General features: G+C 65.2%; 56 protein-coding genes and 3 pseudogenes (1 of these 59 running past the window's edge). 31 read left to right on the top strand and 28 right to left on the bottom strand.

The features are described from left to right. The 3 genes from ACNFCI_RS10535 to ACNFCI_RS10525 all read right to left on the bottom strand — a co-directional run. A protein-coding gene (locus ACNFCI_RS10535) for an acyl-CoA dehydrogenase family protein (protein ID WP_084857757.1) crosses the window boundary here: on the bottom strand, window positions 1-42 show its 5' end (the start). The gene continues 1,110 nt to the left of window position 1, outside the view; the window shows 42 of its 1,152 coding nt (coding positions 1-42); the start codon lies at window positions 40-42; its stop codon lies beyond the left edge, outside the window. 16 nt (window positions 43-58) lie between these two features. Next, a complete protein-coding gene (locus ACNFCI_RS10530) occupies window positions 59-1,123 on the bottom strand; it encodes an enoyl-CoA hydratase/isomerase family protein (RefSeq protein ID WP_084857759.1) in 1,065 nt (354 codons plus the stop codon). Between the two features lie 187 nt (window positions 1,124-1,310). Then, window positions 1,311-2,213 carry a bile acid:sodium symporter family protein gene (locus tag ACNFCI_RS10525; protein ID WP_084857761.1) on the bottom strand — a complete coding sequence of 301 codons (903 nt, stop codon included), beginning with the start codon at window positions 2,211-2,213 and terminating at the stop codon, window positions 1,311-1,313. Between the two features lie 186 nt (window positions 2,214-2,399). On the opposite strand from ACNFCI_RS10525, the gene ACNFCI_RS10520 reads away from it, so the two are divergent. The 8 genes and pseudogenes from ACNFCI_RS10520 (at window position 2,400) to ACNFCI_RS10485 (ending at window position 8,132) form a co-directional block, all read left to right on the top strand. Then, a complete protein-coding gene (locus tag ACNFCI_RS10520; protein WP_368828908.1) occupies window positions 2,400-3,281 on the top strand; it encodes a Dyp-type peroxidase in 882 nt (293 codons plus the stop codon). A 147-nt stretch (window positions 3,282-3,428) separates the two neighbouring features. Continuing rightward, window positions 3,429-3,842, top strand: a complete 414-nt coding sequence (locus ACNFCI_RS10515) for a CBS domain-containing protein (protein WP_368828909.1) — start codon at window positions 3,429-3,431, stop codon at window positions 3,840-3,842. A gap of 199 nt (window positions 3,843-4,041) precedes the next feature. Beyond that, window positions 4,042-4,161: pseudogene (locus tag ACNFCI_RS10510) on the top strand (KGG domain-containing protein); the annotation flags it as partial. A 62-nt stretch (window positions 4,162-4,223) separates the two neighbouring features. Then, the gene (locus tag ACNFCI_RS10505; RefSeq protein WP_084857767.1) at window positions 4,224-4,412 is read left to right on the top strand and encodes a hypothetical protein; all 189 of its coding nucleotides are present in this window, start codon (window positions 4,224-4,226) and stop codon (window positions 4,410-4,412) included. Window positions 4,413-4,430: 18 nt separating this feature from the next. Then, complete coding sequence (locus ACNFCI_RS10500; RefSeq protein WP_368828910.1) at window positions 4,431-5,759, top strand: iron-containing redox enzyme family protein; 1,329 nt, start codon at window positions 4,431-4,433, stop codon at window positions 5,757-5,759. Next, the gene (locus ACNFCI_RS10495; RefSeq protein ID WP_084857770.1) at window positions 5,759-6,712 is read left to right on the top strand and encodes a methyltransferase; all 954 of its coding nucleotides are present in this window, start codon (window positions 5,759-5,761) and stop codon (window positions 6,710-6,712) included. The genes ACNFCI_RS10500 and ACNFCI_RS10495 overlap by 1 nt, the downstream gene beginning before the upstream one ends. Window positions 6,713-6,717: 5 nt before the next feature. Then, a complete protein-coding gene (locus tag ACNFCI_RS10490) occupies window positions 6,718-7,869 on the top strand; it encodes a carboxylate-amine ligase (RefSeq protein ID WP_368828911.1) in 1,152 nt (383 codons plus the stop codon). A gap of 29 nt (window positions 7,870-7,898) precedes the next feature. Further along, window positions 7,899-8,132, top strand: a complete 234-nt coding sequence (locus tag ACNFCI_RS10485) for a PLD nuclease N-terminal domain-containing protein (protein WP_084857773.1) — start codon at window positions 7,899-7,901, stop codon at window positions 8,130-8,132. 18 nt (window positions 8,133-8,150) lie between these two features. Here the strand turns inward: ACNFCI_RS10485 and ACNFCI_RS10480 are convergent, their stop codons facing one another. From ACNFCI_RS10480 to ACNFCI_RS10470, 3 genes are read right to left on the bottom strand one after another with little or no spacing between them, the layout of a single operon-like run. Further along, window positions 8,151-8,594 carry a DUF421 domain-containing protein gene (locus tag ACNFCI_RS10480; RefSeq protein ID WP_368828912.1) on the bottom strand — a complete coding sequence of 148 codons (444 nt, stop codon included), beginning with the start codon at window positions 8,592-8,594 and terminating at the stop codon, window positions 8,151-8,153. An 8-nt stretch (window positions 8,595-8,602) separates the two neighbouring features. Next, window positions 8,603-9,109: a hypothetical protein gene (locus ACNFCI_RS10475; RefSeq protein ID WP_368828913.1), complete on the bottom strand. Its 507-nt coding sequence runs from the start codon at window positions 9,107-9,109 to the stop codon at window positions 8,603-8,605. Between the two features lie 13 nt (window positions 9,110-9,122). Further along, window positions 9,123-9,626, bottom strand: coding sequence for a CinA family protein (locus tag ACNFCI_RS10470; RefSeq protein ID WP_084857778.1), 504 nt, complete (start codon window positions 9,624-9,626; stop codon window positions 9,123-9,125). 191 nt (window positions 9,627-9,817) lie between these two features. Here ACNFCI_RS10470 and ACNFCI_RS10465 point away from each other — a divergent pair, with 191 nt between their 5' ends. Together ACNFCI_RS10465 and ACNFCI_RS10460 are read left to right on the top strand one after the other, a co-directional pair. Next, on the top strand, window positions 9,818-10,723 hold the full coding sequence (locus ACNFCI_RS10465; RefSeq protein ID WP_224455826.1) for an SDR family oxidoreductase: 906 nt from the start codon (window positions 9,818-9,820) through the stop codon (window positions 10,721-10,723). Between the two features lie 40 nt (window positions 10,724-10,763). After that, window positions 10,764-11,606 carry a Ku protein gene (locus ACNFCI_RS10460; RefSeq protein WP_368828914.1) on the top strand — a complete coding sequence of 281 codons (843 nt, stop codon included), beginning with the start codon at window positions 10,764-10,766 and terminating at the stop codon, window positions 11,604-11,606. Window positions 11,607-11,755: 149 nt separating this feature from the next. Here ACNFCI_RS10460 and ACNFCI_RS10455 read toward each other — a convergent pair whose 3' ends face one another. Continuing rightward, complete coding sequence (locus ACNFCI_RS10455) at window positions 11,756-12,004, bottom strand: hypothetical protein (RefSeq protein WP_084857785.1); 249 nt, start codon at window positions 12,002-12,004, stop codon at window positions 11,756-11,758. Beyond that, a complete protein-coding gene (gene ligD, locus ACNFCI_RS10450) occupies window positions 12,004-14,505 on the bottom strand; it encodes a DNA ligase D (protein WP_368828915.1) in 2,502 nt (833 codons plus the stop codon). The genes ACNFCI_RS10455 and ligD overlap by 1 nt, the downstream gene beginning before the upstream one ends. 158 nt (window positions 14,506-14,663) lie before the next feature. Here ligD and ACNFCI_RS10445 point away from each other — a divergent pair, with 158 nt between their 5' ends. Together ACNFCI_RS10445 and ACNFCI_RS10440 are read left to right on the top strand one after the other, a co-directional pair. After that, a complete protein-coding gene (locus ACNFCI_RS10445; RefSeq protein ID WP_324811843.1) occupies window positions 14,664-15,140 on the top strand; it encodes a phosphotransferase system, HPr-related protein in 477 nt (158 codons plus the stop codon). 2 nt (window positions 15,141-15,142) lie between these two features. After that, entirely contained in the window at window positions 15,143-15,373 is a 231-nt protein-coding gene (locus tag ACNFCI_RS10440) for a metallothionein (RefSeq protein WP_084857788.1), read from the top strand. Between the two features lie 325 nt (window positions 15,374-15,698). Here ACNFCI_RS10440 and ACNFCI_RS10435 read toward each other — a convergent pair whose 3' ends face one another. From ACNFCI_RS10435 to ACNFCI_RS10410, 6 genes are all read right to left on the bottom strand, one after another. Beyond that, on the bottom strand, window positions 15,699-16,076 hold the full coding sequence (locus ACNFCI_RS10435) for a Rho termination factor N-terminal domain-containing protein (RefSeq protein WP_084857789.1): 378 nt from the start codon (window positions 16,074-16,076) through the stop codon (window positions 15,699-15,701). Window positions 16,077-16,164: 88 nt separating this feature from the next. Next, complete coding sequence (locus tag ACNFCI_RS10430) at window positions 16,165-16,593, bottom strand: hypothetical protein (protein WP_084857790.1); 429 nt, start codon at window positions 16,591-16,593, stop codon at window positions 16,165-16,167. 29 nt (window positions 16,594-16,622) lie between these two features. After that, on the bottom strand, window positions 16,623-17,582 hold the full coding sequence (locus ACNFCI_RS10425) for a lysylphosphatidylglycerol synthase domain-containing protein (protein WP_084857791.1): 960 nt from the start codon (window positions 17,580-17,582) through the stop codon (window positions 16,623-16,625). Continuing rightward, window positions 17,582-18,784 (bottom strand): cardiolipin synthase ClsB, encoded by a 1,203-nt coding sequence (clsB, locus tag ACNFCI_RS10420; RefSeq protein ID WP_084857792.1) that lies wholly within the window; start codon window positions 18,782-18,784, stop codon window positions 17,582-17,584. Before clsB ends, ACNFCI_RS10425 begins: the two co-directional genes overlap by 1 nt. Continuing rightward, on the bottom strand, window positions 18,781-19,566 hold the full coding sequence (locus tag ACNFCI_RS10415; protein WP_084857793.1) for an endonuclease/exonuclease/phosphatase family protein: 786 nt from the start codon (window positions 19,564-19,566) through the stop codon (window positions 18,781-18,783). The genes clsB and ACNFCI_RS10415 overlap by 4 nt, the downstream gene beginning before the upstream one ends. Continuing rightward, window positions 19,563-20,480: a DUF72 domain-containing protein gene (locus ACNFCI_RS10410; protein WP_368828916.1), complete on the bottom strand. Its 918-nt coding sequence runs from the start codon at window positions 20,478-20,480 to the stop codon at window positions 19,563-19,565. Before ACNFCI_RS10410 ends, ACNFCI_RS10415 begins: the two co-directional genes overlap by 4 nt. A gap of 187 nt (window positions 20,481-20,667) precedes the next feature. On the opposite strand from ACNFCI_RS10410, the gene ACNFCI_RS10405 reads away from it, so the two are divergent. From ACNFCI_RS10405 to ACNFCI_RS10390, 4 genes are all read left to right on the top strand, one after another. Further along, entirely contained in the window at window positions 20,668-20,802 is a 135-nt protein-coding gene (locus ACNFCI_RS10405; protein WP_263498512.1) for a hypothetical protein, read from the top strand. A 28-nt stretch (window positions 20,803-20,830) separates the two neighbouring features. Beyond that, entirely contained in the window at window positions 20,831-21,226 is a 396-nt protein-coding gene (locus ACNFCI_RS10400) for a low affinity iron permease family protein (RefSeq protein ID WP_368828917.1), read from the top strand. 40 nt (window positions 21,227-21,266) lie between these two features. Further along, window positions 21,267-21,818 (top strand): ATP-dependent Clp protease proteolytic subunit, encoded by a 552-nt coding sequence (locus ACNFCI_RS10395; RefSeq protein ID WP_084857795.1) that lies wholly within the window; start codon window positions 21,267-21,269, stop codon window positions 21,816-21,818. Between the two features lie 89 nt (window positions 21,819-21,907). After that, the gene (locus tag ACNFCI_RS10390) at window positions 21,908-22,330 is read left to right on the top strand and encodes a hypothetical protein (RefSeq protein ID WP_368828918.1); all 423 of its coding nucleotides are present in this window, start codon (window positions 21,908-21,910) and stop codon (window positions 22,328-22,330) included. Between the two features lie 202 nt (window positions 22,331-22,532). On the opposite strand, the gene ACNFCI_RS10385 is transcribed toward ACNFCI_RS10390, so the two are convergent. Together ACNFCI_RS10385 and ACNFCI_RS10380 are read right to left on the bottom strand one after the other, a co-directional pair. Beyond that, a complete protein-coding gene (locus ACNFCI_RS10385; RefSeq protein WP_368828919.1) occupies window positions 22,533-22,931 on the bottom strand; it encodes an NUDIX hydrolase in 399 nt (132 codons plus the stop codon). 93 nt (window positions 22,932-23,024) lie between these two features. After that, window positions 23,025-27,167 carry a CheR family methyltransferase gene (locus tag ACNFCI_RS10380; RefSeq protein ID WP_368828920.1) on the bottom strand — a complete coding sequence of 1,381 codons (4,143 nt, stop codon included), beginning with the start codon at window positions 27,165-27,167 and terminating at the stop codon, window positions 23,025-23,027. Between the two features lie 383 nt (window positions 27,168-27,550). On the opposite strand from ACNFCI_RS10380, the pseudogene ACNFCI_RS10375 reads away from it, so the two are divergent. From ACNFCI_RS10375 to ACNFCI_RS10365, 3 genes and pseudogenes are all read left to right on the top strand, one after another. Further along, window positions 27,551-27,706 (top strand): annotated as a pseudogene (locus tag ACNFCI_RS10375) (general stress protein); the annotation flags it as partial. 181 nt (window positions 27,707-27,887) lie between these two features. Beyond that, complete coding sequence (locus ACNFCI_RS10370; protein ID WP_084857800.1) at window positions 27,888-28,427, top strand: hypothetical protein; 540 nt, start codon at window positions 27,888-27,890, stop codon at window positions 28,425-28,427. Between the two features lie 115 nt (window positions 28,428-28,542). Next, complete coding sequence (locus tag ACNFCI_RS10365; protein ID WP_253249350.1) at window positions 28,543-28,860, top strand: DUF6555 family protein; 318 nt, start codon at window positions 28,543-28,545, stop codon at window positions 28,858-28,860. 64 nt (window positions 28,861-28,924) lie between these two features. Here the strand turns inward: ACNFCI_RS10365 and ACNFCI_RS10360 are convergent, their stop codons facing one another. Then, window positions 28,925-29,104 (bottom strand): hypothetical protein, encoded by a 180-nt coding sequence (locus tag ACNFCI_RS10360; RefSeq protein WP_084857801.1) that lies wholly within the window; start codon window positions 29,102-29,104, stop codon window positions 28,925-28,927. A 153-nt stretch (window positions 29,105-29,257) separates the two neighbouring features. After that, window positions 29,258-29,413 carry a hypothetical protein gene (locus tag ACNFCI_RS10355; RefSeq protein ID WP_172403026.1) on the bottom strand — a complete coding sequence of 52 codons (156 nt, stop codon included), beginning with the start codon at window positions 29,411-29,413 and terminating at the stop codon, window positions 29,258-29,260. Between the two features lie 173 nt (window positions 29,414-29,586). Here ACNFCI_RS10355 and ACNFCI_RS10350 point away from each other — a divergent pair, with 173 nt between their 5' ends. From ACNFCI_RS10350 to ACNFCI_RS10340, 3 genes are all read left to right on the top strand, one after another. Beyond that, a complete protein-coding gene (locus ACNFCI_RS10350; RefSeq protein WP_368828921.1) occupies window positions 29,587-30,435 on the top strand; it encodes a LuxR C-terminal-related transcriptional regulator in 849 nt (282 codons plus the stop codon). A 71-nt stretch (window positions 30,436-30,506) separates the two neighbouring features. Continuing rightward, window positions 30,507-31,997: an aldehyde dehydrogenase gene (locus tag ACNFCI_RS10345; RefSeq protein ID WP_368828922.1), complete on the top strand. Its 1,491-nt coding sequence runs from the start codon at window positions 30,507-30,509 to the stop codon at window positions 31,995-31,997. Between the two features lie 22 nt (window positions 31,998-32,019). Beyond that, window positions 32,020-33,402, top strand: coding sequence for an aspartate aminotransferase family protein (locus ACNFCI_RS10340; RefSeq protein WP_368828923.1), 1,383 nt, complete (start codon window positions 32,020-32,022; stop codon window positions 33,400-33,402). Between the two features lie 123 nt (window positions 33,403-33,525). Here ACNFCI_RS10340 and ACNFCI_RS10335 read toward each other — a convergent pair whose 3' ends face one another. From ACNFCI_RS10335 to ACNFCI_RS10325, 3 genes are all read right to left on the bottom strand, one after another. Continuing rightward, window positions 33,526-35,646: a TonB-dependent siderophore receptor gene (locus ACNFCI_RS10335; RefSeq protein ID WP_368828924.1), complete on the bottom strand. Its 2,121-nt coding sequence runs from the start codon at window positions 35,644-35,646 to the stop codon at window positions 33,526-33,528. Window positions 35,647-35,837: 191 nt separating this feature from the next. Beyond that, window positions 35,838-37,838, bottom strand: coding sequence for a U32 family peptidase (locus tag ACNFCI_RS10330; protein ID WP_368828925.1), 2,001 nt, complete (start codon window positions 37,836-37,838; stop codon window positions 35,838-35,840). Between the two features lie 206 nt (window positions 37,839-38,044). Next, window positions 38,045-38,419: a RidA family protein gene (locus ACNFCI_RS10325; RefSeq protein ID WP_084857807.1), complete on the bottom strand. Its 375-nt coding sequence runs from the start codon at window positions 38,417-38,419 to the stop codon at window positions 38,045-38,047. Between the two features lie 169 nt (window positions 38,420-38,588). Between ACNFCI_RS10325 and ACNFCI_RS10320 the strand changes: the two genes are divergently transcribed. Continuing rightward, the gene (locus ACNFCI_RS10320; protein ID WP_224455801.1) at window positions 38,589-39,284 is read left to right on the top strand and encodes a tRNA (adenine(22)-N(1))-methyltransferase; all 696 of its coding nucleotides are present in this window, start codon (window positions 38,589-38,591) and stop codon (window positions 39,282-39,284) included. 7 nt (window positions 39,285-39,291) lie between these two features. Here the strand turns inward: ACNFCI_RS10320 and ACNFCI_RS10315 are convergent, their stop codons facing one another. After that, window positions 39,292-39,561 (bottom strand): DUF2790 domain-containing protein, encoded by a 270-nt coding sequence (locus tag ACNFCI_RS10315; protein ID WP_368828926.1) that lies wholly within the window; start codon window positions 39,559-39,561, stop codon window positions 39,292-39,294. Between the two features lie 121 nt (window positions 39,562-39,682). Here ACNFCI_RS10315 and ACNFCI_RS10310 point away from each other — a divergent pair, with 121 nt between their 5' ends. After that, window positions 39,683-40,612, top strand: coding sequence for a LysR family transcriptional regulator (locus ACNFCI_RS10310; RefSeq protein WP_368828927.1), 930 nt, complete (start codon window positions 39,683-39,685; stop codon window positions 40,610-40,612). Window positions 40,613-40,683: 71 nt separating this feature from the next. On the opposite strand, the gene ACNFCI_RS10305 is transcribed toward ACNFCI_RS10310, so the two are convergent. Both ACNFCI_RS10305 and ACNFCI_RS10300 read right to left on the bottom strand, forming a co-directional pair. Next, window positions 40,684-41,004, bottom strand: coding sequence for a hypothetical protein (locus ACNFCI_RS10305; protein WP_224455798.1), 321 nt, complete (start codon window positions 41,002-41,004; stop codon window positions 40,684-40,686). 106 nt (window positions 41,005-41,110) lie between these two features. Continuing rightward, window positions 41,111-42,412, bottom strand: coding sequence for an MFS transporter (locus tag ACNFCI_RS10300; RefSeq protein WP_368828928.1), 1,302 nt, complete (start codon window positions 42,410-42,412; stop codon window positions 41,111-41,113). A 520-nt stretch (window positions 42,413-42,932) separates the two neighbouring features. Between ACNFCI_RS10300 and ACNFCI_RS10295 the strand changes: the two genes are divergently transcribed. From ACNFCI_RS10295 to ACNFCI_RS10285, 3 genes and pseudogenes are all read left to right on the top strand, one after another. Next, window positions 42,933-43,808: an AEC family transporter gene (locus tag ACNFCI_RS10295; protein ID WP_324816766.1), complete on the top strand. Its 876-nt coding sequence runs from the start codon at window positions 42,933-42,935 to the stop codon at window positions 43,806-43,808. 63 nt (window positions 43,809-43,871) lie between these two features. Then, window positions 43,872-44,864: pseudogene (locus tag ACNFCI_RS10290) on the top strand (SulP family inorganic anion transporter); the annotation flags it as partial. A gap of 5 nt (window positions 44,865-44,869) precedes the next feature. Beyond that, the gene (locus ACNFCI_RS10285) at window positions 44,870-44,992 is read left to right on the top strand and encodes a hypothetical protein (protein ID WP_324816768.1); all 123 of its coding nucleotides are present in this window, start codon (window positions 44,870-44,872) and stop codon (window positions 44,990-44,992) included. 424 nt (window positions 44,993-45,416) lie between these two features. On the opposite strand, the gene ACNFCI_RS10280 is transcribed toward ACNFCI_RS10285, so the two are convergent. From ACNFCI_RS10280 to ACNFCI_RS10265, 4 genes are all read right to left on the bottom strand, one after another. Next, the gene (locus ACNFCI_RS10280; protein WP_224455794.1) at window positions 45,417-46,544 is read right to left on the bottom strand and encodes an HlyD family secretion protein; all 1,128 of its coding nucleotides are present in this window, start codon (window positions 46,542-46,544) and stop codon (window positions 45,417-45,419) included. After that, window positions 46,541-48,187: an MFS transporter gene (locus ACNFCI_RS10275; protein WP_416767960.1), complete on the bottom strand. Its 1,647-nt coding sequence runs from the start codon at window positions 48,185-48,187 to the stop codon at window positions 46,541-46,543. Before ACNFCI_RS10275 ends, ACNFCI_RS10280 begins: the two co-directional genes overlap by 4 nt. 213 nt (window positions 48,188-48,400) lie before the next feature. Then, entirely contained in the window at window positions 48,401-48,910 is a 510-nt protein-coding gene (locus tag ACNFCI_RS10270; RefSeq protein ID WP_084857917.1) for a hypothetical protein, read from the bottom strand. 50 nt (window positions 48,911-48,960) lie between these two features. Next, on the bottom strand, window positions 48,961-49,986 hold the full coding sequence (locus ACNFCI_RS10265) for a hypothetical protein (RefSeq protein WP_084857817.1): 1,026 nt from the start codon (window positions 49,984-49,986) through the stop codon (window positions 48,961-48,963). 266 nt (window positions 49,987-50,252) lie between these two features. Here ACNFCI_RS10265 and tssI point away from each other — a divergent pair, with 266 nt between their 5' ends. The 4 genes from tssI to ACNFCI_RS10245 all read left to right on the top strand — a co-directional run. Continuing rightward, window positions 50,253-52,106, top strand: a complete 1,854-nt coding sequence (gene tssI, locus ACNFCI_RS10260; RefSeq protein ID WP_416767958.1) for a type VI secretion system tip protein TssI/VgrG — start codon at window positions 50,253-50,255, stop codon at window positions 52,104-52,106. Window positions 52,107-52,117: 11 nt separating this feature from the next. Then, window positions 52,118-52,702, top strand: coding sequence for a hypothetical protein (locus tag ACNFCI_RS10255; protein ID WP_416767956.1), 585 nt, complete (start codon window positions 52,118-52,120; stop codon window positions 52,700-52,702). A 34-nt stretch (window positions 52,703-52,736) separates the two neighbouring features. Beyond that, the gene (locus ACNFCI_RS10250) at window positions 52,737-53,204 is read left to right on the top strand and encodes a DcrB-related protein (RefSeq protein ID WP_224455784.1); all 468 of its coding nucleotides are present in this window, start codon (window positions 52,737-52,739) and stop codon (window positions 53,202-53,204) included. Window positions 53,205-53,210: 6 nt separating this feature from the next. Then, on the top strand, window positions 53,211-54,182 hold a 972-nt coding region (locus ACNFCI_RS10245), incomplete at its 3' end, for a DUF6531 domain-containing protein (protein WP_416767954.1).

The following is a 54,182-nucleotide window of genomic DNA, read 5'->3' as shown; positions in this document are numbered from 1 at the left end:
GCGGATCATGATCTGTTCTTCGCTCAGTTCCAGGTCTTGCATCTGTGTACTCCCCGGCTCACAGGCCTTCGAAGAATTGGTCCACGCGCTGGCGGTCGAGGCCGGCGAGGGTCGGCGGGTTCCAGCGTGGCTGCTTGTCCTTGTCGATGATCAGCGCGCGCACGCCCTCGATGATGTCGCCGTATTCGAACCACTGGCGGTCCAGGTGCAGCTCCATGGCGAAGCATGCCTCCAGGTCCAGATGGCGCCCGCGACGCAGCATCTCCAATGTAACCGCCATGGCCAGGGGCGAGCGGCTTTCCAGCTGGTCGGCGGTAGCCAGGGCCCATTGGTGACTGTCGCCGATGCTCACGGCGCGCAATTGTTCGATGATGCTGGGCAGGTCGGGCAGGGCGAAGAAGTGGTCGATCACCGGGCGCAGCTTGGCCAAGGGGGCATCGTCCAGCACCTGGGTGCCGAGCTTGGCCAACAGGCCTTGCAGGTCCTTGAGCGGGTGGTCGCCGAAGCCCAGGCGGTCAAGGCCGGCATCCAGGGCGGCGAGTTTGTCGCTCGCCAGGTACCAGTCGGCCAGGCCGCAATACAGTGCATCTGCGGCCTGGATCTGTGTGCCGCTGACGCCCAGGTAGGTGCCCAGCTCACCGGGAACACGCGACAGGAAGTAGCTGCCGCCGACATCCGGGAAATAACCGATGGCCACTTCCGGCATGCCCAGGCGACTGCGCTCGGTGACCACGCGCAGGTCGGCGCCCTGGGCCAGGCCCATGCCACCCCCGAGGGTGAAGCCGTCCATCAGGACCATCACCGGTTTGCGGTAGTGATGGATGCACAGGTCCAGGGCATATTCTTCGACGAAGAAATCCCGGTGCAGGCTCGTGCCGGCCTTGAAGCTGTCGTGCAGCGACCGGATGTCACCGCCGGCGCAGAAGCCCTTGGGGCCTTCGCCACGCAAGACCACCGCGTATACCTGCGGGTCGTTGGCCCACTGGTCGAGATGACAGTGCAGGCTGCGCACCATGTCGAGGGTCAGGGCATTGAGGCCGGCGGGGCGATTGAGGGTCAGGTGGCCGATATGGTTGCGGATTTCGGCCAGCACATGGGCCTCGGAATGAGCGTGCGCGTTCATCGCGGTCTCCCTGCTTTGTTATTGATTTTCCAAATGAAGTTTGGCGTGCGCTGGAGGATCGCAGGATCCTGGCATGCGAATATGCCATGCACAATCGACAAATCTGCAGTGCCTGTCTGCATTTTCGCTTGGTACGGTTCTCCAGGCCCGTTCTGTCACTTTAGCCCGTGGGGCGCAGGTGCCCGGTTCAGTCGCCCGCAGCGGGGCTTCGGGCCTGGGTGGCGTCCAACGTATGGCCGCGGCTGACCCACCAGCCGAATGCCGCAGCGGTGAAGAACATGATCAGGCTGTAGAGCGCTGCGGGCACCGCCATGGTCGCGTTGTTCAGCAGTGAAGGGCTCAGGGCCAGGGCAATGGCCAGGGTGCCGTTGTGAATGCCGATCTCCATGCCGATGGCGATTGCCTGCCGGCGCGGAATGTCGAGCATTCTTGGCACCCAGTAGCCCACGCCCAGGCTGAGCAGGTTGAACAGCAGCGCCGCGCCACCCACCACTGGTGCATACTCGACCACGGTCTGCCAGTCCTTGGTCAGCGCCAGGATGATGGTGAAGGCCAGGAACAACGCCGCCAGCAGCTTCATGGGTTTCTCCATGCGGTTGGCGAAGGCGGGCGCCCAGCGGCGAACCAGCATGCCCAGGGCCACCGGCAGCAGGACGATGGCGAACACCTGCATGACCTTGGCAAATTGCAGGGGGATGGCCTGGTCCGAGGCCATGAACCACATCAGCGACAGGTTCACCAGCAGCGGCATGGTCAGGATGGCGATCAGCGAATTGACCGCGGTGAGGGTGATGTTCAGCGCCACGTCGCCATGGGCCAGGTGGCTGAACAGGTTGGCCGTGGTGCCGCCAGGGGAGGCGGCCAGCAGCATCAGGCCAACCGCGAGGGCCGACTCCAGGCCCAGGCCGTTGGCGATCAGGAAGCACACCAGCGGCAGCAGCAGGATCTGGCATGCCAGGCCCACCACCACCGGCTTGGGGTATTTCACCACCCGGGCGAAGTCGGCCAGGGTGAGCGAAAGCCCCAGCCCAAGCATGATGATGCCCAGGGCGATGGGCAGGACAGTGGTGAGCAACGGTGACGCGGTCATGGTGGCATCCCTTTGGCAAGTTGAAAGCAGTCTAGCCACTCCCTGACACGCGGCACGTTGCAGTTGTGCATGCGCTGAAGCGGGTCGCTGCGCCGGCCCCGAGTCGATTTGCCGCTTGAAGGCTGCGCCGCACGGCTCTAGCATTCCCGCTTTTGCATTACGCGCCTACCCGAGGATTAGCCACACATGCCGTTCCAGCAAGGTCTGCTTGCCACACCCGTTCCCGCCCATGCCCGTCACCTGTTCTTCGCCGTGCAGTCGGCCGAGGCGCTGCCTGCGGCACTCGATGCCTTGTTGCCCCAGGTCGATGGGCAGAGCCTGATCCTCTGTGTCGGCGCGCCCCTGGTCAAGGCCTTGGGCCGCGAGGTTCCGGGCCTGCGCGCCTTCCCTCAGCTGAATGCAGCGGTCGAGAACCCCAGCACCCAGCACGCCCTGTGGCTGTGGCTGCGTGGCCAGCAACGGGGCGATCTGTTCCTGCGCGCCCAGGCCCTGGAGCAGGCGCTGGCTCCGGCGTTGCGCCTGGTGGACAGCGTCGACGGCTTCCTGCACCGCGGCGGCCATGACCTGAGCGGCTACGAGGACGGCACCGAAAACCCACGGGACGAAGCGGCCGTGCAGGCGGCCATCGTCGCCGGCGACCAGGCCGGCCTGGCCGGCTCCAGCTTCGCCGCCTTCCAGCTGTGGAAGCACGACCTGAACTACTTCAAGTCGCTGCCCCAGGCAGAGCAGGACAACATCATCGGCCGCCGCCTGAGCGACAACGAAGAGCTCGACGACGCCCCTGCGTCGGCCCACGTCAAGCGGACCGCCCAGGAGAGCTTCGCCCCGGAGGCGTTCGTCGTGCGTCGCTCCGTGGCCTGGGCCGATGAGCGTGGCGCGGGCCTGGCGTTCGTGGCCCTGGGCCATTCGCTGGACGCCTTCGAGGTGCAGCTGCGGCGCATGAGCGGCCTGGAAGATGGCATCATCGATGGCTTGTACCGCTTCAGCCGCCCGCTGACCGGTGGCTACTACTGGTGCCCGCCCATGGACCAGGCCGGTGTCGACTTGAGTCTGCTGTTGCAGGCTTGACCTTCGTGCGCCGCCGGCCACGCGCCGGCGGCTGCCTGCCTCACCATCCATCGGCTAACCCACGCCACCCTTCAAACCCGCGCTCGACCCTGTCCTCTACCGTTGTGCAACCGACGGAACTTTTCCCAGAACAGAGGAGGACACCCCATGAAAGTTTCCGAAATCATGAGCCGTGACGTCCAAGTCGTGAGCCCCGGCACCAGCCTGCGCGAGGCCGCCCAGCTGATGCGCGAGCAGGATATCGGCTCGCTGGTGGTCGGCGACAACGACCGAATGATCGGCGTCATCACCGACCGCGACATCGTCATCCGCGGTGTGGCTGACGGCCGCTCGCTGGACAGCGCCGTGCAATCGCTGATGAGCGACAAGGTCTGCTACTGCTTCGACAGCGATGACGTGGAAACCGTGGCGGCGAACATGGCCGACATCGAGAAGCGCCGCCTGCCGGTGGTCGACAGCGAAAAACGCCTGGTCGGCATCGTTTCGCTGGGCAACTTGGCCAGTGCGCGGCAGAACCACGTCTGCGGCGAAGTGCTCCAGGGTGTGGCCAAGGCCCATTGAGCACAAAGCTTGCGCGCCAAATAAACCGTGGCCGCTTATTTAATGCCACCGGTCCGGCGGGTACCGGAATAAAGCGAATCCCGTTTTATCGCCGTACTCCCAAGCTATGTACGGCAGCTGCCGTGCATCCCGAAGCCACACGAGGTAACAGACCATGGCCAACAAAGAAAACAGCAGGACCGGCAGCCAGGGTGGATCGAAGAACCCAGGCAATTTCGCCAACGACCGCGAGAAGGCCTCTGAAGCCGGCCGTAAAGGCGGGCAGCACTCCGGTGGCGGCCGTTCCAGCGAGTCGAGCCGCAAGGGCGGCCGCTCGTAAGTGAGGCAACGCAGTGCCAGGCTCCCTGGCACTGCGATCACTTCCTGCCAGGAGGATTTCCCATGCGCATGGCCCCATTGATCTGCCTGCTCGGCAGCCTGTCGCTGCTGGGCGGCTGTTTCGACCGTGACGACGACCACCCGGCGAAGGACGCCGACCCCAGCAAACCCTCGCTGCAGATGCAAAAGCCCGACGCGCCGGCCACAGCGCCTGCCCCTGATTCGCAACCGGTGCCGTCCGAAGACAACTGATCGCGCAAGGAGTGAGGCATGACGGTCATGACCCGCAAGGCCGCCCCCGTGGCGCCGGCCTTGGCTGCGAACGACAGCCTGGACCGACGCTACCAGGCCCTGCTGCAAGGCCGCTGCGAAGACAGCGCCCGATGGCTCGCCGAACAACTGGACCGGGCTGACACGCTGCCCGATGACCTGCCCACTTCACCCGCGCAACTGGACGATTGGTCCGCGCGGCATGCCGCCAAGGTCGCCCGTGACCATGCGGCCTATCTGCAGGCGCGGCGCAAAGGGGCGCCGCGCCGCTATTTCGCCAACCGCGCCCAGGCCCTGTGGTTCCTGCAGCAGGTGGCACCGACCAAGGCGGTGGATGGCGCTTGGCTGCAGGGCTTGTTGTCCCAATGGCCCGACCCGCGCTACCACGGGCTGATCCGCACCTACCTGGAAGAACTGGGCGATGGCGACCCGCGCTGCAACCATGTGCTGATCTACCAGCGCCTGCTCAGCCGCCTGGGCTGCCTGGAACCCTTGCCCCTGGCGCCGGAGCGCTACCTGCAAGGGGCCGTGCAGCTGGCCCTCGGGCAGAACACCGACGCGTTCCTGCCCGAGGTGATCGGTTACAACCTAGGCTACGAGCAACCGCCGTTGCACCTGTTGATCACCACCTATGAACTGGCCGAGCTGGGCATCGATGGCCACTACTTCCAGCTGCATGTGACCATCGACAACGCCGCCAGTGGCCATGCCCACAAGGCTATCCAAGCGCTGCGCCAGCTTTGGCCGGCAGACGATGGCGAAGGGTTCTACCAGCGGGTACGGCGCGGCTACCGGCTAAACGACCTGGGCACCGACACCCCACGCCTGATCGCCAGCTTCGACCTCGAGGGCGAACTGCTCGCGGCCTTGGAGCGCAAGCGTGCCTTCGGCCAGATGATGCATTCGGACCACTGCCGCCTGCAGGGGCGCACCGTCAACGACTGGTTGTCCGAGACGGACGCCATGCCGGGCTTTCTCAAGGCCCTGCAGAGCCAGGGCTGGGTGCGCCGGGGCGAAGATCCGGCGCGCAGTCGTCTGTGGAAGCTGATCGAGGGCCCGGCCGCCGCCATGTTCGGCGTATTCAGCGCCTACGAGAAGCAGCTCTGGCACGACTGGATCGCCAATGGCTGGGAGGCACCCAAGCAACCGCGGGTGGCGCCTGGTAGCTGGCAATTGGATGTCGAGCCGGACCACACAGACGGCGAGCGCGCACCGGTGCCCGTGCTGATCGAACGCATGGCCGGCAACGGCCACGCCCTGCCGGAAGGCCTGCGCGCAACCCGCGCCTATATCCAGGCCACCGGGCTTGCCCAGGAGGAACCCCGCTGATGCTGCTCGACGAAGAACAGATCCAGGCCGACGAGGCCCTGCTGCAACTGGGCCGCCGCCTGCACGCCGATGGTTATCGTTTCACCTGCGTGACGCCGGCGACCCATGCCCGCAACAACGCCCGCGAGGGCACCGACCGGGCGCGTACGCTGCGTGATGTGTTCGGCTGGAGCCGGCCGTTCGTACCTTCGCTGATCTCGGCCGACGAGCTTGCGCAGCTGGCCGCAGCGCAGGTGTTGGTCGAGGAGGGCGACTTGCTGCGCAGCACGGTGCGCTGGTCGAGCCTGGACGACCTGTTGCTGGTGCATTCGGCGTTTCCCACCGATGCCAGCGACGCCGTGTTCTTCGGCCCGGACAGCTACCGTTTCGCCCAGGTGATCCATGACCACCTGCAGCGCAGCCCTAACCGCGTCCAGCATGCCGTGGACATCGGGTGCGGCAGCGGTGTCGGCGCACTGCTGATCGCCCGTGCCGCCCAGCATGCCCAGGTCAGTGCGGTGGACATCAACCCGCTGGCCTTGCGCTACACCGCCATCAACGCCGCCCTGGCCGGGGTGGGCAATCTGTCGGTGGAGCCGAGCGATCTGCTCGATGGCATCACCGGCACCTTCGACCTGATCGTCGCCAACCCGCCATACATGCTCGATGCCAGCGAGCGGGTCTACCGTCATGGAGGTGGAGCGCTGGGTGCCGAACTGTCCTTGCGCATCATCGAGCAGGCGCGCGAACGCCTGAGCCCAGGCGGCTCGCTGCTGTTGTACACGGGCGTCGCGATCGTCGAGGGCCGGGACGCGCTGCTCGAGGCCATTCGCCTGCGCCTGGCCGGGCCGCAGTGGAGCTGGGTGTACCGCGAAGTGGACCCGGACGTGTTCGGCGAACAGCTGCTCGAGCCGGGCTATGAGCGGGTCGAGCGCATCGCTGCGGTGGCGTTGACCGTCACCCGTAACGCGTGACGGCCATGTACCGGCCCTGCACCTTCGGCATCGAGGAAGAATACTTGCTGGTGGACCTTGTCAGTGGCCGGGTGTTGGCCACGCCTTCCCTGGGGGTAGCCCGACGTTGCCGGGAGATCATGGGCCCGTATTTCGCCGAGGAGATGTTTCGCAGCCAGATCGAAGTCGCCTCGCCGGTGTTCGGCAACCTGCACGAGGCGCGCCAGTTCCTGGCGGGCAGTCGCCAGCGCCTGGGCGAAGCGCTGGCCCAGGAAGGCGTCGGCCTGTATTGCGCCGCCAGCCACCCCAGTGCCCAATGGCTGCGCCAACGGGCCAGGACCACGCCGCACTACCGCCAGGTGTTCGACGACTACCAGCACGTGGCCCGGCGCAGCCTGTTGTCCGGCTTGCATGTCCATGTCGGTGTACCGCCGGGGTGCGATCGCATCCAATTGATCAACCAGGTGCTGTACTGGCTGCCGTTGTTCCTGCTGTTGAGCACGTCGTCGCCGTTCTGGGGCGGACACTGCACCGGCTACATGAGCTACCGGCGGGTGATCTGTGCCGAGTGGCCGCACATGGAACTGCCTGAGCCATTGGCCGACTGGGGGGCCTACGAGCGTTACCGAGCGTTGCTGGAGCGTACAGGGGCGTTGGCCAAGGAGGGCGACTTCTGGTGGGCGATCCGCCCGTCCCGACGCTTCCCTACCGTGGAATTGCGCATCTGCGATGCCTGCCCGCGCCTGGAGGACGTGCTGTGCATCGCCGGGCTGTTCCGCCACCTGGTGGAAAGCTGCCTGGCCCAGCGCCATGCCCCGGACCCGATCACCCGGGAGATGCGCTGGATCACCCAGGAGAACTACTGGCGCGCCAAGCGCCATGGCCGGCATGGGCAATACATCGGTGTTCACGAACAGGCGCCGGTCACCGCCGAAGGCTGGCTGGCGCAGCTGCAGGGCCGGTACCCGGCCACCACGGTGGATGCCGAACGCGCCTTCATCCAGGCTCAGCGCATCCTGCGCGAGGGCACCAGCGCCGACCACCAGCTCGACTGCCTGGCGCAGGCCCGCGGCGCCGGACTCGACGCACGCCAGGCGTTGCGCGCGGTAATCGAGCAGGTGCTGGCCCAAGGGCGCGGCAGCGAGCCGTTGCCTGTTTTGGCCCAAGGGCAAGCCTGAACCCATTCGTATTCGAGGAGGTACCCGCCATGGGCGACTTGATGATCTACTTCTGGATAGCGGTCGCGGCAATCATCCTGTTGCTGGACCTATGGGCCATCGTCAGTGTGTTCCGCAGTGACAAACGTGACAGCACCAAGATCCTCTGGGCCTTGCTGCTGGTGATCTTCCCGGTGATCGGGCTGGTCATCTGGGGCCTGTTCGGCCCCCGGGGCATCAAGCCTGGCACCGGGCCTACATCATCGGAGCACAGCAAGGGTTGAGTCGCCCCCATCGCGGGGTCACGCTTCCTTGATGATCGAGATCTTGCCGTTGCGTTCCACGATCGCATAGCGGATCTGCTCCACCGACTCGACCCCCTGGCTGTCGCGCGCCGACTCGAGGATATCGTCCTCGGTCAGGCGCGCCTTGCGCATGCGCCCATGCAGGAATCGCCCGTGCTCCACCACCAGCGTTGCATGGCCGTCCAGCACCCGGGCCAGCCGCCGGGATTTCAACTTGGCCAGCGACAACCCCACGTCCAGCACGATCAGCGTGGCGATCACCAGCATGGCGTTGACGAACGAGAAGTCCTCGCCCAGCAAGGCTTGCTGGGTCGCTTCGCCGATGATCATCAGCAACACGAAGTCGAAGGTGGTCAGATCGCCCAGCGAACGCCGGCCAGCGATGCGGAACAACAGCATCAGGGCGACGTACATGGCTGCGGCGCGAAGGATTGAATCCATGTCGGCTCCTAGGGGTAGACGAAGCTGGAAAAACGCACTGCGCTGTTCGGGCCTGCACGTACCACGCCTTCGAGCGGGCCGGGCGCATCGGCTCGCAGTGTCAGGTAGAGCGTGGCCTGGCCATCGCCGCCGGTGCCCAGCTGCAGCTGCAAGGCCCGGCCCTGGGACAGCGATGCCAGCGGCTGGGGCTGCATCGTCTCGATGCTGGCCTCGCTGAACAGCGAGCCGCCGAGTATCACCGTCACCGGCCCATCGCCGCTGCCACGCACGCTGATGCGCATGCTGTCCATGGCGCCGGCGCGGTTGAAGCGCTGGTACTCGACCTTGACCCGGCCGTCGGTGCTGGTCACCTCGCTACGGCTGAGCGGGCCATTGCCGAACAGCCCTGCCAAGGCCAGCAATACCAGCAGCACGAGCATGTACCAGCCCACCCGCTCGAAACGCCAGACCCGACGTTGCATGGGCATGTCTTCCTGCACCGGCTGGTTTCGCGACAGCTGTTCATCGTCGGTCATGGGTAGCGCTCCTTCAGGCCCGCTCACCACGCAGCCAGCGCTCGTGGTAGTGACGCAGGCGGGTCAGTCCGTACAGCGCGGCCTGGCGCAATACCTCGGCGCGATCGCCGAAGAAGCGCTGGCTGCGGGTGAAGACCGCGATCGGTTCGCCATCGAAGGCCCAGGCGAAGCACAAGGTGCCCGGGGCGACGCCGTCGGTGCCGTCCGGGCCGGCCACGCCGGTGGTGGCGATGGCCACATTGGCGGTGCTGTCCTTGAGCGCGCCGAGGGCCATTTCCCAGGCGACTGCTTCGCTGGTCAGCCCATAGCGCTCGATGGTCGCCGAGCTGACCCCCAGCAGGCGCTGCTTGGCCTTGGGCGAGTACACCACGTAGCCGCTCTCCAACGTCTCGCCAAGCCCTGGGTGCTCAGCCAGCAGGGCGACCATGCGCCCGGCGGTGCAGGACTCGGCCGTGGTCAGGACCAGGTCATGGGCTTTGAGGTAGTCCAGGACATCCTGGATGGGATCGTCTTGCATCGGGTGCGCCTCGTTCGGGCCTTTTGCGATGGACGCCCGGCCAAGGCCAATGGTTCAGCCGGCCTTCACCGACCACCCGTCGGCAAGCCCGGCGGGCCGGGCAAACCTTCGTTTGCCAGGCGATCTCGAACGCTTAGGTGCCCCTCGTGGGCCGAGCCGTTCGTAGAAATGCCAAGTCAAGGAGGCACGCCATGCCCAATAAACCCCGTGACCAGTTCAGCATGCAGAACCCGCTGACCCAGTATCCACACCCGCCGTTTCCCGACCAGACCCAGGCGCCACCGGGCCTCGATGCGAACATGCAGCCCAAGCCCGACCATGGCGAAGACAGCTACAAGGGCTTTGGCCGCCTGGCCGGGCGCAAGGCGCTGATCACCGGCGCCGACTCGGGAATAGGCCGTGCCGTGGCCATCGCCTTCGCCCGCGAGGGGGCCGACATCGCGCTCAACTATATGCCCATGGAGCAGGCCGATGCCCGTGAGGTGATCAAGCTGATCGAGGCCGAAGGGCGCCAGGCGATTGCCATTCCCGGCGACCTGAAGGACGAAGTGTTCTGCAAGGAGCTGGTCGACCAGGCCCATGAGCAACTCGGCGGCCTGGACATCCTGGTCAACGTGGCCGGCAAGCAAGAGGCGCGCAAGGACATCGGCCAGATCAGCCACGAGCAGTTCGACCATACCCTCAAGACCAACGTCTATGCGCTGTTCTGGCTGTGCCAGGCGGCCGTACCGCTGATGCCGGCCGGTGCGACCATCATCAACACCGCGTCCATCCAGTCCTACCAGCCTTCGGCGACGCTGCTCGACTATGCCACCACCAAGGCCGCCATCGTCGCCTTCACCAAGGCGCTGGCCAAGCAGGTGGTCGAGCGCGGCATCCGCGTCAACGCCGTAGCCCCGGGGCCGATCTGGACGGTGCTGCAGCCCAGCGGCGGCCAGCCGCCGGAGAAGATTCCCGAGTTCGGCTCGCAGTCGCCGATGAAGCGCCCGGGACAGCCGGCCGAGTGTGCACCGCTGTACGTGCTGCTGGCGTCCCAGGAGTCCAGCTATATCACCGGCGAGGTGTTCGGTGTCACCGGTGGCAATCCGCTGCCTTAGGGCAGGGGGGCCTTCAATGTACGAATGGTAGGAGCAAGCCATGGCCCGGGCAATCTGGAAAGGCGCGATCAGTTTCGGTCTGGTGCACATCCCCGTGAGCCTCAACACGGCCGTGCGCACCGAGCGTGTAGATTTCGACTGGCTCGACAAGCGCAGCATGGAGCCGGTGGGCTACAAGCGGGTGAACAAGGTCACCGGCAAGGAAATCGACAAGGAAAACATCGTCAAGGGCGTGGAATACGAGAAAGGGCACTACGTGATCATCAGCGAGGAGGAGATCCGCAACGCCCGCCCGGAGGCGACCCAGACCATCGATATCTTCTCCTTCGTCGAGGCCACCGACATCCCTTTGCAGCATTTCGACACCCCGTACTACCTGAGCCCGGATCGGCGCGGCGGCAAGGTCTATGCGTTGCTGCGCGAGACGCTGCAGAGCACTGGCAAGGTGGCCCTGGCGACGGTGGTATTGCATACCCGCCAGCACCTGGCGCTGCTGCGCCCGTTGGACGACGCCCTGGTGATGATCACCCTGCGCTGGCCCGAGGAAGTGCGTGGGCTCGAAACCCTGGAGCTGGACAAGAGCGTGACCGACGCCAAGGTGGACAAGCGCGAGCTGGACATGGCCAAGCGCCTGGTCGAGGACATGAGCGGGCCCTGGACGCCAGAGGACTACCACGACGCCTTCCGCCAGACGATTCTCGACCTGGTCGAGGAAAAGGCCAGCAAGGGCAAGATCAGTGTGGTCGAGAAAGGCGAAGGTGCCACGGAGAAAGGCGCCGATATCATCGACCTCACCGAACTGCTCAAGCGCAGCCTAGGCGGCAAGAAAGCGGCACCGCAGAAGAAGCCGACCAAACGTCCGCGCAAGGCATCGGGCGGTTAGCGCGGGCTCGGTAGGAGCGGCCTCGCGCCGCGAAAGGGCCGCAAAGCGGCCCCAGGGGCTGAGTGGAGGAGCAAGATCACTGGGGCTGCTCTGCATCCGGTTCGCGGCACAAGGCCGCTCCTACACGGATCTTGCAACCAAGCCATCGCTCATGGGCTCGGTTGCGCCGGGGTGTTCTTCTTGAAACCACGCAGGTTCATCGCACACAGGCAGAACTGCAGGATGATCAAGGCCCAGGCCTGCACCTGCCAGCCCCAGATCACCCACAGCACATTGCTGCTGATGAAGCAGCAGAAGCCGGCGCGGCGTCTTCGTGGCTGGCGTGAGCCGATGCACCAGGCCGCCAGCACCGTCAGCAGCATGGCCGGCCATTGCAACAGGTCGATCACGCTCCCCATCAGCCCATCCCCATCTGCTTGCGCATGCGTGCGGTGATCGACTGGCGGGTCTTGGCAAGGTCGGCCCATGGGTCTTCCACCTCGGCCAGCCGCTCGGCCAGGTTGCCGATATGCCATTGGTTGGCACCCTTGAGCTGGGTCAGTTCCTCGCGCCAGATCGGTACCGAGACCGGCAGCCCTTCGCGGGCGCGCAACGAATAGGCGCTGACCGTTGTAGCCCCCTTGCCGTTGCGCAGGTAGTCGATGAAGATCCGCCCGACCCGGTTCTTCGGGCCGGACACTGCGCTCAGGCGGTCGGGGAACAACCCGGCCAGGTAGTTGACGATGGCATGGCTGAAGTCCTTGACCTCGTCCCACCCGGCCCGCCGGGTCAGCGGCACCACCAGGTGGATGCCCTTGCCGCCGCTGGTCTTGAGAAACACCTTCAGGCCTAGCTCGTCGAGCAGGGTGAGGGTCAACTGGGTGGCCTCGAGCATGGCCTTCCACGGCAGCGCCGGGTCTGGGTCCAGGTCCAGGACGAAGCGGTCGGGCTTGTCGAAGTCCTTGTCGGTGCCGTTCCAGGTGTGCAGCTCGAGCATGTTCATCTGCACCGCGCCCAGCAGGCTTTCGGCGTTGTTGAGCACCATCGCCGCCTGGCCGGCCTCGGCCTTGCTGTAGCTGACCACCTTGGGGATGTGCAGTTGCCCGGCGTTCTTCTGGAAGAACAGCTCGCCGCCCAGGCCGTCCGGCGCGCGCACCAGGGCGACCGGGCGGTCCTTGAGTTGCGGCAGGATCCAGCGGGCGACCTGGGCGTAGTACTCGGCCACCTGGCGCTTGGTCACGCCGCTGGTGGCGTCGATCACCCGATCGGGGTGGGTCAGGCGCAGCTCGCCGAGCTCGGCGGCCTGGGCCTTGGTGCCGGGCGTGGACAAGCGGGTCTTGGGCATGGCGCGCTCCAGGTCGATGGCGGTGGCCGGTTTGTCGTCACGCAGGCCATGGAACACCGAATGGCGTACCACGCCGTCGCGGGTCATCTGGGCATAGGCGACCTCGGCCAGCAGTTGCGGCTTGAGCCAATGCACGCCACGGGCTTCGGCCCCGGTCGGCGGCTTGGCCAGGGCCGGCTCGGGCACTTCCAGGGGTTTCAGCCGCGCATGGATGCTGTCCAGGGTGGTGGCGCTGAAACCCGTGCCGACCTTGCCGGCATAGTGCAACTGGCCGCTGTCGTTGTCGTGTAGCGCCAGCAGCAGGGCGCCGAAGCCATTGCGGCTGCCCTTGGGGTCGGTGTAGCCGACGATCACGAACTCCTGGCGCTGCTTGCACTTGAGCTTGACCCAGTCGCTGCTGCGCCGGCCTACGTAGGGGCTGTCGGCGCGCTTGCCGATCAGGCCTTCGAGTTGCAGCTGGCAGGCGCTGTCGAGCAGCGAATCGACGGGTTGGTCGAAGTCGGCGGAGAACCGCACCTGTTCCGACTCGCGCCCCTCGAGCAGCTGGCGCAATGTCTCGCGGCGGTCTTGCAGCGGAACCTGGCGCAGGTCCTGCCCGCCGAGGAAGGGCAGGTCGAACAGGTAGTAGACGATGTGCTCGTCATGGGCGGTGTCGAAGGCGTTCTGCAGGGCCTGGAAGTCGGCCATGCCGTTTTCGCCGGCGACCACCACTTCGCCATCGAGCCAGGCGGACCCGAGCTTGAGCGCGCGCAGGGCCTGGACCTGGTGAGGCATCTTCTCGCTCCAGTCATGGCCGTTGCGGGTGAACAGGCGTACGTCTTCGCCGTCGATACGGGCGAGGATGCGGTAGCCGTCGAACTTGACCTCATAGCGCCAGTCCCCGGCCGGGGGCGAGTCGACCAGCGTGGCCAGCTGCGGCTGCAGGTGTTCGGGCAGTTCGGCTTTCTTCCCGGCGCTGGCACGTGGACGGGCGGCGGGGCGCTTGGCCGGCTTGGCGCTGGCCTTGGCCCGGCGCGGCACCAGGGTCCGCTCGCTGAGCACGCTGTCGGGTTGGGCCTGGACGATGCTGTACTCGGCCTCGCTACGCGCCTCACTGTCCTGGGACTTGACCAGCATCCACTGCTCCTTCTTGCCGGCCAGGTGGGTGCGGAACAGGTTCCAGGTTCCGGAGAGCTTTTCGCCCTGCAGGCGAAAGCGCAGCTTCCCCTTGGCGTAGCCGGCATGGGGGTCGCCTTCGGGCTCCCAGATACCACGGTCCCAGACGATCACATCGCCTGCACCGTAATGCCCTTCGGGGATGTGGCCTTCGAAGTCGGCGTAGTCCAGCGGGTGGTCCTCGACGTGCACGGCCAGGCGCCGGACCTTCGGGTCCAGGGAAGGGCCCTTGGGAATCGCCCAGCTCTTGAGGGTGCCATCGAGCTCCAGGCGGAAATCGTAATGCAGGTGGCTGGCGTCGTGTTTCTGGATGCAGTACTGCAGCGCATGGGCGGCCTGGCCTCGCCGGCGCGTGCCGGACGGTTCGGGCGTGGCGTTGAAGTCGCGTTTGCGCTGGTACTCCTGCAGGGGCTTGGCCATGACGGGCTCCGGGACGGTACGCGGGTCTCTAGAGGTGGGAGGGAGCCGCACCGGGCAGAGTTCAAAATTTCCGCCTGCGGGCGCCATCGGGCAGAAACTCTGAATCATTGCCCAGCCGTGGGAGTCGACCGCATGAACCCACCTGACGGAGAGCCGTGATGCCCCAGCCAGACGACCCGAAAACCAGGCCCCAGGTCGACATCGACGATACCGAGGACCGTATGGGCAGCGTGCATGAATTGGACTTCAGCGAGCGTCAAGACGAGCGCGAGGGCCGCGCCGGTGATGAACGCCCAGCCCAGGAAGTGGCCCAGGAGTACCCCCCTCGGCGGGTGGCAGAAAGTGGCATGAGTGGCGGCGAAGCCTTGAGCGACAGCCTGCACGAAGACAACGTCACCCTCGATGACCTGAGCCCGGACACCCTCTATGACCAGACCGGTGCCCGCGACCCCCATGAACCCGGTGGCGCGGGCGGCCCGGCGGACAAGACCCTGCGCCGTGTCGAGGAGCGCGAGATCGGCGGTGGCATCGGCCTCGATGAAGCCGAGCTGGCTCGCTCCGCGCCGCTCGATGGCGAGCCGTGGACCGACGAGGTGTCGCCGGTCGACCCCGATGACGATGAACGAAGGAGCTGACCATGACCGAGCAACGTTGTGCCTGTAACCACTGTGCCTGCACTGTCGACGCCAATGCCGTGCTGCAGGATGACAAGGCCTACTGCTGCGAAGCCTGCGCCACTGGCCACCGCAACGGCGAGCCGTGCCGCATGGCCGGCTGCAATTGCGCCGAGATGGTGCAGCCCAAGGAGAGTAATGTGGACAATGCGCTGGACGAAACCTTCCCGGCGAGCGATCCGATTTCGCCTTGAGGCGCTGTCGCACAGAGAGCAAGAGGCCAGTGCTGCCTGTAGGATCGAGCGCCGCCCGCGCGGCGCATCGCGAGCTGCGCTCGCTCCTACGTTTGTTTACGGCCAGTAACGCCTGTGACAGGCGCGCGCGACCGCCTGGTGCGTACGTCACAATATCGCGTCATGCTCCAAGGCGTCCGCGCGAAAATCCCACAGGCATAATTGGCCCGAAACAAACGTAGGAGCGAGCGCAGCTCGCGATGCGCCGCGCGGGCGGCGCTCGATCTGACAGGCACCGAAGCGCTTTAAGTGAACGCATTACGCTCCACAGGGGTTTACACCGATATCAAGCCGCCTTGCGCAGCGCCTCGATCAGCTCGCCTTTGCGCATGGTCGAGCGCCCGGAGATATTGCGCTTGCGCGCGCGGTCCAGCAGTTCGGTCTTGGTCATGTCCTCCAGCCGTTGCCCTGGCCGGGGCACGCCGCGGCGGGTGGCGGCGGCGCGCTTGGCCGAGGATTCGCGAGCCTTTTCCTTGGCCTGGGGGCTCTTCTTCTGCCCCGAGCCACCTTTGCGCTCGCCACCGCCGGACTGTTTGTTGACCGTGGCCCAGGCGCGGGACTCGGCTTCGTCCTTGGACACGCCCTTGGCCTCGTAGCTCTCCTCGATGTGCTCGGCCTTGCGTTTCTGCTTGTCGGTGTACTTGTCTTTGTCTCCACGTGGCATGACGGTTCTCTCCTTTGCAGTGAAAAACAACGCGTCTACTACGGGGGAGCCCAGCCGGATGCCGACGTTCCTAAGCTGCGACCGGCGGTCAGTGCGTCTGCCAGATGCCATCCTTGCGTTCGCAGTCGGCACGTGCCTGGGCCAGGCTTGGGGTGTCGTAGTAGTACGTGATCACCCGCGCATCCTTGGGCACGGCGGGCTTGGTCGAAGGTTCGTCGCGGCCGGCGGCATTGGGGTTGGCGAGCGACTCCTGGGTCAGCGGCGCGATGCAACTGCCGACGCTGCCATCGGCGCAGCGGGCTACCTTGTGTTTCTGCGTGCTGATCATGTCCTTGCTTTCGTTGCTGCACGACCAGGCGATGGCCTCGGCGGGCATGTTGCCGTAGCTGTAGCAGGTCCGCCGCTCCACGGGCTTGACCGCGTCGCTGGAGGAGCGGGTGAGCACTTCGCAGGCCTCGGCCAGCGCCTGGGTACTGGCCAGGCTGCCGAGCAACAACAGCAGGATGGAAAAACGCATCGGACACCTCCCGGCCGTGGCGGCCTTCGTCAGGTCTTGCGCATTGCGGCCTTGCCACGCCGGCGCATGGCCCTGGCACGTTTCTCCAGGACCAGGTAAACCAGCAGGGCCAGCAGCAAGGGAATCAGGTAGTACAGGGTACGGTAGCCCAACAGCGCGGCCACCAGGCTGCCCTGGCCGATCTGGCCGTGGAGCAGGGCGAGGAACACCGCCTCGAGCACGCCGAGCCCGGCGGGAATATGCGCCACCACACCGGCCACGCAACTGATCAGCAGAATGCCGAGGATCGACGGGTAGAACAGCTCATGGGGCAGCAGCCAGTGGATCAGTGCTGCCATCAATGCCCAGTTGGCCGCGCCCAGGGCCACCTGGCACAGCGCCAGGCGCAGCGAGGGCAGGGTGAGCTCGTGTCCCCGCAGGCTCCAGGTGCGACGCTTGGCGAAGGCGCAGGCCAGTAGGTAGCCCAGGGCGAGCGCCAGCAGCAGCACACCGATCAAGCGCAGGCCAGTGGCGCCCACCGCCCAGTTGTTGGGCATCTCGACCAGGCCCAGGGCGAACACCGTTCCCGCCAGCAGCATATAGCCCACCCAGTTGGTCAGAAGGCCCAGGGTGAGGATACGGGTGATGGTCGGTGTATCCAGGCCCAGGCGTCCGTACAGCCGGTAGCGCAAGGCCACACCGCCCACCCAGGTGGTGAAATTGAGATTGAAGGCGTAGCACACGAACGCAACCGGCAGTACCTGGCGAGCCGGCAGGTGGTGGCCGGTATAGGCGCGGCCGAGCAGGTCGTAGCTGGCGAAGGTCAGGTAGCTGGCGAACGCCAGCACCAGGCCGATGGCCAGGGTACCGGGCTTGTAGGCCAGCAACGACTGGCGCACCTCGTTCCAGTCCAGGTTGCGCGCCAGCAGGTACAGCAAGGTCGGGATCAGCACCAGGAACAACAGGGTCATCAGGCGTTTGCCCCAGGTGCGCCAAGGCGTGTGCTCCATCAGGTCTTGCCCTCGTGATAGGCCTGGGTCTCCTGTTCGCCGGGGCACAGCGACTGCAGGACCTGGCGGTGGGCGGGGAACCAGCCAGCGATCCGCGGGAAGTGGCGAATCACGTGGAAGCACAGGAAGATCAGCGGCGCCCGCCACCAATAGCCTCGCACCATGCGCTCCAGGGTGACGGCCTTGCAGTGTTCGTTGGCCAGTTCGTTCAGGTGCTGGTACAGCGTCTGGTTGAAAGCGCGGTCGCGGATCAGCAGGTTGGCTTCCAGGTTGAACGACAGGCTCAAGGGGTCGAGGTTGCTCGAGCCGACCGTGGCCCATTGGTCGTCCACCAATGCGACCTTGCCGTGCAGCGGGCGTTGGCAGTACTCATGGATGCGCACGCCATCGCGCAGCAGGTAGTTGTACAGCAGCCGCGACAGAGCCCGGACCCAGCGCATGTCCGGCTGCCCCTGGAGGATCAGCACCACCTCCACGCCCCGGCGCGCGGCGTTGCGCAGTTCGCGCATCAGGCGGTAACCGGGGAAGAAGTAGGCGTTGGCCACCACGATGCGCTGACGGGCCAGGCGAAAACCTTCCAGGTAGTAGGCTTCGATGTCGTTGCGGTGGCGGCCGTTGTCACGCTCCACCAGCACCGCGCAGGCCGAGCCGCTGGGCTCGGTCACCGGGCGCACCTGGCTGGGCGGCTCCAGCACCGGCGCCAGCAGCCGGCGGCTGGTGGCGTGCACCTGGGCCACCACCGGCCCGCGTACCTCCACGGCATAGTCCTGCTTGGCCATGGGGCCGAAGTCGCCCAGGTGGTCGGCGCTGTAGTTGATGCCGCCAATGAACGCAAGCTCGCCGTCGATCACCACGATCTTGCGGTGCAAGCGCCGGAACAGGTTGGTGCGCATGCCCACCAGGCGCGGCTGTGGATCGAAGGCGTGGAAGCGGATACCGGCTTCGGTCATGGCCGAAATGAAGGCATCCGGCAGGTCGGCGGTACCGTAGCCGTCGGCGGCCACTTCGACCCGCACGCCACGCCGGGCGGCATCGATCAGTACCTGTTGCAGCTGCTGGCCGACCTTGTCGTCGTAGATGATGAAGGTCTCGAGCAGGATCTCTTCACGTGCCCGGGCCATGGCCTCGAACACGCGTGGGTAGTACTGCTCGCCATTGATCAGCAACTGCACATGGTTGCCTTCCACCCAAGGCCGGTTCATAGGCTGATCTCCGCCGCCAGCGGTGCATGGTCGGACAGGTGCGACCACGGGTATTTGGACAGCACCTGGACCCTGCCGGGCATGGCGTTGCGCAGGTAGATGCGGTCCAGGCGCAGCAAGGGCAGGCGCGCCGGAAAGCTGCGCGCCGGTGTGCCCAGGCGTTCGCCGAAGGCCTCGACCAGGCGCTCGGACAGCACCGCGTCGGCCTTGAGCCGCCAGTCATTGAAATCGCCGGCGACAATGACCGGTGCATCGGTCGGCAGGCTGTCGAGCAGTTCCAGCAGCAAGCGGACCTGGGCCTGGCGGTGCGCTTCACGTAGGCCCAGGTGCACGCACACCGCATGCAACTGGTCGTGGCCTGGCACTTCCAGGCGGCAATGCAGCAGGCCGCGTTGTTCGTTGCCGGCAATCGAGACATCGAGGTTGTGGTATTCGGCGATAGGGAATTTCGAGAGCAGGGCATTGCCATGGTCGCCGTGGGGGTAGACCGCGTTGCGACCGTAGGCGAACTGTGGCCACATGGTGTCGGCGAGGAACTCGTACTGCGGCGTCTGTGGCCAGGCCGGATGACGCTGCGCGTGCATCTGGTGGCTGCCATGAACCTCCTGGAGGAACACCAGGTCCGCGCCGGTGGCCCGAACCGCCTCGCGCAGCTCGGGCAGGATGAAGCGCCGGTTGAACAGGGTGAAGCCCTTGTGCACGTTGATCGTCAGCACATTCAGACGGTGCACCGCAGTGATCTTGTCGATGATGCATCGGGGAGCTGGCATGGTCTTGTTCACAATTCGACCTCCGGTTCCACCCCAGGCTCGGTGACCAGCTCGCCGGCGAGGTTCAGTTTTTCCAGCAGGCGACGGGCATCGTAGGGTGCGTGGACTTTCTGGTCATTGTCGAAGTAGCAGTAGACGTCCCGCGAGGCGCGCTCGTGCGGCGCACGCTGGACGATCAGTTCGGCGTCGTCGGGTTGGCCGCCCTGGCTCCAGGCCAGGATGCGTTCCTTCCAGCGGCGCAGGGCGCGGGCGGTGTAGCCGCTGCTGTAGAGCTCGACGTCGCCATGCAGGCGCATGTAGATGAAGTCGGCGGTGACATCCTCCACATAGGGCCACTTGCCGGCGCTGTCGGCCACCACCAGCGCGACCTTGTGCTTGCGCAGCAGCTCGACGAATTCGGCACACCGGAAGCTCTCGTGGCGGATCTCCATGGCATGGCGCAAAGGCGCGTTGCCGTCGATATCGGTGCCGCCGTTGCCCCGTAGGCGTTCGGCACAGTGCTCGGCCAAGGCCCGGGCAGTGACACGGTCATGGGGTAGGCGTTCGAGAAAGTCGGCGAAACGTGCCGCGTCGAACTTCATGCTGGGCGGGAACTGCCAGAGCACCGGGCCCAGCTTGTGGCCCAGCTGCAACGGGCCGGAGGCGAAGAAGTTGGCCAGGGGCTCCTCGATGTCCTTGAGCCTTCTCACATGGGTGATGTAGCGCGGCGCCTTGACCGAGAACACGAAGTCGTCCGGCGTTGCGTCGCGCCACTGGCAATAGCGCTGCGGCGTCTGCAGGGCATAGAACGAGCCATTGATCTCGATGCTGTTGACCGCCCGCGAGGCGAACGCCAGTTCGTCGTCCTGGCGCAGCCCCTTGGGGTAGAAATCCTTGCGCCAGGGGCCATAGCGCCAACCGGAAATGCCTATACGGATATCACTCACGTTGCCGTCCTTCGTTCGTGATGGGTTGCAGGTCTGTCCTTGAATTGCGACTCGACGCAGGCGGTGAGGGTTCAGGAAGTTTGACGAGTGGAGCGGGGCATCGTTTTTGAACTTTGCCGCCGCCGGCGATTCCACCGCATGCCAGGGGAGGATTTGGCCCGCCTGGCATTGGCAGAGGAACCGAACCATGAACACCGACACCGATTTCGAAGAACTGAACGCGCAACCGCAGGCCAGTGAGAAGCCCGAGGATGACCCAGAGGTCCTGCCCGACGACCCTGACCTGCAAGGCTTGCCTGGCGAGGACAAGCTGCCGGGCTGATGCCGGGTGGCTGAGGAGGACTGCCGGCATGAAATTCGACCGTTTCGCCCACTGGCTGGCCAAATGGGCTGGCCGACCGCTGACTTTCGCCATCGCCCTGTTGCTGATCGTGGCCTGGGCCGTGAGCGGGCCGTTGTTCGACTTCAACGACACCTGGCAACTGGTGATCAACACCTCGACCACCATCATCACCTTCCTGATGGTGTTCCTGATCCAGAACACCCAGAACCGCGACAACGACGTGCTGCACATCAAGATCGACGAGCTGCTGCGCACCACGCGCAAGGCGCATAAAGCGCTGTTGGCCCTGGAGGACATGGATTCGGCCCAGCTGCATGCCTTGCGCAAGCAGTACCAGCGCATGGGCGAAAAGGACAAGAACGGCAACGGCGCGCCACCGGACGCCGTCGAGCAATCCGATTGACGTTTCACTGGAATGATTTCCGCCAACCTTGGAGGCAAGCATGGCCAGACACATCATTCACTTCACCGGGCCGATCAACTCGTCCACCTGCGGCAACCTGATCAGCACCAGCGCCCGGGCCCTGCAACAGGGTGCCGAGGTCTTGCAGATCAATATCGCCACCATGGGCGGGGAGTGCAGCTACGGGTTCACCCTGTACAACTTCCTGCGCTCGCTGCCGGTACAGGTGCATACCCATAACCTGGGCACGGTGGAGTCCATGGGCAATATCCTGTTCCTGGCGGGCGAGCACCGTACGGCCTGCGCGTTGAGCAAATTCTTGTTCCACCCGTTCCACTGGACCTTGCACGGCTCGGTGGACCATTCACGCATGGCCGAATATGCGATGAGCCTGGACTACGACCTGCGCCTGTATGCCCAGATAGTGGCCGAGCGCACCGAAGGGGCCTCCGAGGTGTTGGACGTGCCGCGCTATCTGATGGCCTATCCGCGCATCCTCGGTGCCAAGGAAGCGCTGGAAAGTGGGATGATCCATGCCATCGACGAGATGCCCATCGAGGCGGATGCTTGCCAGCACAGTGTGCATGCGTGAGGTAAGGGGCGGCGAGACTTGCAGCTTTTCCTACAGACCATGCGATACGGATCCTTAACATGGGGAGGACATTTCAAGGAGATGTCCCTATGTATCGCAAAAGTCTGTGTGTGTTGTTTGCCCTGGTCGCTCCGGCCGTAGCAATGGCTTCCAGCTGTGACGTGCCTTTGGACTTGAACCAGCGACAGATGATCAACCTGAGCGACCCGCTGTATCAGCCCAGCAATCCCAATGCCGGTCGTATGGTGAAGGTCGATTTCGGGCGTGAACGCTATACGCTGGAGGTGTTGGGTACCGATATCAAAATGGAAGGCAAGTACGAATACAGGAACATCCAGCGTGGCCTGGGTGAGATCGACATGACCGAACGGCATCCAGACGGTAGTGCCACCTATACCCTGACGCTCAAGTGTCTCACGGACCAGTCGGGGATGTTCCTCTACACCCAGCACGATGGCCCGGTAGAGCCAGCCCAGCGCCAGAACAGCGGCCGCTGGACCCTGCTGCCCTGATCACCAAGCTGTAGGTGTGGGCTTGCCCGCGATCAGGGGCCAAGCCCTTGCATGGCACCGCGCTACCAGGGCCGGCCCATCGCAGGCTGTCGCCAGCTCCCACGAAGCGAGCGGCGCCTGGGCCATATTTATACGGCTGAGAAGTATTAAACCAACCTAGGGCACTTTGAGCTTGTCCAGCACCATAGCACCTCCCAAAAAGTCACCGCACCGACGCGGCCAGGGTCTGGTCGCAGGCGAGCAATGACCGGATCAGCAGCTTGATCTCATCCTTGATCGCCGGCACCCGGTCGAGGTGTTCGAAACGGCAGTCGGCGATCTCATGGCAGGCAGCGGGCTGGGGCTCATCGGCGAACAGGGCCTCGAACACGTAATGCACGCGCTGGGGCGATTCATAGCGCATCAGGAAGGTCAGGTCCTGGGCCTTGAGCCCGGTTTCCTCGAGCAACTCTCGCTCGGCAGCCTGGGCCGGCGTCTCGCCGGGCTCGATCTTGCCGCCGGGCAGGGTCCATGGTGCCTTGGGCTTTCTCACCCACAGCCATTTGCGGGTCTTCCTGCCGTGACGACAGATCACAGTGGCGCGGTGCTTGACGGACTTCATGCAGGCTCCAGGCAAAATCCAGTGGTCCTGCTGGATTTGGCCCGGAAAAGCGCCTGGAGGTTGAGTCGGATGCGTCAACACCCGGATGAGCGGTCAGTAGGGCTGGGAGCCGCTCAATGCCTCGATGGCCTCGACCAGTTCGTCGTAGGCGACGGGCTTGTTCAAATGGCGATCGAAACCCGATTGCCGTGACTTGTACTGGTCGGCACTGGCACCGTAGCCGGTCAGGGCGATGGCGGGGATGGTGCTCAGGTGCGGGCTTTCCCGCAGCGCCTTGATCAGGGCATGGCCGTCCATGACCGGCATGCCGATATCCGAGAGGATGATGTCGTACTCGCTGCCTGCAGCGGCTTGCAGGGCTGCGCGCGGGTCGCTGAAAGCGTGTACCTGGGCACCTTCCATTTCCAGCAACTGCTGCATGATCTCCAGCACGTCGGGAGCGTCATCGACCAGCAGCACCCGAATGCCCTCGAGCCGCCCGTCGCTGCCCTGATCACCGGCGTCGCGTCGCAACTGCTGGCTGGGGTCGCACAGCGGCAGGCGAACGATGAAGGTGCAGCCCTTGCCGAGCCCAGGCGAGCTGGCCTGGACAGTACCGCCATGGGCCTGGACCAGTTGGCGCACCAGCGACAGCCCGATCCCCAGCCCTTCACGGCTGTGGCTGGCCAGTTGCGGGGCGGCCTGGGTGAACAGGTCGAAGATGTTTTCCAGGCTTTCCTCGCTCAGGCCCACGCCCTGGTCGATCACGTGCAGCAGGGCCTGTTCGCCCTGACGGCCCAGCACCAGGCGGATCTGGCTGCCGGCGGGGCTGAACTTCAGTGCATTGTTGAGCAGGTTCCAGATGATCTGTTCCAGGCGGGTGATATCGCCCTCGATGTACAGCGGCTGGCCGTCGGCAGACAGCTCCAGTACCACATCGCACGGGTGCTGCTCGCTGCGCACCACGGCGTGGATGTCGCGCAGGATCGCGCACAGGTCTACGGGCTCGGTCTTGAGCTTGAGCTTGCCGGTACGAATGCGCGCCACATCGAGCAGGTCGTCGATGATCCGTGCCTGGCTGGCCACGGCCTCGCAGATGGTGCCGACCGCCTTGCTGGCGGCGGTGGCGTTCTTCACCACCGGCAGGCGCCGGAGGATCTCGGCGTTGAGCTGGATCAGGTTCAGTGGGTGCTTGAGCTCATGGGACATGATGGCGAAGAACTCATCCTTCATGTGGCTGCTGCTCTGGGACTCGGCCAGTTGCTTGGATTGTTCGTCATGCAGGCGCTTGTGCCCGGTCAGGTCACGGGCGATCTTCACGTAGCCGCGCAGGCTGCTGCCCTTGAGCAATGACACCTCGCCGCTGCAATAGAACCGGCTGCCGTCCTTGCGCACGTGCCAGCGCTCGTCCTGGCCCCGGCCGTTGAGGCGGGCACCGCGCAGCTCGCGAGCAGGCACGCCGTCCTTGCGGTCTTCCTCGGTGAAGATCAGCTCGTAGTTGCGTCCGATTACCTCGGCCTTGGTGTAGCCGAAGATCAGTGTGGCGCCGGTGTTCCAGTCGGTCACCAGGCCTTGTTCGTCGAGCAGGATGATGGCGAACTCGTGGGTGCTCTCGGCCACCAGGCGCATGCGCTCCTCGCCCAGGCGCAGGCGCTCCTCCACGGCGCGGCCCTTGCTGATGTCGATGAAGGTCAGCACGGTGCCGTCGATCTTCTGCTCGCTGGCACGGTATGGCAGCAGGCGGGCCAGGTACCAGCGCTGGTTCTCGCCTCCGACCTCGCGCTCGATGGTGGTCTCGCCCTGGGCCACCGCGCGGGCATCGTCGGCCAGCTCCGGGTAGTCCAGGCGGTGGGTGATGTCGAGCAGGGAGCGGCCGGTATCGACCGGCAGCATGTTGAAGATGTCGGTGGCGCGTGGGGTGAACCAGCGGATATGCAGGTTGCGGTCGACGAACACCGTGGCGATGGCAGTGGAGGCGATCAGGTTGCTCAGGTAGTCGTTGACCTTGTCGGTTTCCTCCACTTTGTTCTTGAGCTCGTAGTTGACCGTGAGCAGTTCCTCGTTGATCGACTGCAGCTCTTCCTTGCTGGTTTCCAGCTCTTCGCTGGCCGAGCGCAGCTCCTCGTTGATCGCCTGCATTTCCTCGTTGGAGGCGGTCAGCTCTTCGCTGGAGATCTCTGACTGCTCGATGGTTTCCTGCAGTTGCAGGCGGGTGCGCTGCAATTCGCGTTCGAGGTTGGCCAGCACCATGCTGTCGGTTTGGCGGATACCGCCGGTAGGCATCAGGGAAGGGTCAGGTATGCGCTCCTCGAACACCACCAGCAGGCATTCGCTGCCACTGGGTTCGTCTTTGTGCGGCTGGACCACGATTTCGACCTGCACCTTATGCTCGCCTTCGCCGAGGTCGACCGGGCGCGAGGTGACCGCCTGGGCGCCCTGGCGTGCCTGGAACAGGGTGCTGCGCAGCGACAGACGCAGGGCGGGCAGCACCAGGTTGATCAGGTTGCGGCTCGGCTCGCCGCCCACCAGGTGCAGGAAGCGCCCGACGCCTTCGCTCATGTGCAGGATGTTGCCATCACCATCGACGATCAGGCTCGGTGGCGTACGCCGGGCCAGGGCGCGGTGGTGCACCTCGGCGTAGGAGGGCTTGCGGCCGGGGCGGGCCTTGGTGCGGTTGTCGGGCTGGGTGGCGAGCAGCTCCGTGCCCGGCAGTTGGCGCCCTGGCATGCGGTTGGCGGGGCTCGCCGGGCGGGCACGGAAGATACGGTTGCGCTTGTCGACCGGGGCGAACAGCTCGTTGCCGAGGTCGGCCGATTCGGACGACCCCAGGAACAGATGGCCACCCGGGCGCAGGGCGAAATGGAACATCTGCAGGATGTCCTGCTGCACCTCGCGATCGAGGTAGATCAGCAGGTTGCGGCAGACGATCAGGTCGATCTGGGAGAACGGCGGGTCGGAGAGCAGGTTGTGCCGGGCGAACAGCACCTTCTCGCGGATTTCCTTGCGCACCCGGTAGTGCTGGTCTTCCTTGACGAAGAACTGGCGCAGACGCGCCGGCGGCACGTCGGTGACGATGGCCTCCGAATAGCTGCCGGTGCGGGCGGTGGCGATGGCCCGTTCGTCCAGGTCGGTGGCAAATACCTGCACCTTGGCCTCGCGTCGCTCCACGGCCAGTTGCTCGCACACCAGCATGGCCAGGCTGTAGGCCTCTTCGCCGGTGGAGCAGCCCGCCGACCAGATACGGATCTCGCCCGGCCCGTCGCCGCTTTCGCCGTCGCTGACCAGCTCCGGCAGTACATGGCGTTCCAGTGCCTCGAACGCCTCCCGGTCGCGGAAGAAGTTGGTCACGCCGATGAGCATGTCGGCCAGCAGCGCCGCGGACTCCTCGCGGTGCTGCTCCAGGTAGCGGTAATAGGCGGCGAGGTCTGCCTGGCCCGTGACATGCAGGCGCCGCTCGATGCGGCGCAACACGGTGGCGCGCTTGTAGTGCTGGAAATCATGGCCGGTGTTGGTGCGCAGCAGCAGGAGGATTTCCTCCAGCAAGGGTTCGGCATGGCGCGGGTCGCCCCTGCGGGTACCGAGTGCTGGCGGCAGGCTGTCGTCCTCGATCTGCGGCAGCTTGACCTGGCGGGCGTTGTGCCAGAGTTCCAGCAGTTTCTGCGGCATCTCGGCGGCCGGCAGCACCATGTCGACCATGCCGGTCTCCAGGGCCGCGCGTGGCATGCTGTCGTACAACGCATCGTCCGGCGACTGCACCAGGGTCACGCCGCCTTGCTCCTTGATCCGCGAAAGGCCCACGGCGCCATCGGCCCCGGTGCCGGACAGCACCACGCAGAAGGCATGGTCCTTGTGCACGTCGGCCAGGTCGCGGAAGAACAGGTCGATGGCCACATGGTCGCCCCGGCGGCGGTTGGCCGGGCTGACCCGCAGGTAGCCGTCGTTGGTGGACAAGCGGTTGGCCGGGGAAATCACGTAGACGTGGTTGCGCTCGATCGGCACCGGTTCGCTGACTTGTTGCACCGGCATGGCGGTGGTTTCCTGGATGATCCGGTCGGCCACGCTCTGGTGGTCGGGCGACAGGTGCAGGACCACCACGAAGGCCATGTCGCAATCGGCAGGCATCTGCCGGAAAAAGGTGCAGATGGCTTCCAGCCCGCCGGCCGATGCGCCGATGCCCACCACCGGAAATGCCAGGTGGCTCGGGCTCAGCGCCGGGTTGTGTGGCGAGGCGAGGGTAGGCTTGGAGGACGACTTCATGGGACGCAGCCTTGTGCAGACCTAAAGGTGGCCCATCGAAGCATCGCCGGGCATCTGTGAAGCCCGATTATAGGCAGGCGATGGGCCTGGCGGCGAGCGATGACGAGCCTGTCGAGCTATGACCTCGGCAGCCTGCGGCAGTGCAAAAAACTTGCGCGGGCGGCTGTGGTACGCCAGCCGCTGGCGCGCAATCTTTTCCCTGCTGGAGTGTTTCGCGCCACTCGTCAGCGGTGGCCCAGATCGATTGAGCAGTTGGCGCTGCGACCTGTTCGGAACTACTGCACGGTGCAATTGCGTGCAAAGCCAATCCACTCGCAAGGAGAAATGACATGGCTCGTGACCAAGAGCAATCCGGACAACGTGGCGGCACCAAGGAAACCAACCCAGGCAATTTCGCCAACGACCGCGAAAAAGCCTCCCGCGCCGGCCACAAGGGCGGCCAGAATTCCGGGGGTAACTTCGCCAACGACCGTGAACGCGCTTCCGAGGCAGGCCGCAAGGGCGGCCAGCACAGCCACGGCGGCGGGCGCAACCAGTGAATGCGCGCATTCGCTGAAGCCCGGTGCTGACGCTGCCGGGCGCCGACCCCAGGCAGGTGGCCAGCGGCCGCCTGTCTGGGGTCGTTCCTGTTTCATCACGCAGAGCGAAGCATGCGCGTATCGAGGCGCAGGGTGATCCTGGTGCCCGACGCGCGGGTTTGCATCAGGCGTTGGAGGGGCAATGACGCGAAGAATCCTCACCTCGGTCAACAGCCAGGACCTGCACCCGCCGGAGCAAGGGCAGATGTTTGCAACGCCCCGGGAGCGCCTGGAGTTCTATCGCCGGGAGATCCAGTACGAAACCAGTATCCTGGCCAACCGCACCGATGCCTACCTGTCGGCGCAGTCGTTCCTGGTGATTGCCTTCGCCTCGTGCATGGCCAACCTCAACCCGAAGTGGGGGGCACCGTTCACCCTGGTGGTGCCGGCGTTCCTGGCCTTGCTCGGGGTGCTCAGCTCGCTCAATGCCTGGCCGGGAATCCGTGCGGCCTACGGCATCATCGACCATTGGTACTTCAAGCAGAGCCAACTGCTGAGCAGCGAACCGAGCATGGGCATGGCCTACGACGACTGGCCGTTGTTCTGCGAAACCGAGTCGACCCGGCACGGCCATCGCAAGTCGCTGATGTTCTCGATGCGAACGCCCTGGTTGTTCCTGGTTTTCTGGGTATTGCTGGGCGGCTATTGCCTGTTCATCCAGCTCGATCCGGCAGGGGCCTAGGTAGGTGGCCCATGGGCATCAGGCCATTCATTCAAATTGTTCGACAATCTTTTGAATCTTCACGGAAAACCCCAATCAATCAGAAAGTCATCCATGGCGAAAAGGAGGCCCCAAGATGCCAACCCCACAGTTGTACATCATCGACTACCGGCTGCACGGCCAGCCGCGCAGTTTCATCATTCGTCTGGAACGCATGGACAATGCCGAGGCCTGGCATTGGGCCAGCTGTGATGCTGGGGTCGGGATCATTCCGAAGTTCGGACGGGAGAAGATCAGGAAGGTGAGTCGGCCGATGGCGGAGCGCTATGGTGTGACCGACGTCAATTGGCGGCTTTCTGGCAGCGGGCCGGCCTTCGTGCCGACCACCGGTGAGGGCGTGACGCAGGCCGCCGTGCCGGGTGACCCACCTGGCAGCGAAGCGGTAACGGCCTGAAGCGGGCCTTGCGGGGCAAGCGGATTCTCCTGGCTGAAGGGGAAGCCGCTTGCCCCGCAGCTGTTCAGGCGCCGGACTCCGGGTCGCTGGCCGGTACGCCCGGGCGATTGCCGTCATCCTCGATGCTGGGGTCGGTGTCCGGGTCGTCGGCGCGGTCGTTGCGTTGGTCTGGCTGCACGTTCGGGTCGAGCTCCGGCCAGTCGTCCTGGACGTTGCCGCCGCCCATCTGCAGGAAGTCGTACATGGTGTGGCCTCCACGGGTTCGGAAAAAGGGCCCGCCGGCGGCGGGCCGAACACAGGAGTGAGAGCAGGGCCATCGGCCACGTCTCATGAATTCAGATCCAGCTCCGGTGATGGGAAATCCATCGGCGCGGGGGCAGGGGCGACCAACGGTCGCTCAGCCGTCCGACTGCTCTTCTGGCGGCACCTGGCCTTCAGGCCAGTCGGGCGCCTGTTTTTCCGGCTGTGGTACCTGTTCCCCAGGGTCATGGGGGATTTCGTCCACGTAGGGGTCGGGGTGCACGGGGTTCACGGGCTGCTTGGGGTCGGCCATGGCCAGTCTCCTCCAGGGTTGGCTTGCCTGGCATTAGGCTGGTGAGGGTGACCGGTCGTTCATTCCCGTTCGGGCCACGGCCTCACCCCGAAGGGTGATGGTCGCCCTGGCGATCGCATGAAACAATCCTGCCCAGCGACAACATAAGAACAACCCTGGCGGGGACCCACGACATGAGCAAAGACCGGCTGAAATCGCCCGACTGGTACGCGCAGATGGCCCGAGTCATCGAGGCCATCGGCACACCGGGCTTCGTCGAGGCACTGTTCGCCGCGCTCAACTGCCTGGCCCGGAGCCAGGCCATCACGGTGTTCCTGTACCCACGCAAGGGCCTGCCCTCGGCACTGTTCGCAAACGACGAAGAGGGGCCCTGGCTGCCCGAGGGCAACGTGCAGAAGTACCTCGAAGGCTACTACCTGCTGTGCCCGTTCTACCGCGCCTGCATGGAGGGCATCACCCCTGGCTGCTACCGGTTGAGCGACGTCGCCCCCGACCATTTCAAGCGCAGCGAGTACTACCTGTCGTTCTACCAGCACGCGCACCTCGAAGACGAACTCAACTACATCGTCCCGCTCGATACCCAGCTGACCATCGCCGTAGCCCTGGGCAGCACCCGCAGGCTGAATGCTACGCAGGTCGCCGACCTCAAGCGCATCGCGCCCTGGGTGGTGGCGGTGGTCCGCCGGCATTGGGGGCAGCTGGATGCCGACAGCCTCGGCGGGCGCTTCGAAAGTGCCCTGGGGCGGCAGATCAATGCTGCGTTGAACAATTTCGGCTCGTCGCTGTTGACCGAGCGCGAATGCCGTATCGCCCAGGACCTGTTGCGCGGCCACTCGACCCGCTCCCTGGCCGAACGCCTGGGCATCAGCGAGGACACGGTCAAGACCCACCGCAAGAACCTCTACACCAAGCTGGACATTGCCAAGCAGTCCGAGCTGTTCTCCTTGTTCATCGACTCCCTGGCCCAGGCCCAGGAAGGCCTGAGCAAGGACCCGCTGGAAAGCTACCTGCGAAGGCGCTGACCCAGCTACCCGCGCCACCCCATTGCCAACCATAACCATCGGCCGCCGCAGCGGCCGTGAGGGAGTCCTGCGTGCATACATTGAGCGATTGGCAGCAGCGTGCTGCACAGCAACGCTTCATCGACACCGCCCTGATCGACGGCCGCCCGCTGGCGGCCCGCTCGGGCGCGACCTTCGAGGCGATCAACCCGGCGACCAACCAGTTGCTGGCCCAGGTCGCAGCGTGCGGCGAGGCGGAGGTCGACCTGGCCGTGCGTTCGGCGCGCCGTGCCTTCGAGCAGGGCCCTTGGGCACGCATGGCGCCCAGCGCACGCAAGCGCGTGCTGCTGCGCCTGGCCGAGTTGATGCTGGCCCACCGTGAGGAGCTGGCCCTGCTCGACTCGCTGAACATGGGCAAGCCGGTAATGGATGCCTATGCCATCGATGTGCCCGGGGCCGCGCAGGTGTTCGCCTGGTATGGCGAAGCCCTGGACAAGCTCTACGACCAGGTCGCGCCCACTGCCGGCAATGCCCTGGCCACCGTCACCCGCGAGGCTCTGGGTGTGGTCGGTGCGGTGGTGCCGTGGAACTTCCCGCTGGACATGGCCGCGTGGAAGGTCGCCCCGGCCCTGGCCGCCGGCAACAGCGTGGTGCTCAAGCCTGCCGAGCAGTCGCCGTTCTCGGCCCTGCGCCTGGCTGAACTGGCCTTGGAAGCCGGCTTGCCGGAAGGCGTGCTGAACGTGGTGCCGGGCCTTGGCGAACAGGCCGGCCGGGCCCTGGGCCTGCACCCGGACGTGGACTGCCTGGTGTTCACCGGCTCCACCCAGGTGGGCAAGTACTTCATGCAGTACTCGGCGCAGTCCAACCTCAAGCAGGTATGGCTGGAGTGCGGCGGCAAGAGCCCGAACCTGGTGTTCGACGACTGCCAGGACCTGGACCTGGCTGCCGAGAAGGCCGCCTTCGGCATCTTCTTCAACCAGGGCGAGGTGTGCTCGGCCAATTCGCGCCTCTACGTGCAACGTACGATCCACGATGAGTTCGTCGAGCGCCTGCTGCTCAAGGCCCGCGACTGGCTCCCCGGCGACCCGCTGGACCCAGCCAGCCGCGCCGGCGCCATCGTCGATGTCAGCCAGAGCGCGCGCATCAGCGCTGCCATCGAACAGGCCCGGGCCGACGGGGCGCGCCTGCTGTGTGGCGGCCAGCGCCTGACCATCAACGGCTCGGACAATTTCATCGCCCCCACCGTGTTCACCGACGTGCGTGCCGACATGGCCCTGGCCCGTGAGGAAATCTTCGGCCCGGTGCTGGCGGTGAGCGCCTTCGATGACGAAGAACACGCCCTGCGCCTGGCCAACGACAGCGTCTACGGCCTGGCTGCCTCGGTGTGGAGCGATGACCTCAACCGCGCCCACCGTGTGGCCCGGCGCCTGAAGGCCGGCACCGTGTCGGTCAACACGGTCGATGCCCTGGACGTGGTGGTGCCCTTCGGCGGTGGCCGCCAGTCCGGCTTTGGCCGCGACCTCTCGCTGCATTCGTTCGACAAGTACACCCAACTGAAGACCACCTGGTTCCAGCTGCGCTGATCCCCACCCACGGAGAACAACCATGAACGCACCGTTCCAGCCCCAACGCGAAACCCGCGACTACCAGAGCGCCGATGCCGCGCACCACATCCATGCCTTCCTCGACCAGAAGGCGCTCAACGCCGAAGGCCCAAGGGTGATCGTGCGCGGTGAGGGCCTGCACCTGTGGGACAACGATGGCAAGCGCTACCTCGACGGTATGTCGGGCCTGTGGTGCACCCAGCTGGGGTACGGCCGCAGGGACCTGACCGCCGCCGCCGCCACCCAGATGGATCAGCTGGCGTACTACAACATGTTCTTCCACACCACCCACCCGGCGGTGATCGAGCTGTCCGAGCTGTTGTTCAGCCTGTTGCCGGGGCACTACAGCCATGCGATCTACACCAACTCCGGTTCCGAAGCCAACGAGGTACTGATCCGCACCGTGCGTCGCTACTGGCAGGTGATGGGCAAGCCGGGCAAGAAGATCATGATCGGCCGCTGGAACGGCTACCACGGCTCGACCCTGGCGGCCACGGCCTTGGGCGGCATGAAGTTCATGCACGAGATGGGCGGATTGATCCCGGATGTCGCCCATATCGACGAGCCCTACTGGTACGCCGCGGGTGGCGACCTGACGCCCGAGGCGTTCGGCCGACGCTGCGCACTGCAGCTGGAAGAGAAGATCCTCGAACTGGGGGCCGAGAACGTCGCCGGTTTCATCGCCGAGCCGTTCCAGGGGGCGGGCGGCATGATCTTCCCGCCAGAGAGCTACTGGCCAGAGATCCAGCGCATCTGCCGCCAGTACGACGTACTGCTGTGCGCCGACGAAGTGATCGGCGGCTTCGGCCGTACCGGCGAATGGTTCGCCCACCGTCACTTCGGTTTCGAGCCGGACACCTTGTCCATCGCCAAGGGGCTGACCTCCGGCTATGTGCCCATGGGTGGCCTGGTGCTTTCCAAGCGCATCGCCGAGGCGCTGGTGGAGCGGGGCGGGGTGTTCGCCCACGGCCTGACCTATTCCGGCCACCCGGTGGCCGCGGCGGTGGCCATCGCCAACCTCAAGGCCTTGCGTGACGAAGGCATTGTGCGCCAGGTCAAGGATGACACCGGCCCCTACCTGCAGCGCTGCCTGCGCGAGGTATTCGACGAGCACCCGCTGATCGGCGAGGTCCAGGGAGCCGGCCTGGTGGCGGCGCTGCAGTTCGCCGAGGACAAGGCCACCCGCAAGCGCTACGCCAACGAGAACGATCTGGCCTGGCAATGCCGGACCTATGGGTTCGAGGAAGGGGTGATCATTCGTTCGACCCTGGGCCGGATGATCATGGCGCCGGCGCTGGTGGCCAGCCGGGGAGATATCGACGAGTTGGTGGCCAAGACCAAGGTGGCCGTGGATCGCACGGCGCGGGGGCTGGGCTTGCTGTAGGTTTTGCGAAAAGGGGCCGCTTTGCGGCCCTTTCGCGGCACAAGGCCGCTCCTACAGGTTTCGCGCAACGTAGTAGCGGCCTTGTGCCGCGAAAGGGCTGCGCAGCAGCCCCTTGACGATGGATCAGAAGGTGTAGCTCACACCCGCCTGCACCGTGCGCGGCGCGCCGGGGTAGACGTAGTTGTTGAAGGCACCTTCGTCGTATTCCTTGTTGAACAGGTTCTTCAGGTCCAGGTTCAGGCGCACATGCTCGTTGACCTGGTAGAACGCCAACAGGTCGACCACGGTGTACTGCTGCATGGTATAGGTGCTCGCTGCGGTCTGCCCGGCGCGGTCGTCGATGTACTTCACGCCCATGCCCAGGCCAAGTCCCTTGGCCAGCCCGTCCTGGAACTCGTAGGTGTTGAGCAGGCTGAAGCTGTTGCGCGGAATGTTGGCCAGGCGGGTGCCGGTCGGCAGGCTGGTGTCCTTGGTCACTTCGGCGTCGACATAGGCGTAGCCACCGATCATCCGCCATTCGGGGGTGATGTTGCCGGCCACGGTGATGTCCAGGCCGCGGCTGCGCACTTCGCCGGCGGCCACCTTGTAGGTGCCGGTGGGGTCCTGCGGGTCGTTGGCCAGGACGTTTTCCTTGACGATGTGGTAGACGGCAGCATCGACGCTCAGCTGGCGATCCAGCGCTTCCCATTTCACGCCCAGCTCGTAGGATTTGCCTTTCTCCGGGTCGAAGCCCTGGCCTTGAAGGCTGGCACCGCTGTTGGGCTTGAACGAACGGGCAGTGTTGGCATACACGGCGACGGTGTCGGTCAAGTCGTAGATCAGGCCCAGGCGCGGGGTGACGGCGTTGTCGGCGGCGGTCCAGTCAACGGCGCCTTCACGGAAGTTGTCGAACCTATGCTCGAAGCGTTCGAAACGCAGGCCAGCCAAGACCTTCAGCCGCTCGGTCAGGGCAACCTGATCCTGGATGAAGGCTGCCCAAGTTTTGAGGTTTTCCTTGTCATCGGTGGTAGTTCGGGTCAGTGCCGGGCGAGGCTGGCCCAGTACCGGGTCGAACAGATCGATGGGATAGTCGCCCTCACCACCGTCCGAGCGCCGGATGAACTGTTGATAATCGTAATCTTCGTATTCGATGCCGGTCAGCAGGGTATGGGAGAAGCCTGCGGTGTCGAAGTGGCCGGTGAGGTTAAGCTGGTAGTCCCGGTCGGTCCATTCCAGTTTGCGGTAGTTGAAGTTGCGCCCGAGGGTATGGCCATCGGCTTGCAGCCTGTTGCCTTCCACCGCGTTGCCCTTGAGGGTGCCGTCGAGCCACTGCATGCCGCCGCCCAGGGTCCAGTCGTCGTTGAGTTGGTGCTCGAAACGCAGCTGGGCCATGTCGTTGTCGTTGTGCAGCAGGTTGTCGCTGCCTTTTTCCCAGATATTGGTATCGCGCGAGGCGGTGCCGCGTTGGGTCGGGTAGCGGGTCAGGCCACGGTCCAAGGGGTGGTTGTTGCGCATGAAATCGCCTTCGAAGACGATGCGCGTGGTGTCATTGACCTGCCAGCTGAGCACCGGCGCGACGTCGTAACGCTCGGTCTCCACGTTGTCGCGGAAGGTCTCGCCGCCCTCGCCGAGCAGGTTCAGACGGTAGGCCAGGCGGCCGTCTTCGCTGAGCGGGCCGGTGGCGTCGAGGGTGGCGCGGTGCATGCCCTGGTCATCGAACTGGCTGCCCAGGGTGACCTTGGGCTCGGCCAGGGGCTGCTTGCTGATCGCGTTGAAGGTACCGCCGGGGTCGCCGCGGCCGTACAGGCTGGTGGCCGGGCCGCGCAGCACTTCCAGGCGTTCGACGGTGTTGGCGTCGGGCGCGTTCGGATAGCCACGGTTGATGGGGAAGCCGTTGCGGTAGAACTCGCCGGTGGTGAAGCCTCGCACGGTGAAGGTGGTCAGGCCCTGGCCGCCGAAGTTGTTGGCGCGGCCTACACCGCCGGCGTAGTCCAGGCCGTCCTGCAGGCGGGTGGCAGCGGTGTCCTCGAGGACGTCCTTGGGCACCACGCTGACCGACTGCGGCGTCTCGTGCAGGGCCGTGTCGGTGCGCGTGGCGCTGGCCGAGCGGGTGGCCCTGTAGCCGATCACAGGGCCGTCGGCACGCTCCAGATCGCTGGCGGCGTCGATGTTGACGGCTTGCAGTTCCAGGGGCGCCGTGGGTTCAGCCAGGGCAACGGGGGCAACGGCATTGATGAGACAGAATGAAACGAACGCACGACGCATTGCAGTACGATCCTACGAGGGGCGGGAAGGCGCGGATCATAACTGATAGGGATTATCGTTTACAGTGGTATTTGGTGTACCAGAGTACCAATTGATGAACGTAGGAAATGGGGCCGCTTTGCGGCCCGATCGCGGGGCAAGCCCGCTCCTACAGATTTTGTGCGAATCGACTGTGGGAGCGGGCTGCGCACTCAGTGCGGCGCGCGGGGGATGGTCTTGAGCAGGTCTTCCGGGCTGATGTGGCCGACCACCTGGGCCACGGCGCTGCCTGGGGTGGGCAGGTCGAGGATGTGATCCTTGATCTTGCCGACCACGTGCATTTCGCAGGGCTTGCAATCGAACTTCAGGGTCAGCACTTCATCGCCATGCACCAACTGCATCGGTGCGACCTTGGTGCGCACGCCGGTGACGCCCTTGGCCTGCTTGGGGCACAGGTTGAAGGAGAAGCGCAGGCAGTGCTTGGTGATCATCACCGGCACTTCGCCGTGTTCCTCGTGGGCTTCGAAGGCGGCGTCGATCAGCTGCACCCCGTGGCGGTGGTAGAAGTCGCGGGCCTTCTGGTTGTAGACGTTGGCCAAGAACGACAGGTGCGCCTCGGGGTAGACCGGTGGCGGGTTGGTCTCGGCCTTTCGCCCGCCACGCGGGTGCGCCTTGACCCGCGCTTCGGTCAGCGCCTCGATGGCCTCGCGGCGCAGGGCCTTGAGCTGCGAGTTGGGGATGAAGTACGCCTGCGGCGCGTCCAGCTCGATGGCATCGGCGTGGTACTGGGTGGTGCCAAGCTGGCCGAGCAGGTCGTGCAGTTGGTCCAGGGCCTGCTGCGGCTTGTTGGCGGCGCCGAACGGGCCGTCGAGGGCCACCTGCACACTGACGCCTTCCTCGCTGGTGACGGTCAGGGCCAGGCGTTGCTCGCGCAGCACAGCGTGCCAGTGTACGCCCACGCGGCGCTCGGCGGAGGTGCGTTGCAGGGCCTGCTGCCAGTTGTGGTCCAGGTTGCGCGACAGCGGGTGGTTGGGGCGCAGCTTGTACAACCCTTCGGGCATTTCGTTGGGCTCGACGCGGTAGCGGTAGCGCGTCTGGCCGTCTTCCTCGAATTCGCCCTTGGGCTCGGCGATGTTGGCACGGAAACCCACCACTTCGCGTTTGACCAGTACGTTGAGGCCGTCGCCGTTGGTCAGCGGCACGTCGGTGACCACCAGCAGGTCGCGCTTGCCGACCTTCTCCACCACGCCCACCGGCAGGCCGGTGAAGGTCGGGGAGTCGAAGGCGCCGATGTCGATCTTTCGTTCGCTGACGAAGTAGTCGGTGCTGCCGCGGTGGAAGGTCTTGTCCGGGTCGGGCAGGAAGAAGTGCTCGGTGCGCCCGCTGGAGGCGCGCGCCAGGTCCGGGCGGCCTTCGAGGATGGCGTCCAGCTCTTTGCGGTAGTGGGCGGTGATGTTCTTCACATAGCCCATGTCCTTGTAGCGGCCCTCGATCTTGAACGAGCGCACGCCGGCGTCCACCAGGTCGCTCAGGTTGGCGGTCTGGTTGTTGTCCTTCATCGACAGCAGGTGCTTCTCGAACGCCACCACGCGGCCCTGATCGTCCTTCAGGGTGTAGGGCAGGCGGCAGGCCTGGGAACAGTCGCCACGGTTGGCGCTGCGGCCGGTCTGGGCGTGGGAGATGTTGCACTGGCCGGAGAAGGCCACGCACAGGGCGCCATGGATGAAGAACTCGATCGCGGCATCAGTCTCGGCGGCGATGGTGCGGATCTGCTGCAGGTTCAGTTCGCGGGCCAGCACCAGCTGGGAGAAGCCGGCCTGGTCGAGGAACTTGGCCCGGGCCAGGGTGCGGATGTCGGTCTGGGTACTGGCGTGCAGCTCGATCGGTGGGATGTCCAGCTCCATCACCCCCAGGTCCTGGACGATCAAGGCGTCGACGCCGGCGTCGTACAACTGGTGGATCAGCTGGCGGGCGGGTTCGAGCTCGTTGTCGTGGAGGATGGTATTGAGGGTGGTGAAGACCCGCGCGTGGTAGCGGTGGGCGAATTCCACCAGCCCGGCGATGTCGCTGACTTCGTTGCAGGCATTGTGGCGTGCGCCGAAGCTGGGGCCGCCGATGTAGATGGCGTCGGCGCCATGCAGGATCGCTTCGCGGGCAATGGCCACGTCACGGGCGGGGCTGAGCAGTTCCAGGTGATTCTTTGGGAGGGACATATCGTTATGGTCGGGCTGTCACGGGCAAGGCGCGCATTGTACCGGTGAAATGGCCCGGGGGCATCCATTGGCTGCCCAAAGGGGGCTGCTTAGCAGCCCTTTCGCGGCACGAGGCCGCTCCTACAGGGGAGGTGACGCTGGTCGGTAGGAGCGGGCTTGCCCCGCGATTGGGCGGCGGAGCAGCCCCCGACATGGGGCGCCGGGGATCAGGCCTTGGCCGCCATCGCGGTCACTTCCACACGCATGCCGTCGAAGGCCAGCGACGCCACGCCCACTGCGGCACGCACCGGCCACGGCTTGCTGAAGAAGCGCTGGTAGACCTCGTTGAACGCCGGGCGGTCGGCCATGTCGGTCAGGTAGATGGTCAGGTGCACGACGCGGTCCATCGAGCTGCCGGCGCGCTCCAGGGCGTCCTTGAGCGCCTGCAGGGTGCATTCGCTCTGCTCGACGATGTCGCCCAGCGCCAGGCTGCCGTCGGCGCGGGTCGGGATCTGGGTGGTGACCAGCAGGCCATTGAACTCGGCCACGTCGGAGGAGATGGATTCCGGGTCGCTGTCGGGGGTGAAGATGATATCTGCCATGGTGGTTTCGCCTTGCAACGGAAGGAAACCCGCAAGCCTACGCGAGCGGCTTGGCCGGGTCGAGCCATGGCCCTGGTCGCGTGCATTTGAAAAGCGCGGCGTGGGCGTTCAGAATCGCGGCCCGATCCGGCCGAGGGCGCCGGGCAAGGGTTGCAAGAAGGGGCAAGGGTTGAACGAACAGACATTGTCGATGCGCCTGGAGCGGGTGGCGGCGCATGTGCCGGCCGGCGCGCGCCTGGCCGATATCGGCTCGGACCACGGCTACCTGCCGGTGGCGCTGATGCTGCGCGGCTGCATCGAGGCGGCCGTGGCCGGCGAGGCCGCGCCGACGCCGTATCGCTCGGCCCAGCGCAAGGTGCGCAAGAACGGCCTGGAGGCGCGCATCGCCGTGCGCCTGGCCGATGGCCTGGACGCCATCGAGCCGCAGGACGGCATCACCACCATCAGCCTGTGCGGCATGGGCGGCGAGAAGATCCGCGAGATCCTCGAGCGTGGCAAGCACCGCCTGAGCGGCAAGGAACGCCTGGTGCTGCAGCCCAACGTGCGCGAGGGCACCCTGCGTGAGTGGCTGATGGAAAACGACTACCGCATCCTGTGCGAGGAGTTGCTGGAGGAAAACGCGTTCACCTACGAGATCATCGTCGCCGAACGCTGCCAGGCGGTGGCCTATTCGCCCCAGCAGCTGTACTTCGGCCCCTTGCTGATGGAGGAACGCAGCCCGGCCTTCCTGGCCAAGTGGCACTTGAACCTCAAGCGCAAGCGTCGGGTCATGGCGCACTTCGTTCGGGCCCGCCAGGGTGTACCGGAGCAGAAGGTGCAGGAGGTGGCGACACAGGTGCAATGGATCGAACAGCTGTTGGCCTGACCTGGCGCTACAGCTGCGAGCAGTTGCCCATTTCCTGGTATTTCACTTTGTGGACCTGGCCTTCGTGGTCGACATACACCATGTGCGCGGTGCCCACTGCACAATCGGCCGCATTGCTGGCGGGGGTGATGGAAATCACCTTGGCCACGTCCAGGGGCATGCCGTATTCGTACGTCTGGCTGGTAGTACTGACCGGTTGCGGGGTGGCTGGGGCGGCGAAGGCGGTGAACGAGGCGAGGGAGCTGAACAGGGCAAGAAACGCGGTCGAGCCTTTCATGGCGGTCTCCTTTGATCGGTGATGACCCATGATGTATTGCTGCGGGATCAGCGATAAATGGGCTGTTTCGTGATAGATTCCTGCCTTTGATGCACGAATGCCATCACCGGAGCGCGTTGATATGGACATGCTGCACGCCATGCGAACCTTCGCCCGGGTAGTGGAGTGCGGCAGTTTCGCTGCCGCGGCCAATGCCCTGGACATTTCCGCCGCGCAGGTGTCGCGGATTGTCGCGGAGCTGGAGAACCAGTTGCAGACCCGCCTGCTGCACCGCACCACCCGCAGGTTGCGCATGAGCGAGGCGGGCGAGCGTTTCCTGGAGCGTTCGCGGCAGATCCTGGTGCTCACCGACGAAGCCATGGACGAAGCCCGCGGCGCCCACCTCACACCCCGCGGCCGCCTGCGCTTTCATTGCACCCATGGCCTGGGTCTTTTGATGATGCCGCTGGTGGCCCGCTACAACGCCGCCTGCCCGGACGTAGTGATGGAGATGACCCTGTCCCAGCGCAACCCGGATGCGGTCGCCGACGGCCAGGACGTGGTGATCACCATCGGCCAGGGCCTGCCGGACTCACAGCTGATCGCCATTCCTCTGGGCAGCATCTACAGCATTCTCTGCGCCTCTCCCGAGTACCTGGCCCGCCACGGCGTGCCCCGGCGCCCGGAAGATCTGCACGCGCATGTGTGCCTGCGTACGGTCGACCCGTTGTTCGAGGAGGACTGGTCGTTCGAAGGGCCGGACAGCTGCGTGATCGTGCCCCAGGACACCTTCCTCACCAATGTCGCCGACGCCATGCTCAAGGCCACCGAACTGGGCATGGGAATCGGCCTGTTGCCGTACTACTCCGCGACCCAGGCGATCGAGGAAGGGCGCCTGTGCCGGTTGTTGGCGCCCCATCGGTTGCGCCAACGGGAGATCTACGCGATCTACCCGTCGCGCCATTTCCTCGATGCCAAGGTGCGCACCTGGCTGGACTTTCTCAAGGAGCAGCTGCCGGTGTTGTTCCAGGCCCATGAACGCGTGGCGGATGACCCGCGCTATTGGCGCTGACTGCACGGGACATGGCACCGGCTGCGCCGGTGTTCGCGGGGCAAGCCCGCTCCTACAGGTTGTGCCGGCGCTCAGCGGCTGTCCTGGTCCTCGGCGGTCCCGCCGGAGCTGCCTGCACCGGTGCCGGTCGCTTCGCCGGTATTGTTCGAACCGCCGGTAGTGCCGTCGGCGGCATCGGAATTGGTGCCGGTGTCGCTGCTGTCGTTGTCCTGGGTGCCGCCGGGGTTGTTGGTGCTGCTGCCTTCGCCGGCTGTGCTGCCGCGAGGGTGCTCGCCCGAAGTATGGTCGTCGTGGGGAGGGCTGCCGGCGCCGTTCATGTCGGTGGCGGCAACGGCGGCGGCGCTGGAAAGGCCCAGGCACAGGGCCAGGAGCAGGGGCTGTAGGCGAACCATGGCGAATCTCCTGTCGGGATGATTGTCCTAGGTTCGTCTGCCCAAGGCCGAGCAGGGTGCCCGGCAGGCGACCAGTGGTAGGGGCTGCGCTGCAGCCCCCGGGCGGTCAGTTGGCCTCGGCCCGGTGTGCCGGGTGTTCGCCATTGACCGCGTCGGCCATGGTCGGGTGTTCCTGGGCGGCGTGCATCAGCTCCTCGGTGACCCGCAGCTCCGCACCGGTCGGCGAGAAGGTGGCCGCGGGGGCGAACGGTGCCGGGTGCTCCGGTGCCGGGCGCTTGCCGCGGCGCCACAGGAAGAAGCCGACCATGGCCAGGTTGATCACCGCGAAGGTCCAGAACAGACCGGCCTCACCATAGGCGCTCATCACCGGCGAAATGGCCAGCGGGGCCATGGACGAGCCCAGCGAGTTGATCAGCAGCAGGCCCTGGATCATCGGCACCAGGGCATCGGACGGGGCGCGGTCGGCGGCGCTGCTGACCGCCACCGGGTACAGCGCGAACACTCCGCCACCGAGCAGGAACAGCAGGGCCGGCAGCAGCGCCGAATCGGACGGCAGCAGCACGATCAGCACCGACAGCACGGTGCACATCGCCGCCAGGGCGATCAGTACCAGTTGGCGGTCCTTGCGGTCGGACCAGCGCCCGACCGGGTACTGCAACAGCATCGCGCCGAGGATCACCCAGGCCATCATTTCGCCGACTTCCCCCACGTCCATGCCGATGCGCTGCAGGTACAGCGGCAGCAGGGCATAGATGCCGGCGATGGCCACGCCCGAGCCGAAGCAGCCGACCAGGCCGGTGGGCGCGATGCCGAGCAGCTGGCGCGGCTTGAGCGGTTCGACCTGGTCGAGCAGCGGCGACACCCGTGGCAATACCACGATCGGCACCACCGACAGGGTGGCCAGCATGCCTGCGACCATGAACGGCGCGGTGGCGCCCCAGCCGGTGATTTCGCCGAGGGTGGCCTGGGCCAGCACGCCGGCACCGTAGAAGGCGATCATGTACAACGCCAGCAGGCGGCCGCGGATCTTCGGGTCGCCGGCCAGCAGCAGCCAGCTTTCGATCACCAGGAACACGCCCACCGCGGCCCAGCCGTTGATCAGGCGCAGGGCGAACCACCAGGTGGTGTCGTAGAACAGCCCTTGCAGCAGGATGGTCGCTGCGATCAGCGAGGCGAAGCTGGTGTAGGCGCGGATATGGCCGATGCGCAGGATCAGCCGGTCGTTGAAGATAGCGCCGAGGGTCAGGCCGATGAAATAGGCCGACGAGACGATACCGATCATGGTCGCCGATTCGCCGGCATCGCCCAGGCGCAAAGTGGTGAGGGAAGACAGGAAGCCGTTGCCCAGGGCAATGATGAACAGCCCAAGCAGGGGTGCCAGCGCCATGGCCAGCAAACGCGCAGACATAGTTACCTCTAGTTGAGAAAAGCCACGAGTGTGCCTTTTCGACGGCGCAAGGGCTGCGCGGACGTGCCTGGCAAGGGATGCGACCCAGGCGCCGCTTACCGCCTCGGCGGGCAGTTGGGGCTTGGGATTGGGCAACGGGGCGAAAAGGAGGCGCGATTCTAAGGCCTTGGCGCGTTTTACCCAAGGGGCTCCCCCCTGCGACCGGAGGCCGCAGGCCGAGGCATGAGCTCTGCGGACCCTGGGGTTGCTACGCACCCCTTTCGCAGCACAAGGCCGCTCAGTAAACCGCGATCTCCTGTAGGAGCGGGCTTGTCCCGCGATCAAGGGCGAAGCCCTTGCCAGGCGACGGTGATATCGAGGCGGGCCTGATCGCGGGACAAGCCCGCTCCCACAAGGGCAGTACCAGCCACTTGTTCTGTGCTCGACAGCGCAGCCCAAAGGGCGAGGTTATCTCCCACAGGCTCGGCGCTACCCGCATAATACGCGGGCTTTTCTCACTTCCGGATGCAGGAACCCCTCCATGCTGGCTTCGCTGTTCGCCGTCCTGGCCCCCGTGTTCATCGTCGCCGGCATCGGCTATGCCTGGGCCCGTCGTGGCCAGGACTACCCCACGGAATTCATCGCCCGCATCGTCATGGTGGTCGGTACACCGTCCCTGGTCCTCTCCACCCTGAGCCGCACCCAGCTGGACCCTGCCGCCTTCACCAGCATGGCCCTGGCCTGTGTGCTGTGCCTGTTGGGCATGGCCCTGGCCGGTTTCATCGTCAGCCGTGCCAGCGGCCAGCATTGGCGGGTGCTGATGCCGGCCTTCATGTTCCCCAATACCGGCAACATGGGGCTGCCGATCAGCCTGTATGCGTTCGGCGAGCATGGCCTGGCCCTGGCCGTGGCGTTCTTCCTGACCTTGTCGATCTTCCAGTTCACCCTGGGCATCGCCATGTCCGGCGCCAGTGCGTCGTTCAAGGCGCTGTTACGCAACCCTATCGTGATCAGCCTGGCCGGGGCTTTGCCCATCATTTTCCTGGACCTTGAGCTGCCACGCTGGCTGGCCAATACCGCCGACCTGCTGGGCGGCATGACCATCCCGCTGATGCTGCTGACCCTCGGCGTCTCCCTGGCCAGCATCCGCCTGCACCACGTAGGCAGTGGCCTGCTGCTAGGCGGCCTGCGCATCGTGCTGGGCGCTGCGGTGGGCTGGGGGGTGGGCACGGTGCTGGGCCTGGAGCCGCTGGAGCGGGCGGTGCTGGTGGTGCAGTCGTCGATGCCGGTGGCGGTGTTCAACTACCTGCTCGCGGTGCGTGCCAACCGCCAACCGGAGCAGGTGGCGAACCTGGTGATGTGCTCGACGGTATTGTCGTTCGCCTGGCTGCCGGCCGTGCTGGCCTGGTGGCTGTAGGCCTACGGGGCGGCAAACGGCCAGCGCTCATCCATACTCCATTGACCTGTCGCCGAGACGCCCATGGACACCCCCAGCCCACCCGAGCCGCAGCCCCCGAAGCCCCTGGCATATGCAGCAGAGCCGACCTTGACGGGCTGGCAGCGCTGGGTACCGGGCTGGCGCGTGCTGCGTCACTACCCACCGGGCTGGCTGCCCAGGGACCTGGTCGCCGGCCTGGTGCTCACGGCCATGCTGGTACCGGTCGGCATCGCCTACGCGCAGGCCTCGGGCGTACCGGGTATCCATGGCCTGTATGCCACCATCGTCCCGCTGCTGGCCTATGCGGTGTTCGGGCCCAGCCGGATCCTCGTGCTGGGCCCCGATTCGGCCCTGGTGCCGATCATCCTGGCCGTGGTGCTGCCGTTGGCGGCGGGCGACCCCGGGCGCGCCGTTACCCTGGCCGCCGCCATGGCCCTGGTATCGGGAGTGATCTGCGTGGGGGCGGGGCTGTTGCGGCTGGGGTTCATCACCGAGCTGCTGTCCAAGCCCATCCGCTATGGCTACATGAATGGCATCGCCTTGGCGGTACTGGTCAGCCAGGCGCCCAAGCTGTTCGGGATCTCCGGCCAGAGCACCGGGCCGTTGCGCGACACCGTGCAATTGGCGCGTGCGCTTCTCGAGGGCAAGGCCAACTGGCACGCCTTCGCCCTGGGGGCGGGCACCCTGGCGATCATCTTGCTGCTCAAGCGTTGGGAGCGCTTGCCGGGCATTCTCATCGCGGTGGTGGTCGCCACGCTGCCCCAGGGCTTGCCGGGCTTCGAGTTCCCGTTGATCGGCTTTGGCGACCTGGCCACGGTGGTGATCGGCGGCGCGGCGGTGGCGCTGGTGTCGTTCGCCGACACCAGCGTGTTGTCGCGTACCTATGCCGCCAAGACGCGCACCCAGGTCGATCCCAACCAGGAAATGGTCGGCCTGGGCCTTGCCAACCTGGCGACCGGGTTGTTCCAGGGCATCGCGGTGAGCAGCAGTTCCTCGCGGACGCCGGTCGCCGAGGCTGCAGGTGCCCGCAGCCGGACCCGGTGAGGGACAAGCTGCTGCGCCTGGAGGTGCTCCGCCATATCGGCAACGACATCTTCCACCCCACGGTGGGAGCGGCGGTGGAAGCCTACCTGGAGGACCATGGCGTGGACTGGACACCCTGAGCTATCGCAAACAATCTGCTTACCCTGTGGGAGATTCTATGGTGCTGAACAAGCTCAAATTGCCTTCGGTTGAGAGCCGTGCAAATACGACCCAGGCTCCGCTTGCTTCGTGGGAGATCACCCAGCCCTTGCGGGCTGCGCAGCGGCCAATGCTGCCCCTGTGGGAGCGGCGGTGCGGCGGTCCGACTTGTCCCGCGATCAAGGGCGAAGCCCTTGCCAGGCGACGGTGATATCGGGCCCGGCCTAATCGCGGGACAAGCCCGCTCCCACCGAGAGTGCTGCCGCTCTCAAGGCCTGCGATATCCCTGGGGCTTTAGCCGCGAACACCGGCGTAGCCGGTGCCATGCATCGCGTAGGATTCTTCGCGGCTAAAGCCCACAGAAGCGCTGCTGGCTCAATGAATGATGTGCAGTCGGGCGCAGGGCTACTGCGCGGTATCGATACTCACCACCACGGACATCCCCGGGCGCAAGCGCTTGGCTTGCGGCTGGTCGGGGTCGACGGTGATGCGCACCGGGATGCGCTGGGCAATCTTGACGAAGTTGCCGGTGGCATTGTCCGCCTGCAGCAAGGCGAACTCCGAGCCGGTGGCCGGCGAGATCTGCTGCACATGCCCACGCAGCTTGAGGTGGTTCAGTGCATCCACGGTGAAGGTCGCCGGCTGGCCGATGCGCACATTGGCCATCTGGGTTTCCTTCATGTTGGCGATCACCCACAAGGTATCGGGCACCAGCGCCATCAACTGCGCGCCGGAATTGACGTACGCCCCCAGGCGCGTGCCGATCTGCCCCAGCTGGCCGTCGCGTGGTGCCGTGACCCGGGTGTTGTCCAGGTCGATGCGTGCCAGCTCCACGGCCGCCTTGGCGTTCTCCACCGAAGCCTCCAGGGACGCATGGTTGACCACCACCGTTTCGCGGTCCTGGCGAGCGATTTCCAGGGCCGCCTTGGCCTGTGCCAGGCTGGCCACCGCAGCGGCATGGCTGGCCCGGGCCAGGTCCAGCTCTCGGCGCGACACCGAGCCGTCGCTGACCAGGGCCTGGTTGCGACGCAGGTCGGCGCGGGCCTTGTCGGCCTGGGCACTGGCGTCGGTGATGGCCGCCTGGCGCTGGGCGATGGTGGCTTCGGCACTCTTGCGCTGTTGCAGGTTGTTGGCCAGGGCCGCCTGCTGCTGTTTCAACTGGGCGATGGCCTGGGCCAGGCGCTGCTTGTAGATGCGGTCGTCCAGCTGCACCAGCAGGTCGCCACGCTTGACGAACTGGAAGTCATGCACCGGCACGTCGACGATATAGCCGGCCAGCTGCGGCCCGATGATCGTCACCTGGCCGCGCACCAGGGCGTTCTCGGTGCTCTCGATGGCGCTGCCGAACGGTGGCAGGCGCCAGGCATAGAGCACCAGCAGCACGCCAGCCAGGGCCACGCAGGCGAAGCTGATCGAGGAGAGGATACGCACCCGCCGGGTGCGCACCTGGCTGCCGGGCTCGCTGGGCGGCGCGGTGCCTTCGGGCGTTTCGGCGAGGGCGGTGGTGGTCGTGGACTGGGTCGGTTGGGTCATCGGCTCGAAGCATCGCGTGAAGTGTCGGGGGCGGCAGCGGGCCGGGTGTACCAGAGCCAGAAGCTGCGAATGAGGATCCAGATCATGGTGGCCACGGCAATGCTGCCGATCAGCATGAAGACATCGTTGTAGGCCAGGATGTTGGCCTCGCGGGTGGCCGCGTTGGCCAACAGGCGCGTACCGATCTCGCTGCGCAGGCCCGGGTCGGCGATCACCCCCGCGTAGCCGGCGCCACCACTTTGGACCCGGGCGTGGACCAGCGGTTCGAGGTAGCTCAGGCGGTCGACGATATGGCTTGAATGGAACTTCTCCCGCGCCGTCTGGAACGTGCCCAGCAGGGCCGCGCCGATCAGGCCGCCCAGGTTGTTGCAGATCCCGAACATCACCGAGAAACTCACCAGGTTGCGCGGGTTGGTGCGCACATGGCTGATGCCCAGGGCCATGGACGGGCCGAGGAAGAAGGTGCTGCCGAAGGCCAGCATGAACTGGCTGAGGTACATCTGGTGCGGGCGGGTAAGGTTGCTCGAGCTGCTGTCCATGAAGGCCCCGGCCGCCATGGCCGCCAGCGAAATGAACAATGGCGTGACCAGGTGCGCGGGGTTGATGGTCAGGGCGCTGGTCAGCAGCCCCGTGGCCGCGCCCAGCAGCATGACCCAGTACAGGCTGCGCATCTGTTCGCTGCCCAGGTTCAGCGCCTGCAGGAAGCCCACCGCACCGGTGGATTGCTCGGAAGTGACCATGCGGATGAGGATCACGCACAAGGCCAGGCGTACCACCGCGCCACTGCCCAGCCAACGGGTCATCAGCAAGGGGTTGCTGCGGTTGTGTTCGATGGCCAGCCCCGAGCACACCAGGGCGATGGACGCTGCCAGCGCGACGCCGATCCACGGCGCCTCCAGCCACCAGTCGATACGCCCCAGGGACAGCACGGCGCAGAGCAGGGCGGTGCCGCTGGCCATCAGCGAGAAGGTCAGGAAGTCCAGGGGCTCGAAGGTCTTGAAACGATCGCCCGGCGGCAGCTTGAGCAACAGTACGCAGCCCAGCGCGGCCAATGCCAGGCCCAGTTCGAACATGTACAGGCCGCGCCATTCGGCGATCTGCAGGAGGTCTTCGGAGAACACCCGGGCCAGCGGCACGGCCAGCTGCGAGGCGCCCAGGCCCAGCACCATGGCCTTGAGGCGCCACTGTGCCGGGAAGGCCTGGATCATGTAGTAAAGGCCCAGCGAGCTCAACGCCGCCCCGACCATGCCGTGCGCCGCACGCACGGCGATGGCCGAGTTGAGGTCGTTGACGAACAGGTGGGCGAAGGTGACCAGGGCATAGAGCACCAGGAACACCTCGGTGAAGGCGCGCAAACCGAACTGCTGGCGGAATTTCACCAGCAGCAGGTTCATCGACACGTTGGTCATCACGAAGGCGGCAGGCAGCCAGGCCATTTCCGCACTGGTGGCGCCCAGTGCGCGTTGCAGGAAGGTGAGGTTGGCGGTGACCAGCGCGTTACCCAAGCCCCCGGTGATGGCCACCAGCAGCCCGACCAGGCCGTAGGCCAGGCGTGTGGCAGGCGCATGCAGGGGCGTGGAGGGTGAACCAGGAAGGCTGGGCTTTTCGTGGGGGAGCCACTGACGCGGCGCGTATTTGTCCATTCCTGATACAGCCCTGGGTTCGCGTGGAAAAAACTCTACGCGACTGGAGAGGGTGTTGGAATACCTGTGCTTGAGTCAAACGAGCCCGGGGCTGTCATGCAGCCCATCGCGGGGCAAGCCCCGCTCCTACAGTGGCCCTGCGACCCGCTACCTTGTGGGAGCGGGCTTGTCCCGCGATGGGGCGCGCAGCAGCTCCAATGGCGCCGCCTAGAGCTATAGCCCATCGACCTGAACGCAAACATCCTTGCCATCGATGACCTTGCACGGCCAGTTGTCATTGATGTAGTGATCCGGCTTGAAGCACACCCGTTCGTCATTGACCCAGAACAGCTGCCAAGCAGACCCGGAGATCAGTAGCTTCGAGCAGGGCGAATACCCCCTGGCAAGCAGAGCCAGGGTAGTCAGGACCATCACTGCCGGTACCACATACAGCAGCGTCTTCAATGACAACCCGAACATCAAGGTCTGGAAACGGTGCAGCCGTGAAGCGGGAGGCGGGTCGAACTTCTTGCCGGTCCAGGCGCAGATCGCGCTGCCGACCAGCAGAATGGCCAGCGCGGGAGGCGCCATGAGCAACCCGAACGCCAGGTACGGCGTTTCCACGACGGGGGCGCCGCGCAGGAGCCTGCCGTACAGCGGGAACAGGTAGTGGATATAGGCGTACACCGAGATGGCGCCGACCAGCAGAAATGCAATGAGCATGATCACTGCCAACGACCTGATCTTCAGTGCCGTCGGTTCGGAGGATATCTGTGAAGAGTGTGTTTTCATCGTCAGAACTTGGGTAGATTGAACGTTGGCAGCGAAGGCATTGACGGCATCGATGGCAGCCTGGGTGCGCTTGGCCAGGTTGGCAGGTCAATGCCGTCTGGACGCAATTTGCGGATGATCCAGGACTTGGCTTCATCGTAAAGCTCGTCGGCAATTTTACCCGCGACGTCGGCAGCGGTTTGCTCCGCGTAGCGGCGCAGGTCGGCTGGCTTGATTTCGGTGATCGTTTTGTGGATCGCCTGGATGTGATCCACTGCATAGCGCAAGCCGGCCTTGACGGCATTCTTGATGCCGAAATGGTTGTCCAGCGCGTTAAGCCCAAGCCCTACCGCAAATACGACGAGCGCTCCGGCAATGACCGGTGCGGCAGCGGCGGTGAACAATGAGCCAACGGCCAGCGCCGCGGCGTAGCCGAGCGCCGAGGCGATGCCCGCCTTGATCAACTCCACGCCGACGCCGCCGAACAGGTCGCTCATGATGTGCTCGTCACCAAATACCCATTCGGCTACCTCGATGGCGACGGCCACATAGCAGGAAAGCTTGAACCCTTTGATGGACGAGCCGCGCACGCCATATTTGCCGATGCCCATGCTGACCAGCTTGGCGTTCTGGATGCCATAGCGCGGCGCGTTGAGTGTTTTGCGCAGGCCGGGATAGCCGGTGAGGATCACGTACTGCTTGCCGTTGCGCACCGTGTAACGCACTTTCGTGCCGATGCCATTCATGTCGCGGATGAACGCGGTGATGTTCCTCGCGTCCCAGGCCGCCATGGCCGTGGGAACGCCCCAGGTCGTATTGACGAAGGAATGAGGCACGCCATTGTAGGTGGACTTCACGCTTTGCCATGTGCCATTCAGCATCTCGCCCTGTGTGCGGTTACAGGCCAGCGGTGGCTGGGTGGCACAGTGTTTCTGCTGGGCGAACTGGGCCTGTGCGTGAAAGTCCTCCAGCGTCATGATCACCATTTCCCGGTGATTCTGATCCATTTCCCGGTCTAGTTGGCTGAGTTGGCTTTCACTCACGCTCATGGCGACGCTCCCTGAAATTCGCTGTGTACTGCCTCATGGCTAAGCGCAAGGAGCCTACACCCCGAAAGTCCACCAGATCAAACCGGTGGGTAAAATCCGTAGCAATAAATCGATAAAGCGTATACCGCTTCACATCCTCCCCAGCGCCTCTGGTGACTGCGGGCGGGCGTCACCAGAGCGTGGTATGGCGTATCGCCATCATTTGACAGCCTCTGTCAAGCACGTTTTCATTAGTCGATTTCCAGCTTGATGCAGGATGCATTGGTATGATTACGGACGCCCTCGAGTCGATGCTCACCCAGCATCAACGCCTGTTCACCTTCGATTCCCCCTTGCCCCCGGAACAAGAGCTGCAGCTGCTCAGCTTCAGCGGCCGGGAAGCGATCTCCGAACTGTTCAGTTTCCAGGTAGAGCTCATCTCCCAGGATGCCCGCATCGAACTCAAGAAACTGATCGGCAAGAAGGTCACCCTGGGGATCGCACTGGCCGACGGCAGTACCAAGTACATCAGCGCACATGTATCGGACTTCGTGCATACCGGCGCCGATGGTGGCATCGCCAACTACACCGCCGAGCTCGTGCCCTGGATCTGGATCCTCAGCCGCCGTCGCGACTCGCGCATCTTCCAGGACAAGACCACCGAGCAGATCGTCAAGGAAGTCTTCGCCTACTACCTCACGCTGGCGGACCATGAGTTCCGCCTAAGCCAGCCGCTCAAGCCGATCAGCTATTGCACGCAATACCAGGAATCCGACCTGAACTTCGTGTTGCGCCTGCTGGAGCAGGAAGGGCTGTTCTTCACCTTCCAGCACAGCCAGGAAGGCCATCGCATGATCATCAGCGATGACAGCAGCATGCTCCCTCAGCTCGAGCGCCAGCCGGTGATCCGTTATCACAGCGCATCGGTGACCGAGACAGCCGACTCGATCACCTCCTGGTCCGCGGCACGCCGCTTCCAGCCGACACGCCTGACGCTCAAGTCGTTCGATTACAAGCAGCCCGGCAACCCGCATCTGGTCCAGCTCAATTCGGTCAACCAGCAGGGCGATATCGGCCACTACGAAGTGTTCGAATACGAAGGCCTTTATGGGTACGCAAATGCCGACGAAGGCATGCGCAAAGCACGCCATCGCCTCGAAGCGATGGAGGTCAACGGCAAGACCTTCAACGGTGAGAGCAACTGCCGAGCGATGGAGCCTGGGCATTATTTCGAGCTGACCCAGCACTACGACCATGACAACGATGCCCCGGACGATCGACAGTTCCTGATCCTGTCGGTCAACCACTGGGGGCAGAACAACTACGCCAATGATGGCGAAGCCGGTTACCGCAACGGGTTCACCTGCATCCGTCGCAAGATTCCATTCCGGCCTGAGCTGCATACCCCGCGCTCGGCCATTACCGGCCCGCAGACCGCCATCGTCGTCGGCCCCCCTGGCGAAGAAATCTATACCGATGAACTGGGCCGGGTGAAGTTGCAGTTCCATTGGGACCGCAACGGCGAATTCAACGACCAGAGCTCCTGCTGGGTACGCGTCGCCCAAACCGGCGCCAGTGGCGGGTTCGGTAGCATCCAGATCCCACGCGTCGGCGACGAAGTGGTGGTGGTATTCCTCGACGGCAACCCGGACCGTCCGCTGATCATGGGCAGCCTGTACAACACTTCCAACACCCCGCCATGGTCGCTGCCGGCGAACAAGACCCAGAGCGGCTTCTTGACCCGCTCGACGAAAGGCGATGGCGGAACCGCCAACTTCTTCCGCTTCGAAGACAAGGCCGGCGCCGAGCAGATCATCATGCACGCCGAGCGCAACATGGACACCGAGATCGAACTGGACGAGACCCATGATGTGGGGAACAACCGGACGATCACGGTGGGTGGGGCGCACACCGAGACGGTCAAGAAAGATACCGTGGTGCAGGTCACCGAGGGCTCCTACACCCTTCAGGTCGACAACCAGTTCATTCAGGTGGCGGCCAAGCAGCACATCATCCTGCAGGTAGGCGACAGCAGCATCAAGCTGACCCCGGAAGGCATCGAGATCAAAGGCAAGGTCATCACCACCAACAGTACCGACCTCACGCAGATCACCGGCGCTCCCGTACGGATCAACGACTGAGGCGGGTAGAGATGAGCAGGACGTCGATCTACGACCGCATTTCCGCCAAGCGCGAAGCCCAACAGGAAGCCGCCCGCCTGGCCGAGCTGGCGCAAGCCGCCAGCGTACCGGAGCCGGTGGTCGAGCCGGAGCCGGTACCTGTCGCGCTGCAGGATGTGGCCAGCGGTTTCACCTTTGGTGGTTTCACGCTGCAATTTCCAGTCGGCTTTCGTTTCCGCGACATCCAGACCACCCTCGAACATGAAGGCGAGCCGGTTACCCTGAAGATCCGCCGCCGTGATGTCCGCTCTCGGCAAACCTTGGAGCAGTTGTTCGAGGCTGCAATCCAGGCGTTGCGTGAATTGAACCCGCAACTGCGCGTGATCCGCCAGCGTGACTGCTACGTGGCCGGCAGCCCGGCCAAAGCCGTGGATTTTCACTTCAATGCCGGCCATGAACCCCGACATGGGCGGATGGTCGGGGCACTGGTGCCGGTCGAGGGTAGCGACTCGCTGCAATGGCTGGATATCTCCTGCGTGATCGACCCGACCCGACCGAGCCTCAGCCAATGGCTGACCGACTTCGACCGTATGCTCGACGGCCTTGCATTGCGCTGACCCGAACGTTTTCGTTATCAGGAATTTTCATCACATGGACTATGAATTGCAGGAAGGTGGCATCACGCTGCCGGCAGGTTTCGAGGACCGTACGGTCAATATGTTCGTTCTGGGGGCCAGTGTTCCTGCGCCGTTGAGCATCACCATATCGCGGGACACCCTGCTGCCGGACGAAGCCCTGCAAGCGTATGTGGATCGCCAGGTCAAGATGTTGACCTCCAAGCTGCGCGGCTATACCCGCATGGGCAACAAGCCCGTCTCGCTTTCCACGACCGCGCCGATTCCCGGCATCCAGATCGACGCCTACTACATGAACCAAGGGCGCCCGCTGTACCAGCGTCAAGCCGCCTTCATCATCAGCCCCGGGCGTGCATTGATCTTTTCGACCACTGCGCAGGCCGACTTCAGCCCTCAGCAAAACCAGGACTGGGACAACCTGCTGGCCAGCTTCACCCCACGTAACCCCGACGTCACCAGCGCCGAGCCCGGCGAACAGGAGTAACCCCTCATGTTCGAAGCGGCCAGGTTCGGCGACGAGATTTCGCACACCAGCGCGCTGGGGGGCTTCCTGATCGGAGCCGCCCTGGGGATCGCGCTGGTGGCCACGGTGGCCATCGCCACGTTCACATGCGGGTTCGGCGTGGCCTTGCTGGCCGGTCTCGCGGCAGGTGTAGGGGGCAGCTTGCTGGTTGCCGCAGGGGAGGCGATAGGCAAAATGTTCTCATCCCCCTCAGGGACGATAACGACGGCCTCCCCCAACGTCTTCATCAATAGCCGCAAGGCCGCCCGCGTCGAAAAAAGCATCGGTGCCTGCGACAAGCACCCAGGGCCGGTGCAGATCGCCGAAGGCTCGACCAACGTCTTCATCAACAGCGTGGCCGCCGCACGCAATGGCGACAAGCTGACTTGCGGCGCGACCATTACCAGTGGCTCGGACAACGTCATCATCGGCGGCGGTACCTACCGTTACCTGCCGGTAGATGATGAAGTACCTGAATGGCTACGCACCACCGTCGATGTGCTGATGGCCATCGCGGGTGCTGCTGGCGGCATCGCGCAGTTGATCAAGGCCGGTAGCCAGGCCGGCATGAAGGCCATCATGCCGTGCGTGGCCAAGTTCACCGCCGGGTTCGTGGCCGGCGAGGTGGCCAGCCGTTATGTGGTCGGCCCCGCGATCGAGCGTGCCGTGGGCGGCCTGGTGGGCAACCCGGTCGACCTCACGACTGGGCGCAAGGTCATTCACGACGAAGTCGATTTCAGCCTCCCGGGCCTCATGCCGATCGAATGGTCGCGCTTCTACGCCAGCGACCTGACCGTCGACAGCGTGCTCGGCCGTGGCTGGGTGCTGCCTTGGGAGCAGAGCCTGCGTCGCAGCGGTAGCTTCATCTACCTGACCGACAACCAGGGCCGCGAAGTCCCCTTCGTCACCCTGCAACCAGGCGAGCGCATCTACAACCCCCACGAGCAGGTGTACCTGGTG

This window comes from Pseudomonas sp. NY15356 (assembly GCF_048068175.1).
Classification (GTDB): Bacteria; Pseudomonadota; Gammaproteobacteria; order Pseudomonadales; family Pseudomonadaceae; genus Aquipseudomonas; species Aquipseudomonas putida_K.
The sequence above is the reverse complement of the archived record's forward strand: the minus strand, read 5'-3'. Positions and strand labels throughout refer to the sequence as shown.

Excerpts from the sequence above, each read along its gene's own strand:
- ACNFCI_RS10530 (WP_084857759.1), bottom strand. The coding sequence starts at position 1,123 with ATGAACGCGCACGCTCATTCCGAGGCCCATGTGCTGGCCGAAATCCGC.
- ACNFCI_RS10525 (WP_084857761.1), bottom strand. The coding sequence starts at position 2,213 with ATGACCGCGTCACCGTTGCTCACCACTGTCCTGCCCATCGCCCTGGGC.
- ACNFCI_RS10520 (WP_368828908.1), top strand. The coding sequence starts at position 2,400 with ATGCCGTTCCAGCAAGGTCTGCTTGCCACACCCGTTCCCGCCCATGCC.
- ACNFCI_RS10515 (WP_368828909.1), top strand. The coding sequence starts at position 3,429 with ATGAAAGTTTCCGAAATCATGAGCCGTGACGTCCAAGTCGTGAGCCCC.
- ACNFCI_RS10505 (WP_084857767.1), top strand. The coding sequence starts at position 4,224 with ATGCGCATGGCCCCATTGATCTGCCTGCTCGGCAGCCTGTCGCTGCTG.
- ACNFCI_RS10500 (WP_368828910.1), top strand. The coding sequence starts at position 4,431 with ATGACGGTCATGACCCGCAAGGCCGCCCCCGTGGCGCCGGCCTTGGCT.
- ACNFCI_RS10495 (WP_084857770.1), top strand. The coding sequence starts at position 5,759 with ATGCTGCTCGACGAAGAACAGATCCAGGCCGACGAGGCCCTGCTGCAA.
- ACNFCI_RS10490 (WP_368828911.1), top strand. The coding sequence starts at position 6,718 with ATGTACCGGCCCTGCACCTTCGGCATCGAGGAAGAATACTTGCTGGTG.
- ACNFCI_RS10485 (WP_084857773.1), top strand. The coding sequence starts at position 7,899 with ATGGGCGACTTGATGATCTACTTCTGGATAGCGGTCGCGGCAATCATC.
- ACNFCI_RS10480 (WP_368828912.1), bottom strand. The coding sequence starts at position 8,594 with ATGGATTCAATCCTTCGCGCCGCAGCCATGTACGTCGCCCTGATGCTG.
- ACNFCI_RS10475 (WP_368828913.1), bottom strand. The coding sequence starts at position 9,109 with ATGACCGACGATGAACAGCTGTCGCGAAACCAGCCGGTGCAGGAAGAC.
- ACNFCI_RS10470 (WP_084857778.1), bottom strand. The coding sequence starts at position 9,626 with ATGCAAGACGATCCCATCCAGGATGTCCTGGACTACCTCAAAGCCCAT.
- ACNFCI_RS10465 (WP_224455826.1), top strand. The coding sequence starts at position 9,818 with ATGCCCAATAAACCCCGTGACCAGTTCAGCATGCAGAACCCGCTGACC.
- ACNFCI_RS10460 (WP_368828914.1), top strand. The coding sequence starts at position 10,764 with ATGGCCCGGGCAATCTGGAAAGGCGCGATCAGTTTCGGTCTGGTGCAC.
- ACNFCI_RS10455 (WP_084857785.1), bottom strand. The coding sequence starts at position 12,004 with ATGGGGAGCGTGATCGACCTGTTGCAATGGCCGGCCATGCTGCTGACG.
- ligD (WP_368828915.1), bottom strand. The coding sequence starts at position 14,505 with ATGGCCAAGCCCCTGCAGGAGTACCAGCGCAAACGCGACTTCAACGCC.
- ACNFCI_RS10445 (WP_324811843.1), top strand. The coding sequence starts at position 14,664 with ATGCCCCAGCCAGACGACCCGAAAACCAGGCCCCAGGTCGACATCGAC.
- ACNFCI_RS10440 (WP_084857788.1), top strand. The coding sequence starts at position 15,143 with ATGACCGAGCAACGTTGTGCCTGTAACCACTGTGCCTGCACTGTCGAC.
- ACNFCI_RS10435 (WP_084857789.1), bottom strand. The coding sequence starts at position 16,076 with ATGCCACGTGGAGACAAAGACAAGTACACCGACAAGCAGAAACGCAAG.
- ACNFCI_RS10430 (WP_084857790.1), bottom strand. The coding sequence starts at position 16,593 with ATGCGTTTTTCCATCCTGCTGTTGTTGCTCGGCAGCCTGGCCAGTACC.
- ACNFCI_RS10425 (WP_084857791.1), bottom strand. The coding sequence starts at position 17,582 with ATGGAGCACACGCCTTGGCGCACCTGGGGCAAACGCCTGATGACCCTG.
- clsB (WP_084857792.1), bottom strand. The coding sequence starts at position 18,784 with ATGAACCGGCCTTGGGTGGAAGGCAACCATGTGCAGTTGCTGATCAAT.
- ACNFCI_RS10405 (WP_263498512.1), top strand. The coding sequence starts at position 20,668 with ATGAACACCGACACCGATTTCGAAGAACTGAACGCGCAACCGCAGGCC.
- ACNFCI_RS10400 (WP_368828917.1), top strand. The coding sequence starts at position 20,831 with ATGAAATTCGACCGTTTCGCCCACTGGCTGGCCAAATGGGCTGGCCGA.
- ACNFCI_RS10395 (WP_084857795.1), top strand. The coding sequence starts at position 21,267 with ATGGCCAGACACATCATTCACTTCACCGGGCCGATCAACTCGTCCACC.
- ACNFCI_RS10390 (WP_368828918.1), top strand. The coding sequence starts at position 21,908 with ATGTATCGCAAAAGTCTGTGTGTGTTGTTTGCCCTGGTCGCTCCGGCC.
- ACNFCI_RS10385 (WP_368828919.1), bottom strand. The coding sequence starts at position 22,931 with ATGAAGTCCGTCAAGCACCGCGCCACTGTGATCTGTCGTCACGGCAGG.
- ACNFCI_RS10380 (WP_368828920.1), bottom strand. The coding sequence starts at position 27,167 with ATGAAGTCGTCCTCCAAGCCTACCCTCGCCTCGCCACACAACCCGGCG.
- ACNFCI_RS10370 (WP_084857800.1), top strand. The coding sequence starts at position 27,888 with ATGACGCGAAGAATCCTCACCTCGGTCAACAGCCAGGACCTGCACCCG.
- ACNFCI_RS10365 (WP_253249350.1), top strand. The coding sequence starts at position 28,543 with ATGCCAACCCCACAGTTGTACATCATCGACTACCGGCTGCACGGCCAG.
- ACNFCI_RS10360 (WP_084857801.1), bottom strand. The coding sequence starts at position 29,104 with ATGTACGACTTCCTGCAGATGGGCGGCGGCAACGTCCAGGACGACTGG.
- ACNFCI_RS10355 (WP_172403026.1), bottom strand. The coding sequence starts at position 29,413 with ATGGCCGACCCCAAGCAGCCCGTGAACCCCGTGCACCCCGACCCCTAC.
- ACNFCI_RS10350 (WP_368828921.1), top strand. The coding sequence starts at position 29,587 with ATGAGCAAAGACCGGCTGAAATCGCCCGACTGGTACGCGCAGATGGCC.
- ACNFCI_RS10340 (WP_368828923.1), top strand. The coding sequence starts at position 32,020 with ATGAACGCACCGTTCCAGCCCCAACGCGAAACCCGCGACTACCAGAGC.
- ACNFCI_RS10335 (WP_368828924.1), bottom strand. The coding sequence starts at position 35,646 with ATGCGTCGTGCGTTCGTTTCATTCTGTCTCATCAATGCCGTTGCCCCC.
- ACNFCI_RS10330 (WP_368828925.1), bottom strand. The coding sequence starts at position 37,838 with ATGTCCCTCCCAAAGAATCACCTGGAACTGCTCAGCCCCGCCCGTGAC.
- ACNFCI_RS10325 (WP_084857807.1), bottom strand. The coding sequence starts at position 38,419 with ATGGCAGATATCATCTTCACCCCCGACAGCGACCCGGAATCCATCTCC.
- ACNFCI_RS10315 (WP_368828926.1), bottom strand. The coding sequence starts at position 39,561 with ATGAAAGGCTCGACCGCGTTTCTTGCCCTGTTCAGCTCCCTCGCCTCG.
- ACNFCI_RS10310 (WP_368828927.1), top strand. The coding sequence starts at position 39,683 with ATGGACATGCTGCACGCCATGCGAACCTTCGCCCGGGTAGTGGAGTGC.
- ACNFCI_RS10305 (WP_224455798.1), bottom strand. The coding sequence starts at position 41,004 with ATGGTTCGCCTACAGCCCCTGCTCCTGGCCCTGTGCCTGGGCCTTTCC.
- ACNFCI_RS10300 (WP_368828928.1), bottom strand. The coding sequence starts at position 42,412 with ATGTCTGCGCGTTTGCTGGCCATGGCGCTGGCACCCCTGCTTGGGCTG.
- ACNFCI_RS10295 (WP_324816766.1), top strand. The coding sequence starts at position 42,933 with ATGCTGGCTTCGCTGTTCGCCGTCCTGGCCCCCGTGTTCATCGTCGCC.
- ACNFCI_RS10280 (WP_224455794.1), bottom strand. The coding sequence starts at position 46,544 with ATGACCCAACCGACCCAGTCCACGACCACCACCGCCCTCGCCGAAACG.
- ACNFCI_RS10275 (WP_416767960.1), bottom strand. The coding sequence starts at position 48,187 with ATGGACAAATACGCGCCGCGTCAGTGGCTCCCCCACGAAAAGCCCAGC.
- ACNFCI_RS10265 (WP_084857817.1), bottom strand. The coding sequence starts at position 49,986 with ATGAGCGTGAGTGAAAGCCAACTCAGCCAACTAGACCGGGAAATGGAT.
- tssI (WP_416767958.1), top strand. The coding sequence starts at position 50,253 with ATGATTACGGACGCCCTCGAGTCGATGCTCACCCAGCATCAACGCCTG.
- ACNFCI_RS10255 (WP_416767956.1), top strand. The coding sequence starts at position 52,118 with ATGAGCAGGACGTCGATCTACGACCGCATTTCCGCCAAGCGCGAAGCC.
- ACNFCI_RS10250 (WP_224455784.1), top strand. The coding sequence starts at position 52,737 with ATGGACTATGAATTGCAGGAAGGTGGCATCACGCTGCCGGCAGGTTTC.